The 57,671-nt window shown below is 60.5% G+C and carries 49 protein-coding genes and 2 pseudogenes (1 of these 51 running past the window's edge); 24 read left to right on the forward strand and 27 right to left on the reverse strand.

The features are described from left to right. Positions 1 to 43 precede the first annotated feature (43 nt). On the reverse strand, positions 44 to 970 hold the full coding sequence (locus tag CXF97_RS14080) for a Gfo/Idh/MocA family protein (protein WP_101159033.1): 927 nt from the start codon (positions 968 to 970) through the stop codon (positions 44 to 46). Between the two features lie 253 nt (positions 971 to 1,223). Here CXF97_RS14080 and CXF97_RS14085 point away from each other — a divergent pair, with 253 nt between their 5' ends. Together CXF97_RS14085 and CXF97_RS14090 are read left to right on the forward strand one after the other, a co-directional pair. Beyond that, the gene (locus CXF97_RS14085) at positions 1,224 to 1,829 is read left to right on the forward strand and encodes an SCO family protein (protein WP_101159034.1); all 606 of its coding nucleotides are present in this window, start codon (positions 1,224 to 1,226) and stop codon (positions 1,827 to 1,829) included. Continuing rightward, entirely contained in the window at positions 1,829 to 2,308 is a 480-nt protein-coding gene (locus tag CXF97_RS14090) for a copper chaperone PCu(A)C (RefSeq protein WP_101159035.1), read from the forward strand. Before CXF97_RS14085 ends, CXF97_RS14090 begins: the two co-directional genes overlap by 1 nt. An 88-nt stretch (positions 2,309 to 2,396) precedes the next feature. Here the strand turns inward: CXF97_RS14090 and CXF97_RS14095 are convergent, their stop codons facing one another. Beyond that, complete coding sequence (locus tag CXF97_RS14095) at positions 2,397 to 2,888, reverse strand: hypothetical protein (RefSeq protein WP_101159036.1); 492 nt, start codon at positions 2,886 to 2,888, stop codon at positions 2,397 to 2,399. 219 nt (positions 2,889 to 3,107) lie between these two features. Here CXF97_RS14095 and CXF97_RS14100 point away from each other — a divergent pair, with 219 nt between their 5' ends. Both CXF97_RS14100 and CXF97_RS14105 read left to right on the forward strand, forming a co-directional pair. After that, on the forward strand, positions 3,108 to 3,482 hold the full coding sequence (locus CXF97_RS14100) for a hypothetical protein (protein ID WP_101159037.1): 375 nt from the start codon (positions 3,108 to 3,110) through the stop codon (positions 3,480 to 3,482). After that, on the forward strand, positions 3,479 to 3,676 hold the full coding sequence (locus tag CXF97_RS14105; RefSeq protein ID WP_101159038.1) for a helix-turn-helix transcriptional regulator: 198 nt from the start codon (positions 3,479 to 3,481) through the stop codon (positions 3,674 to 3,676). Before CXF97_RS14100 ends, CXF97_RS14105 begins: the two co-directional genes overlap by 4 nt. A gap of 36 nt (positions 3,677 to 3,712) precedes the next feature. Here the strand turns inward: CXF97_RS14105 and CXF97_RS14110 are convergent, their stop codons facing one another. After that, positions 3,713 to 4,729: an ABC transporter substrate-binding protein gene (locus tag CXF97_RS14110; protein ID WP_101159039.1), complete on the reverse strand. Its 1,017-nt coding sequence runs from the start codon at positions 4,727 to 4,729 to the stop codon at positions 3,713 to 3,715. A 328-nt stretch (positions 4,730 to 5,057) separates the two neighbouring features. Here CXF97_RS14110 and CXF97_RS14115 point away from each other — a divergent pair, with 328 nt between their 5' ends. After that, the gene (locus CXF97_RS14115) at positions 5,058 to 7,268 is read left to right on the forward strand and encodes an LTA synthase family protein (RefSeq protein WP_101159210.1); all 2,211 of its coding nucleotides are present in this window, start codon (positions 5,058 to 5,060) and stop codon (positions 7,266 to 7,268) included. A gap of 222 nt (positions 7,269 to 7,490) precedes the next feature. Continuing rightward, positions 7,491 to 9,764, forward strand: coding sequence for a catalase/peroxidase HPI (gene katG / locus CXF97_RS14120; protein WP_101159040.1), 2,274 nt, complete (start codon positions 7,491 to 7,493; stop codon positions 9,762 to 9,764). Between the two features lie 155 nt (positions 9,765 to 9,919). Here the strand turns inward: katG and pepN are convergent, their stop codons facing one another. Genes pepN through CXF97_RS14150 form a run of 6 tightly spaced genes read right to left on the reverse strand, consistent with a single transcriptional unit; the run spans position 9,920 to position 16,437 of the window. Further along, positions 9,920 to 12,577, reverse strand: a complete 2,658-nt coding sequence (gene pepN / locus CXF97_RS14125) for an aminopeptidase N (RefSeq protein ID WP_101159041.1) — start codon at positions 12,575 to 12,577, stop codon at positions 9,920 to 9,922. A 10-nt stretch (positions 12,578 to 12,587) separates the two neighbouring features. Then, the gene (locus CXF97_RS14130) at positions 12,588 to 13,418 is read right to left on the reverse strand and encodes a DUF2797 domain-containing protein (RefSeq protein ID WP_101159042.1); all 831 of its coding nucleotides are present in this window, start codon (positions 13,416 to 13,418) and stop codon (positions 12,588 to 12,590) included. Further along, positions 13,415 to 13,675, reverse strand: a complete 261-nt coding sequence (locus CXF97_RS14135) for a YeaC family protein (RefSeq protein WP_016774215.1) — start codon at positions 13,673 to 13,675, stop codon at positions 13,415 to 13,417. The genes CXF97_RS14130 and CXF97_RS14135 overlap by 4 nt, the downstream gene beginning before the upstream one ends. Before the next feature lie 34 nt (positions 13,676 to 13,709). After that, positions 13,710 to 14,579 (reverse strand): rhomboid family intramembrane serine protease, encoded by an 870-nt coding sequence (locus tag CXF97_RS14140; protein WP_101159043.1) that lies wholly within the window; start codon positions 14,577 to 14,579, stop codon positions 13,710 to 13,712. After that, entirely contained in the window at positions 14,576 to 15,547 is a 972-nt protein-coding gene (locus CXF97_RS14145) for a metallophosphoesterase (RefSeq protein WP_101159044.1), read from the reverse strand. Before CXF97_RS14145 ends, CXF97_RS14140 begins: the two co-directional genes overlap by 4 nt. Next, positions 15,547 to 16,437, reverse strand: a complete 891-nt coding sequence (locus CXF97_RS14150) for an NAD(+) kinase (protein ID WP_016774212.1) — start codon at positions 16,435 to 16,437, stop codon at positions 15,547 to 15,549. The genes CXF97_RS14145 and CXF97_RS14150 overlap by 1 nt, the downstream gene beginning before the upstream one ends. A gap of 114 nt (positions 16,438 to 16,551) precedes the next feature. Here CXF97_RS14150 and CXF97_RS14155 point away from each other — a divergent pair, with 114 nt between their 5' ends. Beyond that, positions 16,552 to 17,502 carry a DUF1853 family protein gene (locus tag CXF97_RS14155; RefSeq protein ID WP_101159045.1) on the forward strand — a complete coding sequence of 317 codons (951 nt, stop codon included), beginning with the start codon at positions 16,552 to 16,554 and terminating at the stop codon, positions 17,500 to 17,502. An 86-nt stretch (positions 17,503 to 17,588) separates the two neighbouring features. Here CXF97_RS14155 and CXF97_RS14160 read toward each other — a convergent pair whose 3' ends face one another. Together CXF97_RS14160 and CXF97_RS14165 are read right to left on the reverse strand one after the other, a co-directional pair. Next, a complete protein-coding gene (locus CXF97_RS14160; RefSeq protein ID WP_101159046.1) occupies positions 17,589 to 18,872 on the reverse strand; it encodes an arsenic transporter in 1,284 nt (427 codons plus the stop codon). 149 nt (positions 18,873 to 19,021) lie between these two features. Beyond that, positions 19,022 to 19,579, reverse strand: coding sequence for an NADPH-dependent FMN reductase (locus tag CXF97_RS14165; RefSeq protein WP_101159047.1), 558 nt, complete (start codon positions 19,577 to 19,579; stop codon positions 19,022 to 19,024). Between the two features lie 183 nt (positions 19,580 to 19,762). Here CXF97_RS14165 and CXF97_RS14170 point away from each other — a divergent pair, with 183 nt between their 5' ends. Beyond that, the gene (locus CXF97_RS14170; RefSeq protein WP_101159048.1) at positions 19,763 to 19,999 is read left to right on the forward strand and encodes a hypothetical protein; all 237 of its coding nucleotides are present in this window, start codon (positions 19,763 to 19,765) and stop codon (positions 19,997 to 19,999) included. Between the two features lie 84 nt (positions 20,000 to 20,083). Then, the gene (locus CXF97_RS14175; RefSeq protein WP_101159049.1) at positions 20,084 to 20,977 is read left to right on the forward strand and encodes a LysR family transcriptional regulator; all 894 of its coding nucleotides are present in this window, start codon (positions 20,084 to 20,086) and stop codon (positions 20,975 to 20,977) included. Here CXF97_RS14175 and CXF97_RS14180 read toward each other — a convergent pair. The 4 genes from CXF97_RS14180 to CXF97_RS14200 form a co-directional block, all read right to left on the reverse strand. Further along, positions 20,943 to 21,557, reverse strand: a complete 615-nt coding sequence (locus tag CXF97_RS14180) for a GNAT family N-acetyltransferase (RefSeq protein ID WP_101159050.1) — start codon at positions 21,555 to 21,557, stop codon at positions 20,943 to 20,945. The genes CXF97_RS14175 and CXF97_RS14180 overlap by 35 nt on opposite strands. A gap of 302 nt (positions 21,558 to 21,859) precedes the next feature. Beyond that, positions 21,860 to 22,618, reverse strand: a complete 759-nt coding sequence (gene dnaQ, locus CXF97_RS14185) for a DNA polymerase III subunit epsilon (RefSeq protein WP_101159051.1) — start codon at positions 22,616 to 22,618, stop codon at positions 21,860 to 21,862. A 192-nt stretch (positions 22,619 to 22,810) separates the two neighbouring features. After that, positions 22,811 to 23,281 (reverse strand): ribonuclease HI, encoded by a 471-nt coding sequence (gene rnhA / locus CXF97_RS14195; protein WP_007910572.1) that lies wholly within the window; start codon positions 23,279 to 23,281, stop codon positions 22,811 to 22,813. A 91-nt stretch (positions 23,282 to 23,372) separates the two neighbouring features. Beyond that, positions 23,373 to 24,131, reverse strand: coding sequence for a class I SAM-dependent methyltransferase (locus CXF97_RS14200; RefSeq protein WP_101159053.1), 759 nt, complete (start codon positions 24,129 to 24,131; stop codon positions 23,373 to 23,375). Positions 24,132 to 24,197: 66 nt separating this feature from the next. On the opposite strand from CXF97_RS14200, the gene gloB reads away from it, so the two are divergent. The 9 genes from gloB (at position 24,198) to CXF97_RS14245 (ending at position 38,169) form a co-directional block, all read left to right on the forward strand. Beyond that, complete coding sequence (gloB, locus tag CXF97_RS14205) at positions 24,198 to 24,965, forward strand: hydroxyacylglutathione hydrolase (protein ID WP_101159211.1); 768 nt, start codon at positions 24,198 to 24,200, stop codon at positions 24,963 to 24,965. Positions 24,966 to 25,064: 99 nt separating this feature from the next. Next, positions 25,065 to 26,528, forward strand: a complete 1,464-nt coding sequence (locus tag CXF97_RS14210; RefSeq protein WP_101159054.1) for a transglycosylase SLT domain-containing protein — start codon at positions 25,065 to 25,067, stop codon at positions 26,526 to 26,528. A 174-nt stretch (positions 26,529 to 26,702) separates the two neighbouring features. Continuing rightward, complete coding sequence (locus CXF97_RS14215; protein WP_101159055.1) at positions 26,703 to 28,535, forward strand: extracellular solute-binding protein; 1,833 nt, start codon at positions 26,703 to 26,705, stop codon at positions 28,533 to 28,535. Beyond that, the gene (locus CXF97_RS14220) at positions 28,532 to 30,373 is read left to right on the forward strand and encodes an extracellular solute-binding protein (RefSeq protein WP_101159056.1); all 1,842 of its coding nucleotides are present in this window, start codon (positions 28,532 to 28,534) and stop codon (positions 30,371 to 30,373) included. The genes CXF97_RS14215 and CXF97_RS14220 overlap by 4 nt, the downstream gene beginning before the upstream one ends. A gap of 4 nt (positions 30,374 to 30,377) precedes the next feature. Beyond that, positions 30,378 to 31,451: a microcin C ABC transporter permease YejB gene (locus tag CXF97_RS14225; RefSeq protein WP_101159057.1), complete on the forward strand. Its 1,074-nt coding sequence runs from the start codon at positions 30,378 to 30,380 to the stop codon at positions 31,449 to 31,451. A gap of 1 nt (position 31,452) precedes the next feature. Beyond that, positions 31,453 to 32,472 carry an ABC transporter permease gene (locus CXF97_RS14230; RefSeq protein WP_101159058.1) on the forward strand — a complete coding sequence of 340 codons (1,020 nt, stop codon included), beginning with the start codon at positions 31,453 to 31,455 and terminating at the stop codon, positions 32,470 to 32,472. Between the two features lies 1 nt (position 32,473). Next, positions 32,474 to 34,084, forward strand: a complete 1,611-nt coding sequence (locus tag CXF97_RS14235) for an ABC transporter ATP-binding protein (RefSeq protein WP_101159059.1) — start codon at positions 32,474 to 32,476, stop codon at positions 34,082 to 34,084. 19 nt (positions 34,085 to 34,103) lie between these two features. Next, positions 34,104 to 34,898: an enoyl-ACP reductase FabI gene (gene fabI, locus CXF97_RS14240; RefSeq protein WP_003202751.1), complete on the forward strand. Its 795-nt coding sequence runs from the start codon at positions 34,104 to 34,106 to the stop codon at positions 34,896 to 34,898. A gap of 148 nt (positions 34,899 to 35,046) precedes the next feature. Beyond that, the gene (locus CXF97_RS14245; RefSeq protein ID WP_101159060.1) at positions 35,047 to 38,169 is read left to right on the forward strand and encodes a hypothetical protein; all 3,123 of its coding nucleotides are present in this window, start codon (positions 35,047 to 35,049) and stop codon (positions 38,167 to 38,169) included. 159 nt (positions 38,170 to 38,328) lie between these two features. Here CXF97_RS14245 and CXF97_RS14250 read toward each other — a convergent pair whose 3' ends face one another. The 5 genes and pseudogenes from CXF97_RS14250 to CXF97_RS14270 form a co-directional block, all read right to left on the reverse strand. Beyond that, a complete protein-coding gene (locus CXF97_RS14250; RefSeq protein ID WP_101159061.1) occupies positions 38,329 to 39,291 on the reverse strand; it encodes a sensor domain-containing diguanylate cyclase in 963 nt (320 codons plus the stop codon). A 54-nt stretch (positions 39,292 to 39,345) separates the two neighbouring features. Beyond that, positions 39,346 to 39,924: a hypothetical protein gene (locus tag CXF97_RS14255; protein ID WP_101159062.1), complete on the reverse strand. Its 579-nt coding sequence runs from the start codon at positions 39,922 to 39,924 to the stop codon at positions 39,346 to 39,348. A 1-nt stretch (position 39,925) separates the two neighbouring features. Next, positions 39,926 to 42,087, reverse strand: a pseudogene (locus tag CXF97_RS14260) (molybdopterin cofactor-binding domain-containing protein). Between the two features lie 21 nt (positions 42,088 to 42,108). Beyond that, positions 42,109 to 42,564, reverse strand: a complete 456-nt coding sequence (locus CXF97_RS14265) for a (2Fe-2S)-binding protein (RefSeq protein ID WP_101159063.1) — start codon at positions 42,562 to 42,564, stop codon at positions 42,109 to 42,111. Between the two features lie 517 nt (positions 42,565 to 43,081). Continuing rightward, positions 43,082 to 43,456, reverse strand: a pseudogene (locus CXF97_RS14270) (GFA family protein). Between the two features lie 200 nt (positions 43,457 to 43,656). Between CXF97_RS14270 and CXF97_RS14275 the strand changes: the two are divergent. Beyond that, entirely contained in the window at positions 43,657 to 44,160 is a 504-nt protein-coding gene (locus tag CXF97_RS14275) for a VOC family protein (RefSeq protein ID WP_101159064.1), read from the forward strand. 34 nt (positions 44,161 to 44,194) lie between these two features. Further along, positions 44,195 to 45,028, forward strand: a complete 834-nt coding sequence (locus CXF97_RS14280) for an AraC family transcriptional regulator (RefSeq protein WP_101159065.1) — start codon at positions 44,195 to 44,197, stop codon at positions 45,026 to 45,028. 127 nt (positions 45,029 to 45,155) lie between these two features. On the opposite strand, the gene CXF97_RS14285 is transcribed toward CXF97_RS14280, so the two are convergent. From CXF97_RS14285 to CXF97_RS14305, 5 genes are all read right to left on the reverse strand, one after another. Next, a complete protein-coding gene (locus CXF97_RS14285) occupies positions 45,156 to 45,743 on the reverse strand; it encodes a LysE family translocator (protein ID WP_101159066.1) in 588 nt (195 codons plus the stop codon). A 305-nt stretch (positions 45,744 to 46,048) separates the two neighbouring features. Then, positions 46,049 to 48,286: an ATP-binding protein gene (locus tag CXF97_RS14290; RefSeq protein ID WP_101159067.1), complete on the reverse strand. Its 2,238-nt coding sequence runs from the start codon at positions 48,284 to 48,286 to the stop codon at positions 46,049 to 46,051. Next, entirely contained in the window at positions 48,283 to 48,888 is a 606-nt protein-coding gene (locus CXF97_RS14295; RefSeq protein WP_101159068.1) for a biliverdin-producing heme oxygenase, read from the reverse strand. Before CXF97_RS14295 ends, CXF97_RS14290 begins: the two co-directional genes overlap by 4 nt. Positions 48,889 to 49,072: 184 nt before the next feature. Next, a complete protein-coding gene (gene mqo / locus CXF97_RS14300) occupies positions 49,073 to 50,722 on the reverse strand; it encodes a malate dehydrogenase (quinone) (protein ID WP_101159069.1) in 1,650 nt (549 codons plus the stop codon). A 37-nt stretch (positions 50,723 to 50,759) separates the two neighbouring features. Beyond that, complete coding sequence (locus tag CXF97_RS14305) at positions 50,760 to 51,035, reverse strand: hypothetical protein (protein ID WP_101159070.1); 276 nt, start codon at positions 51,033 to 51,035, stop codon at positions 50,760 to 50,762. A gap of 159 nt (positions 51,036 to 51,194) precedes the next feature. On the opposite strand from CXF97_RS14305, the gene CXF97_RS14310 reads away from it, so the two are divergent. Continuing rightward, on the forward strand, positions 51,195 to 52,313 hold the full coding sequence (locus CXF97_RS14310; protein WP_101159212.1) for a carboxylate-amine ligase: 1,119 nt from the start codon (positions 51,195 to 51,197) through the stop codon (positions 52,311 to 52,313). Here CXF97_RS14310 and CXF97_RS14315 read toward each other — a convergent pair. Next, complete coding sequence (locus CXF97_RS14315) at positions 52,310 to 52,726, reverse strand: VOC family protein (protein ID WP_101159071.1); 417 nt, start codon at positions 52,724 to 52,726, stop codon at positions 52,310 to 52,312. The two genes, CXF97_RS14310 and CXF97_RS14315, sit on opposite strands and share 4 nt — an antisense overlap. A 109-nt stretch (positions 52,727 to 52,835) precedes the next feature. Here CXF97_RS14315 and CXF97_RS14320 point away from each other — a divergent pair, with 109 nt between their 5' ends. The 3 genes from CXF97_RS14320 to CXF97_RS14330 all read left to right on the forward strand — a co-directional run bounded on the left by CXF97_RS14320 (position 52,836) and on the right by CXF97_RS14330 (position 55,731). Then, positions 52,836 to 53,918 (forward strand): bifunctional transcriptional activator/DNA repair enzyme AdaA, encoded by a 1,083-nt coding sequence (locus CXF97_RS14320; RefSeq protein WP_101159072.1) that lies wholly within the window; start codon positions 52,836 to 52,838, stop codon positions 53,916 to 53,918. 57 nt (positions 53,919 to 53,975) lie between these two features. Next, complete coding sequence (locus tag CXF97_RS14325) at positions 53,976 to 54,593, forward strand: DNA-3-methyladenine glycosylase (protein WP_101159073.1); 618 nt, start codon at positions 53,976 to 53,978, stop codon at positions 54,591 to 54,593. Positions 54,594 to 55,266: 673 nt separating this feature from the next. Beyond that, positions 55,267 to 55,731, forward strand: coding sequence for a transposase (locus tag CXF97_RS14330; protein ID WP_101159074.1), 465 nt, complete (start codon positions 55,267 to 55,269; stop codon positions 55,729 to 55,731). Positions 55,732 to 56,190: 459 nt separating this feature from the next. On the opposite strand, the gene CXF97_RS14340 is transcribed toward CXF97_RS14330, so the two are convergent. After that, positions 56,191 to 57,671, reverse strand: the 3' portion of a protein-coding gene (locus CXF97_RS14340) for a murein L,D-transpeptidase (RefSeq protein ID WP_101159076.1). Its footprint extends 136 nt past the window's final position; 1,481 of the gene's 1,617 nt are visible here — the last part of the coding sequence; its start codon lies beyond the right edge, outside the window; the stop codon is at positions 56,191 to 56,193.

The raw sequence follows: 57,671 nt of genomic DNA on the forward strand, positions 1-57,671 counted from the left end.
CTTGAAAAGGGTTACACCGTCCACTCAGACCGGACAATCCACTTCAGTCGTAAAACGGCTCGACCAACGCGCGGCTGCCAACAAAGAAACTGTCCGCCACCAGGCGCAACGGCTGCAGGTCAAGATCACTGGCCTTGTCGCCGATCAATTGCTGGAAGTGGCGATAGACTGCTGCGTACTCGCCCTCCTCCGACACGCTTTGACGAACGCCGTCGATGCTCAGCACCGCGCCACCGTTGTCCAGGCGCAGGACGCCCTCGGCGCAGCGGATTTCGATGCTCCACAATTCGTCGTGGCCATGGTCGAAATCGAACTCGGCGCGAACGTCCAGCCGATGTGCATCGGACATCTTGATCGAGGCAGCAATCGGCGACTGGCAGTTGTTTGGCACCCGCAGCTCGGCGGCTTCGACAAACAGCGGCAGCGCCAGCAAGTGGGTGATGATCGACAGGGCGTTGATGCCCGGATCGAATACACCGAGGCCGCCCGGTTGCCAGATCCACGCTTGGCCCGGATGCCATTTGCGCACGTCTTCTTTCCAGTCGATCTGCACGCTTTGCAGGGTGCGGCTGGCCAGCCAGTCGCAGGCGGCGGCGATGCCGGGCGCATAGCGTGAATGCCAGGCGAACAAACCACTGACGCCTTGTTCGGCCACCTGATCAACCAAGGCCATGGCCTCACCCAATGTCGCACAGGGCGGTTTTTCCACCAGCACGTGCTTGCCGGCCGCCAAGGCCTGTTGCACCAGGGCAAAGCGCCCTTGCGGCGGCGTGCAGAAGGCAATCGCATCAACGGCCGGGCCGCTTTCGAGCAGCTCGCTCAGCGACTGGAAGTTTTCCACCCCGGCGCGAGGTTTGCCCTGAGTGGCAACCGCCACCAACTGGAACGCCGGATTGGCGAGGATGGCGGGGACGTGTTGATCCTGGGCGATCTTGCCGTAGCCCACCAGGCCGAGACGAATCGGTTGCATTACTGACTCCTGTTGTTGTTTTGGTCTTTGCAGCGCAGCGGCAAGGGTACGTGTTTCTGCGCCCGCCTCCAATCGTCATACTATTTAAATCCTGGACCTATCGGTCATTTCTTCTTACACCTTTTGTCGCCCGATCCGACACCACACGGCGATCCAGAGCCGGCCCACGGCCTCAGTTTGCTATCATGCGGCGCTTTTACGGTTAACCCCCCGCCAGTCCTGCCGACTTGCGGGCTGCAAAAGGCGGTATTAGATGACGGCTTTGTTGACTCGCCGCAAGGTACTTGCGGGAATGGGCGTGCTCGGGCTCGGCCTGCTCGCCGGCTGCGATACCCGTGGCCAACTGTCGTACAAGTACGGCAAGGATCTGAGCGACAAGATCCTCGGACGCACCTTCAAGCTGAAGAACCCCGAAGGCGAAACCATGTCGCTGTCGAGCTTTCGCGGAATGATGCCGATGATCTTCTTCGGCTTCACCCAATGCCCGGCCGTTTGCCCCACCACGCTGGCCCGCGCCGCGCAGATCAAGAAACTCATGGGCCGTGACGGCGACCGTTTGCAAGTGGTGTTCATCACTCTGGACCCCGAACGCGACACGCCGCAGATCCTCGACGCCTACGTCAAAGCCTTCGACCCGAGCTTCGTCGCGCTGTACGGCACGCTTGAGGAAACCAAGGCCACCGCCAAGGAATTCGACGTGTTCTACGAGAAAGTCCCGGCCGGCGACACCTATACCCTCTCCCATACGTCCACCAGCTACGTCTACGACTCGCGTGGTGAGTTGCGCCTGGGCCTGTCTACCTCGTTGACGGCCCAAGAGTGCACGGAAGATTTGCTTACTGTTATGGAGGTCTGCTGATGCATCCCGTTCTGAATCAACTCAAACGCACCGTGTGTGCACTGTCCCTGCTCGGCCTGGCCTTTCAGGCGTCGGCGCAGACCAAGGTCGACGACGCCTGGGTCCGTGCGACTGTGCCGACCCAGGCCGCCAGCGGCGCGTTCATGACCGTCACTTCCGACACCGACAGCAAGCTGCTCAGCGTCGCCTCGCCAGTGGCCAAGGACGTGCAGATTCATGAGATGAGCATGAAGAACGACGTCATGACCATGGGCCCGGTGAAATCGGTTGACCTGCCTGCCGGCAAAGCCGTGAGCTTCGACCCGAACGGCTACCACGTCATGCTGATGGGCCTGACCGGTCAGTTGAAGGAAGGCGACAGCGTGCCACTGACCCTGACCGTGGAAAACGCCAAGGGCGAGAAAGAAACCATCGAAGTCAAAGCGCCGGTTCGCGCGCTGACCAACATGGGCGGACACGATCACAGCAAAATGCATTGATCGCTGACTGAAAGACTGTTCGCCTGACAGAAAAACGGGGCGGCCTGATCGATCATCAGGCCGCCCCGTTTTTTTGATGTGTGCAGAATTAACGCTTGCGGGCCAATGCGTTGCGCACGCTTTCCGGTGACATCCTTGAGCTGGAACGGGTCATGGGTTCAACGACGGTCGCCTTGGCCAACTGTTCCTTGCGCTTCGTTACCTGACGCCAGTGGTAAGCGAAATATCCGACTGCTACCACGATCCCCAACCAACCGAACACCGAACTCACGAAGAACCACAGCGCCAGTGTGACCCATACGGTTTTCGAGTTGAACAACTTCAAACTGTCGTCGGCAGGCACCGGTTCGAGCGGCGTCTGTGGCGCCTCCGGTACTTTTTGCATCCCCTGCAGACCAAAGCGCAGCGCGAAGTCCGCCCTGGGCACAGGCACCTCGATCTGATTGCCTTCAGCACGATGCACGCGAATTTCGCCATCGACGAGCGAGACGGAGCTGAAACTGATCTGGGTGTTACAGCGAATCTCGCCGTCGACCAGGGTCACGACCGTTCGTTGTGAGTCAGCGGGAGTGTCGCGCATGTCGATTCCTTGAGCGTTCCACGTCGGACGACGTGCGAAGGGAAAATCCGTTGGAGGCAAATGCTACTGAGTGGCTACTACGCTGTCCAGAAGCGTGAACCCGGCTGCAAGTTATCCGGCTCGAGCGTGTTCGAAGTAACCAGCCTGATGGAAAGCGTGCTTTACATCCGAAACAACATCAGCAACCATGTAAAGGGTCTTTTACATAGGAAGTGAAGAATGAACCGGTACCACCTCGAATTGGGCGCAGCATTAATCCTCTACATGCTGGTGCTGACAGCATCATTGATTGCCTCGCGATACCTGATGGATGCGCACCTCGTGCTGCGCTCGGCCGTCGCACTGACGCCGATCATTCCGGCGGCCCTGATGTGCTGGGCCATCGTGCGGAACATGCGGCGCATGGACGAAATGCATCTGCGCATCCAGTTCGAAGCCTTGGGGTTCGCCTTTGCCGCCTCGGCATTGGTGACCTTCAGCTACGGTTTTCTGGAAAACGTCGGCGCCCCGCATATCCCGTGGACGTGTGTGTGGCCGGTAATGGGGCTGATGTGGATTGTCGGCCTGCACATTGCGCGACGCCGCTACCAATGAAAAACCGTCTCAAGGAATTGCGCGCCGAGCGCAAGTGGTCGCAGGTCGATCTGGCCGAACGCCTGAACGTGTCGCGCCAGACGATCAACGCCATCGAAAACGAACGCTACGATCCGAGCCTGCCATTGGCGTTTCAGATTGCCCGGGCGTTTGAGCTACCGATTGAGAGCATTTTTGATGATGGCGAATCTTGAATGGCAAAAGGGGCAACACACGTTGCCCCTGTTCGATCAACTCCCCGCACCACCATGCGCTTCTTCAAAGAAGTAATCCGTCCAGCTCGCCGCCTTGTTTTTCAGCACACCGAGTTCCTGCAATTTCTCGGCATAGATGAACGTGCGTTGCGGCACGACGGTGAAGTCGATTTCCGGGTCTTTGACGATTTGTTCGACCAGTGCCAGCGGCAGTTTCGATTGCTCTACGCGGATGTACGCCTGAGCAGCGGCGGGCTTGTCGGCTTTGATGATGTTTTCGGCTTCGGCCAGTGCGTCGTAGAACGCCTTGTAGGTTTTCGGGTTCTCGTCGTGAAATTTTTCAGTGGTGTACAGCACGTTGAACGTCGCCGGGCCGCCGAGGATGTCGTAGGAACTCAGCACTTTATGCACGTTCGGGTTTTGCAGAGCCTGGTACTGAAACGGCGGGCTGGAGAAATGCGAATTGATCTCCGAGCCGCCGGCGATCAGGGCGGCGGTGGCGTCCGGGTGTGGCAGGCTGACCGAAATGTTGTCGAATTTCTTGAACTGCTCGTCGCCGAACAATCTGGCGGTTTCAATCTGCAGGGTGCGCGACTGGAAACCCACGCCAGCGGCTGGCACCGCGATGCGATCTTTGTCGCTGAAGTCCTTGAGGGTTTTGATGTTCGGGTTGTTGGTCAACAGGTAATTGGGCATCGAGCCCAGCGCGGCGATGGCTTTGACGTTCTGCTTGCCCTTGGTGCGGTCCCACACGGTGAGCATCGGCGGCACGCCGGCCGAGACCACGTCCAGCGCGCCGGTAAGCAGCGCCTCGTTCATCGCCGTGGCGCCGGAAATGCTGTTCCAGTCGACCTTGATCTCGAGGCCTTGGGCCTTGCCGTGTTTTTCGATCAGTTGTTGATCGCGCACGACGTCGAGAATCAGGTAACCAATGCCGAATTGCTGGGCGATGCTGATTTTGCCCTCGGCCTGGGCGCCGCTGCTGAACAGCGCACCCGCTGCCAGCGCTGCGGCCAATAAAGTCAGCGCAGAACGTTTGAACGGTGTGACCATGACAACCTCGCAGCAGGAGAATGCGCTGAAAGATCTGACTTTAAAGCTATAAAAAACATAAATTAAATATCTTTATCGCATATCAATAGCACCGCGCGCTTTGATATCTGCCGGGGCCATCTCGCGAGCAGCGGACGGACCTACAACAGTCTGAAACAAAAAACTCCCTCCACCCAAAAGCGCCACTTCATCCACACCCCCCGCCGCATCTGGGCGCACGACATTCCAGGGGTTACCAGGCACGGGTTTAAAATGCCGATCAGGCTGCCTGTCCTTGGTATCATCACCCACACTTTTTTGACCCTTTTATGACATGCAGGCCTTTTTTGTGAGCGCTCTTTTCAACTGGCTGCGGCGGCCGAATGCCCGCCTCCTTTCCCTGATCATCTTGGTATTGATGGTGCCGGTGTGCCTGCGAGTGGCTCTGGGCTGGTCGACACCGCTGGGCTTTCTGTCGGATCTGGCCGTGGGTAGTCTGCTGGTGGTAGCGCTGCATCGCCGTACGTGGTGGCTGGCCTTGCCGGTGCTGGTGTTCTGGGCGCTGCTGGCGATTGCCACGGCAGAACTGGTCAGCGCCGTCGGCCGCCTGCCGACGCCTTCGGATGTTCACTATCTGATCGACCCGCAGTTCGTCGAGAATTCCACTGGCGGCGGACTTGCGCACCCTACCCTGGCCATGGCTTTGCTGGGTGCCCTGGCTTTCTGGCTGCTGACTCAGTTTGTTGGTCGCGGCTTGTCTCGCCCTGCTCTGCCTCGCTCGGTCTGGGCAGCGCCTATTGTGTTGTTCGCCGCCCATTGGGCCGCGCAAAACCTGTGGCCGAATGACGGCGACGCCTGGCGCCTGTACAACCTGCCGCATCAACTGCTCGCCAGCGAAGTCGCTGACCTGCAGATCCAGGCCGAGGAATGGCTGGACGGCGACGTCGACGAACCAACACCGGCGATGGCTGGGCTCACAGACGTCGACCTCAATGGCCAGAAACTGCTGACCGCACCAGGTCAGGCACGCAATGTGTTGATCATTGCCCTGGAAGGCATTCCAGGCGCGTACATCCGCGCCAACCGTGAGGCGATCGGCAGTCATTATCAGGAAGAGCTGATGCCCAACCTCAGCCGCTGGGCCGAGCGTGGCATGAACACCCCGGATTACGTGCTGCACACCCATCAAACCATTCGCGGTCTGTACGCCATGCTTTGCGGCGATTACGACAAGCTCAACAATGGCACGCCCAAAGGCGTGGAAATGCTCACGCTGAACGAGCGCAACCAGGCCTGCCTGCCGGCGCAGCTGCGCGAACACGGTTTCAACACCCATTATCTACAGGGTGCTGGCCTGCGCTTCATGGCCAAAGACAAGATCATGCCGCACATCGGTTTCGATGCGACCCACGGCCTGGAATGGTTCAGCAACAGCAACTATCTGGAATTCCCGTGGGGCAAGGATGACAAGGCGTTTTTCGAAGGGGCGCTTGATTACGTCGGCCAATTGAAAAAGCAAAAACAGCCATGGATGCTCACGTTGCTGACGGTCGGCACCCACCAGCCCTACTCCGCACCGGATGATTATCTGCAGCGTTATGAAACGCCCAAGCAGGCCGCCGTCGGTTATCTCGACGATGCGCTAGACCAATTTCTGTCAGGACTGGAACGTCAGGGCGTTCTCAAGGACACGCTGGTGGTGATCACCTCGGATGAATCCCACGGCATCGACGGCGTGCGGCTGGCCTCGTCGTGGGGTTTCAATCTGACGCTGGCGCCGGAACAGGCGCAACTGCCGCGTCTGAATGCCGGGGTTTATGGTCACGTCGATCTGAGTACGTCGATTCTCGACTATTTCGACCTGCCGGTGCCGACTGCACTGAGCGGCCGGTCGCTGTTTCGCGACTACGATTCCGGGCGCGAAATCATGTCGTTCACCAACGGCAAACTGCGCTATCACGACGGTCAGGGCATCTTCTCCGAGTGCGACCTGCCGCGCCGCTGCCGCTACTACCAAAGCGCCGGTTTCATCGCTGAAAGCGCCATCTACAAAGGCACCTACAGCGGCCTTCCGGCCCGGCAGATCGCGGCGCGCGCCGATGCGCTGGACCTGTCATTGCTGCGCACGCCGCTCAATCATCGCTACCAGTTCGGCAGCAACAACATCATCCCGCTGCAAGCGCAGATCAAGGATGACTGGGCCGACAACCTGATCGGCGCGCAATACCTGGAAATGCCCAAAGGCTCGCACACCCGCGTACGCCTGACCGTCCGCTCGGTCGATCCGCAACAGGCGGCGTACATCCAGCTCAAGGCCAAGGAATTCGAACAGGACGTGCAACTGGGCCTGCCGGCAGAAATGGTCGCCACGGCGGATCAGCCCCTGGAGATGGATTTCAGTTTTGAAAACCCGCAGCCGCGCAAGGCCTTCTCGTTTCATTTGCTGGGGTATGGGAATGGCGCGGTTGAGGTCTCGGATTTCAGCGTGATCACCGAATTGCCTGGCCAGGAAGACATCCTCGACGACGTCCCCGAGGACGAAACCGCGCAAGCGAGCTGACGCCCTGTAGGAGCTGCCGAAGGCTGCGATCTTTCGCCTTTGATTTTTTCAATTGAACAGCAAGATCAAAAGATCGCAGCCTTCGCCAGCTCCCGTGTACGACGAAAGAGTTTGCCTATCGGAGCCCAACAGTCGGGCTATTAGCCGACTTGCCAACTCGGGTCTAGCCTTACCAGTCCGAAGTCGGCACGAGCCGGCCGCAGACCTGATAGGGATCCGAACATGGCAAACGAATCGAAATGCCCGTTCAACCACGCCGCCGGCGGCGGTACGACGAACCGTGACTGGTGGCCGAATCAACTTAATCTGAAAATTCTCAGCCAGCATTCCCCAAAGTCCGATCCGCTGGGCCAGGACTTCGACTACGCCAAGGCCTTCAAAAGCCTCGACTTCCAGGCCCTGAAACAAGACATCAAAGCACTCATGACTGATTCCCAGGACTGGTGGCCAGCCGACTTCGGCCATTACGGTCCGCTGTTCGTGCGCATGGCCTGGCACAGTGCCGGAACCTATCGCACCGCCGACGGCCGTGGCGGCGCCGGCTCCGGTCAGCAACGCTTTGCGCCGCTCAACAGTTGGCCCGACAACGTCAGCCTCGACAAGGCTCGCCGCCTGCTGTGGCCGATCAAACAGAAATACGGGCGCAACATTTCCTGGGCCGACCTGATCGTGCTCACCGGCAACGTCGCGCTGGAGTCGATGGGCTTCAAGACCTTCGGCTTCTCTGGAGGCCGCGCCGATGTCTGGGAACCGGATGAAGATGTGTATTGGGGTTCGGAAACCGAGTGGCTCGGCGGCGACAACCGTTACGGCAAAAGCAACGGCCCGGTGCAAGAGCCCGGCGACGGCACGCTGGTGGCTGAGCCCGACTTGCATGGGCGCGAAGAAAGCCGTACCGATCAGGGCGAACGCAATCTGGAAAATCCCCTCGCGGCCGTACAGATGGGCCTGATCTACGTGAACCCGGAAGGCCCTGAAGGCAACCCGGACCCGGTGGCCTCGGCCAGGGATATCCGCGAAACCTTTGGCCGCATGGCCATGAACGACGAAGAAACCGTCGCGCTGATCGCCGGCGGCCACGCCTTCGGCAAGACCCACGGCGCCGGCCCGGCCGATAATGTCGGTCCGGAGCCAGAAGCCGCCGGCCTGGAGCAGCAGGGACTGGGCTGGAAAAACGCCTTCGGCACCGGCAAAGGCGCCGACACCATTACCAGCGGTCTGGAAGTGACCTGGACCACCACGCCAACGCAGTGGAGCAACAACTATCTGGAAAACCTGTTCGGCTTCGAGTGGGAGCTGACCAAAAGCCCGGCGGGTGCCAATCAGTGGCAACCAAAAAACGGCGCAGGTGCTGGCACCGTTCCCCACGCGCACGATCCGGACAAGAAGCTCTCGCCGACCATGCTCACCTCCGACCTGGCGCTGCGCTTCGATCCTGCTTATGAGCAGATCTCGCGGCGTTTCCTGGCCAATCCCGATCAGCTCGCCGACGCGTTCGCCCGCGCCTGGTACAAGCTGATCCATCGTGACATGGGCCCGCTCTCTCGCTACCTCGGCCCGGAGCTGCCGCAAGAGGAGTTGCTCTGGCAAGACCCGCTGCCCGACGTGACGCACCCATTGATTGATGACAGCGACGCCACGGCGCTGAAAAACAAGGTGCTGGATTCAGGGTTGTCGGTGTCGCAACTGGTCTCGACGGCGTGGGCGGCGGCGTCCACCTTCCGCGGTTCGGACAAGCGCGGCGGCGCCAACGGCGGGCGCTTGCGTCTGGCGCCGCAGAAGTTCTGGCAGGCCAACCAGCCCGAGCAACTGGACAAGGTGCTGAGCAGACTGGAAGGCATTCAAAACGAGTTCAACAATGGCGCCGCCGGCGGCAAGAAGATTTCGCTGGCGGACCTGATCGTCCTGGCCGGCAATGCCGGGGTGGAAAAAGCTGCGCAGAACGCCGGGCATTCAGTGTCGGTGCCGTTCTCAACGGGGCGCGTCGATGCTTCGCAGGAGCAGACCGACGTCGAATCGTTCGGCTTCCTCGAACCGATCGCCGACGGCTTTCGCAATTACAGCAAAGGCAAATACACGGTTGCGGCGGAAACGCTGCTGATCGACAAGGCGCAATTGCTGACGCTCACGGCACCGGAAATGACGGTATTGTTGGGTGGTCTGCGCGTGTTGAACACCAACGTCGGGCAGACAAAGCATGGCGTGTTCACCGACAAACCCGAAGCGCTGAGCAATGACTTCTTCACCCACCTGCTGGACATGGGCGTGGAATGGATGCCGACTTCGCGGGATGCAGATGAGTTCGAAGGCCGTGACCGCAAAACCGGGGCGCCAAAGTGGACGGCGACGCGAGTGGATCTGGTGTTCGGCTCCAATGCGCAATTGCGCGCATTGGCCGAGGTGTATGCCAGCGCTGATGCCAAGACGCAGTTCGTCAATGATTTCGTCAAGGCATGGACGAAGGTGATGAATCTGGATCGGTTTGATCTGCGATAACCGAGCAAACGCAACGCCTTTGATCGTTCCCACGCTCCGCGTGGGAATGCAGCAAGGGACGCTCTGCGTCCCAAAGCCGACGCAGAGCGCCGAGAGAGGCATTCCCACGCAGAGCATGGGAACGATCAATTAAACGCCCCAACATTTAATCAGCGTTACGCGAGGCTCTTGCTCACCACTTCATACACATCACTGGACAGCGACCCCGACGCCAGAATCCGCTCCAGCTCAGCCTTCATCAGCGCCTGACGCGCGCTGTCGTATTTGCGCCAGCGGGTCAGCGGGGCCAGTTGGCGCGAGGCGATCTGTGGGTTGAAGCCGTTCAGTTCGATCACCAGATCGGCAAGGAAGCGATAACCGGAACCGTCCGCCGCGTGGAAGTTGATCAGGTTCTGCCCGGCGAACGCACCGATCAGTGCCCGCACCTTGTTCGGGTTCTTGATGTTGAACGCCGGGTGCTGCATCAACGCCTTCACGCGCTCCAGCCCGCCCGGCAAGGTGCTGCCGGCCTGCACGCTGAACCATTGATCCATGACCAACGGGTTGTCCTTGAAATGCTCGGCGAAGCTGGCCAACGCCAGGGCCTTCTGCTCTTCGAACGGCGAGTTGACCAGCACCGCCAGCGCGGTCAGGCGCTCGGTCATGTTGTCGGCGGTTTCAAATTGCTCCAGCGCTGCCGCGAGCACTTCCGGCTTGCCGCTGAGCATCAGGTACGACAGAGCAATGTTCTGCAATGCGCGACGGGCGAAGTGCTCGGCCTCGGCCACATACGGCGTTTGCTTGGACAGGTCGCGGTTGGCCTGATAACGCAGCCACAGCGCTTCGAACAAGCCTTCGGCCAGTTGCTTGCGGGCAAATTCGCGCGCGACATGGATCGCCTCGACGTCGGCCACTTCGCTGATTTCGGTGAGATAAGCCTCACCCGGCAGCGAGAGCATTTCGGCAACCATCGCCTGATCCAGCGACTCGTCGGACAACACCGTGCGCAGCGCCGACACCAGCCGCGGATCGAGCTTCAGGCTCTCGCCCTTCTGATGCTGAGCAATCAGTTCCTGCAACACTTGCACCGACAGCTGCTGCCCGGCGTCCCAGCGATTGAAGCCGTCGCTGTCGTGCTGCATGAGGAACATCAGTTGATCACGGTTGTACGGGAAGCTCAGTTTCACTGGCGCCGAGAAGCCGCGCAGCAGCGATGGCAGCGGCTGTTCATTGATGTCGACGAAGGTGAAGGTCTGCTCGGCTTCGGTGACCGAGATCACCCGAGTGGTGCCTTGCGCCGAAGCTTCGCCCGCCAGACGCAAGGCGATTTCGTTGCCCTGGCTATCGAGCAGGCCCAGTTCGACCGGAATCACGAACGGCAGTTTTTCTACCTTGTCCGGGGTCGGCGGACAGCTCTGGCGGAAGGTCAGGCTGTAGGTTTTCGCGCCAGCATCGTAGGACTCGCTGACGGCCAGGCGCGGCGTACCGGCCTGGCTGTACCAGCGCTTGAACTGGCTGAGGTCGACGCCATTGGCATCTTCCATCGCCTTGACGAAGTCGTCGCAGGTCACGGCCTGGCCGTCGTGGCGTTCGAAGTACAGATCGCTGCCCTTACGGAAGCCTTCAGCGCCCAGCAAGGTGTGGATCATGCCGACCACTTCCGAGCCCTTTTCATACACGGTCAGGGTGTAGAAGTTGGAAATCTCGATGAAGCTGTCCGGGCGCACGGCGTGGGCCATGGGGCCGGCATCTTCGGCAAACTGGTGAGTACGCAGATAGGCGACGTCCTGAATGCGCTTGACCGTAGCCGAGTTCATGTCCGATGAGAAACCGGCGTCGCGGAACACGGTGAAGCCTTCCTTGAGCGACAGCTGGAACCAGTCGCGGCAGGTCACACGGTTGCCAGACCAGTTGTGGAAGTATTCGTGGGCGACGATCGCCTCGACCCGCTGGTGCGCGGCGTCGGTGGCGGTTTCGGCGCGAGCCAGCACGGCGCTGGAGTTGAAGATGTTAAGACCCTTGTTCTCCATCGCGCCCATGTTGAAATCGTTGACCGCGACGATCATGAAGATGTCCAGATCGTACTCGCGACCGTAGACCTCTTCGTCCCAGCGCATCGACTTCTTCAAGCTGTTCATCGCGTGCTGGCACTTGTCGATGTTTTCCGGCTCGACATAAATGCGCAGCGCAACGTTGCGCTGGCTCATGGTGGTGAAGGTGTCTTCGACGCACCAGAGATCACCGGCGACCAGCGCAAACAGGTACGCCGGTTTCTTGAACGGGTCTTCCCATGTCGCCCAGTGGCGGCCATCTTCGCCGGGGCCGGATGCAATCGGGTTACCGTTGGAGAGCAGCACAGGATAGCTGTGCTGCTCGGCGACCACGGTGGTGGTGAACTTGCTCATCACGTCCGGGCGGTCGAGGTAATAGGTGATCTTGCGGAAGCCTTCGGCCTCGCACTGGGTGCAGAACATCGTGCCGGACTTGTACAGGCCTTCCAGCGCGGTATTGGTTTCCGGGTGGATGCGCACGCTGGTGTCGAGGGTGAAGGTTTCGCTGGTGGGCTGCAGGGTCAGGTGGCTGTCGGAGACTTGATAATCTGCGGCGCTCAGTTCCTTGTCGGCCAGCGTCACCGAGAGCAGCTCCAGTTGCTGGCCGTCAAGCACCAGCGGCGGCAGGCCGGCGCCACGTTCAGGATTGCGGCGCATCACCAGTTGCGCGTGAACCAGGCTGTGGTCCTCGAACAACTCGAAGGTCAGGTGCGTTTCGTCGATCAGGTACTCGGGGGCCTGATAGTCCTTGAGGTAAATCATCTTCGGTTGTTCGGTGCGCATGCTGGAATCCTTATTGATGCACGGCGAGCTGGTAAGCCGTGTATTTACGAATGTTGATCACGCCGGTGTCGAAGATCAGGTATTGGCCCTTGATCCCCAGCAGCGTGCCTTCGGCAATCGGGTTCTTGTCCAGGTTGAAGCTGACGATTTTCGCCGGGTATTGCTCGACGGGATAGCGGATCTCCAGCGGTTCGACATCGGCAATCGTCTGAATCGCCTGCAGGCCGAACCGCTCTTGCAAGCCTCGCAGCCCTTCGGCGCAGCTTTCGAACAATTGATCGCGCACCTGCGCCAGATCCACCGCCGCTGCGTCGCCCTTGAGCAGTGCGCGCCAATTGGTCTTGTCCGCCACCTGACTGCGGAACAGGTCTTCGACAAACCCCGATTGCTGGCGGGTGGACACGCGCATGATCGGCAAGGCCTGACTCGCGCCCTGATCGAGCCAGCGCGTCGGCAACTGCGTGGCACGGGTGATGCCGACTTTGATCCCCGACGAGTTGGCCAGGTAGACCACGTGGTCGGTCATGCAGAACTGCTGGCCCCACACCGGATCGCGGCAAGTGCCGGCGTCGAAGTGGCAGCGCTCCGGGCTCATGATGCACAGGTCGCACTGCGCCAGTTTGGTCATGCACGGGTAGCAATAACCCTGACTGAAACTGGTTTTGGTTCTGCGCCCGCAATGGGTGCAATGGATTGCTCCCAGGAACTCCAGACGCAGCGTGCTGCCGATCAACGGATTGACTGGCACCTCGACGTCATCCAGACGAAACGCGTACTGCACGTTCGGCCCGTCCAGGCGCGCCGACATTTTGCTGATTGCACCGCGGCCAATCTCGATCAATGGATGGCATCCGACTTGAACAGGATGTTCGGCACTTCGATCGACTTCGACGCACACTCTTGCGGGCCCATGTAGCCAGTGCGCTGGTCTTCCGGCAGGTTCTGGATTTCCCAGGCGATCATCGCCTGCAACGACAGCTCGCGCTGCTCGGCAGTGAGCTTGTTGCCGTCGGACCATTTGCCGATTTCCACGGCCAGTTTCAGGCTCTCGTAGATGTCCGGGGTGATGTTGTTGATCATGTCGTTGAAAGAGGACATCAGGGTCTCCGCGCTCTTTACTGAAACAAAAAAGTTAGACGGCCAGTTTACGGCGGTTATACAAACCGCCCAACAAACCGGTGAAGCATCCGATGAGTAACCCGCTGACATGCGCAGCATTGGCGATCTGGCCGAAACCGATCAGCGAGATCAACCCGGACATGCACACCACCAGCCAGATCAGCATCATCGCCAGCACGCCGCGCGGCAAACGATAAGCCGGGCTCGGCGCCAGCAGCTGGAAGATCCAGCAATGCCCGAGCAAGCCGTAAAGCACGCCCGACAGACCGCCGAACAGGGTCGGGCCGCTCCAGACGAACTGCGCGTAGTTGGACACCAGACTGAACAGCAGCGTCAGGCCGATCAGGTTGATGCTGCCCTGGCGCGACTCGATGCGCCGCCCCAGCTCCCAGTACCACATGCCGTTCATCGCCAGATGGAGGATGCCGAAGTGGATCAGCATCGGTGTGACCAGCCGCCACCACTGGCCTGCCGCCAGACTGTCGGCCAGCGGCGTGAAGTGGATGTACTCGCCGATCACGCGGAAATCGAGGAAAGTCAGCCAGCGCAGCGTTTCAAGGTTCTCACCGAGAAAGGTCAGGCCGCCGACGATCAGGCTCAACAGCAGGATGAACCCGGTGGCTTTGGCGTGTTTCAGTTGTTCGGCGAAGCTCGGGCGCTTGAAGGTCTGGCCCACAGGAATATCCAGTTGCTGATCCGGGTCGCCAGCCGGGAAGCGCTCGTACAGCGAACGCACGTCCTCGCTGATTTCCTCCGGCGCCCACAGCACCTGCTCGCCCGCCTCTTCACTGACCCGATGGGGCACCTGCATGCGTTGCAGCAATTTGACGAAACCGCTCAAGTCCACCGCCAGTGGCAGACGCAATACCGCTACCGCACTCATTGCAGCACCTCCGGCCGCTCGACATCGACCCAGACGAATTTATGCGGATCCAGGCGGGTTTCCTGATCCAGACGATAGGCCACCAGTTTGCCGTAGAGCACGGCGCTGTAATCCAGGCAGGCAAGGTTCGGGCGGATCGGCGCCGGTTTGCCGCTGCGCCAGTAGTGGCCGACGAACAGCAAGGGCTCGTCGACGCCGTAGCGCAGCAAAGAATTCTTTTCGGTTGAAGTCAGCGGCGTCTGCGCAACAGGTTCTGGCAACGCGTCGGGTTGAAACACGATGTCACCGTAGGTTTTCGGGTCGTCTTCCCAGAATTTGGTGCGAAAGAACGAACGCACCAGACCGTCGCCGCTGGTCATGGTCAAGCCGCCCGGCAGGCGCATGTCGGTGCCGCGCAGCAAGCGGTCGAATACGGTGCAGGCGAAGCTGCCGGGAACGGCCGAGGCCTGAAGGAAGTGCTCGTCGACGCAGCCATTGGGGAACAGCGCGCGCAGCGGCTCGATCAGCCCAACATCCCAGCAGGCGTGGACGACGCGGAAACGACCGGCATCGACGAACAGCGGCAGTTCATAGAACCATTGCTGGAAGTCATGCCAGTCGCCGGGATGGTTTTCGAATTGAGTCAGGGTCTCCTGCAGCAGCCGTGCATGGCGCTTGGTGTGTTCGCGCACGAACTGCTTGCCGCTGCCCGGTGGCGCCGGGGTAACCCAGCCGAGTGCGTTGAATTCGTGGTTGCCCATGATGCACAGGGCCTGCCCCGCCTCGACCATGTCGTGGACGATGTGCAGCGCCTCGCGAATACGCGGGCCACGGTCGATGATGTCGCCGACGAACACCGCCATGCGTGACGGATGACGCCAGACCCCGCCCTGCTTGTGATAACCGAGACGGTCCAGCAAGTGTTCGAGGGTCAAGGCGCATCCGTGCACGTCACCGATCAGGTCGTAACTGCGCGCGGGATCGAGCATCAGTCGCCTCCGCCCCCCAACTTGCTGCCCCAGCCAAGCTTGGTGCGGCACACCTCGTAGTAATTGTGATCGAGCGGATGAATCAGGCGCAGTTTCTGCGCCTTCTTGCTCACGGTGATGGTGTCGCCCGGTGCGCAGGTGAAATGGTTCTGGCCGTCGCAGGAGACCTGCGGGTAGATCTGCATATCTTTGGACACGACGATTTTCAGCTCACTGTTGCCATCGACCACGATCGGCCTTCCCGACAAGGTATGGGGATACATCGGCACAATCACAATAGCGTCAAGCTTGGGATGCATGATCGGCCCGCCGGCAGATAAAGCGTAGGCAGTGGAGCCGGTCGGTGTGGCGACGATCAGGCCGTCGGCCTTCTGGCTGCAGACGAACTGGCCGTCGATGTACAACTCGAACTCGATCATCCGCGTCGATTTGCCCGGGTGCAGCACCACATCGTTGAGCGCATCGCCCTGCCCTATAGCCTCGCCATGGCGGCGCACCTCGGCTTGCAGGAGGAAGCGGTTTTCCACCAGATAGTGGCCGTCGAGCACCTCGGCGACCTTGATTTCCAGCTCGTCCGGGCGGATATCGGTGAGGAAGCCGAGGCTGCCACGGTTGATGCCCAGCACCGGAATATTGTGCTTGGCCAGCGCCCGTGCGGCGCCGAGCAGGCTGCCGTCACCGCCAACGACGATGACCATGTCGCAGACTTCGCCGAGCATCTTGCGCGACGAGGTTTGCAGGCCATGGCCCGGCAGGACTTCAGCGATGGTGTCTTCGAGGATCACATGCAGGTGACGGTCGAGCAGAAAGCGTTTCAGTCGGCGGACGGTATCCAGCACCTGGGAACTGCCCAGGCGACCGATGATGCCGATATTACGAAATTGCTCCATGGGACCTCTGCGGACAATCGAAAACGCGAAAACCCGATTATGGGCGAAAGCGCCAGATAGACAAAATCCTTTCAGCCTCAAGGGTGGGCTCAGGTTTAAGGCTATGCTCGCAAGATGATCCTCTTTCCAGACCTGTTGCAATTGCCCCATCAATTACGCCATCCCGAAGTGCGGGACCTGGCGTGGGTGATCCTCGCGCCGCCGATGCTCGCCGACACGCCGTGGCCACAGCGCCATCCGCTGGCCGGCAGCGACTGGGTGCACGACCCGCAGCGTCTCGAACACTGGCTGCGCGGACTCGACCGCGACAGTTACGGCCTGCTGCAATGGCTGTCACAGGCGCGGACCCGGCGCCTGGGCCTGTATTACGAACGCTTGTGGCAGTTCGCCGTGGAGCAGGCGCCGGGCATCGAACTGATCGCCGCCAACCTGCCGATTCGCCGCGCCGGGCACACCCTCGGCGAACTCGACATGTTGCTGCGTGACCGCGACGGCGTGCATCACCTGGAACTGTCGATCAAGCTCTACCTTGGCCCGCAAGATGGCGATGGCCGCGATCCGGCGCAGTGGTTGGGCCCGGGTTGCCATGACCGGCTGGATCGCAAACTGGCGCACCTGGCCGAGCATCAACTACCGATCTCGGCGCGCGCGGAAAGCCGCGAAGTACTCGCGGCGCTGGATATCGAAACGTTCAGCGCGCAGCTATGGCTGGGCGGTTATCTGCTGTATCCGTGGCCGGGGCAGGCCGACTCGCCCAACGGCGCCCATCCGCAACATCTGCGTGGCAGTTGGCTGCATCAGAAGGACTGGCCGGCGTTTGTCGCCCAACGTCCTCCCGGGCGCTGGCAACCCCTGCCCCGCCACGCCTGGCTGGCCCCGGCGCATTATCCGGCGGATCAGGTCTGGGCGGATGAGCATCTGCGTGTGTGGCTGGAGGATTTGCCGGCGCTGGCACCGGCGCAGTTGATGGTGCGCCTGACCGAAAATACCGAGGGCGAATGGGAAGAGGCAGAGCGGTTGTTTCTGGTGGCGGATCTTTGGCCGAATGTGCCGGGCCAGGTTTGAAAGATCGCAGCCTTCGGCAGCTCCTGAATTAGGGATGCGTACACCCTGTAGGAGCTGCCGAAGGCTGCGATCTTTTGATCTTGCTTTTAAAAAGACAATCGCACCGCCAAAGCCGCCAACGTCACCAACAACACCGGCACCGTCAGCACAATCCCCACCCTGAAGTAATACCCCCAGCCAATGTGAATGCCCTTGCGCTCCAGCACATGCAGCCACAACAACGTCGCCAGACTGCCAATCGGAGTGATCTTCGGCCCCAGGTCGCTGCCAATCACGTTGGCGTAGATCATCGCTTCCTTGATCACCCCGCTGGCCTGACTGGCGTCAATCGACAGCAGACCGATCAGCACGGTCGGCAAGTTGTTCATGATCGACGACAGCAACGCCGTCAGCACTCCCGTGCCCAGCGCCGCCCCCCACACGCCATGACCGGCGAAAATGTCCAGCCAACCGGCGAGATAACTGGTGAGCCCGGCGTTGCGCAGGCCGTACACCACCAGGTACATGCCCAGCGAGAAAATCACGATCTGCCACGGTGCTTCTTTCATCACTTTGCGCGTGGAAATCTTGTGGCCACGGGCGGCGATACCCAGCAGCAGCGCGGCGCACACCGCCGAAATCGCGCTGATCGGAATGCCCAGCGGTTCGAGGGCGAAGCAGCCGATCAACAGGATCACCAGCACCGCCCAGCCGGCATAGAACGTCGCCTTGTCGTGGATTGCGGTGTGCGGGTTTTCCAGTTGTTCTGGATCGTACGCAGCCGGGATGTCGTGCCGGAAAAACCACAGCAACATGCCCAACGTTGCCGCAACGCTGACAAAGTTGACCGGCACCATTACCGCGGCGTAGCGATTGAAGCCGATGTGAAAGAAATCTGCGGACACGATGTTGACCAGGTTCGACACCACCAGCGGCAAGCTCGCCGTGTCGGCAATAAACCCCGCGCCCATGACAAAGGCCAGCGTCGCCGCCGGGGAAAAGCGCAGCGCCAGCAGCATTGAAATCACGATGGGCGTGAGAATCAGCGCCGCGCCGTCGTTGGCGAACAGCGCCGACACCAGCGCACCGAGCAGCACCATGAAAGCAAACAATTTGCGTCCACTGCCCCGCCCCCACCGCGCCACATGCAGCGCCGCCCAATTGAAGAAGCCAGCCTCGTCGAGCAACAGGCTGATGATGATCAGCGCGACGAAGGTGCCGGTCGCGTTCCAGATGATCTGCCAGACCAGCGGGATATCCGTGAGATGGACGACCCCGAAGATCAACGCCAGCACGGCGCCCAACGTAGCACTCCAGCCGACGCCGAGCCCTTTGGGTTGCCAGATGACGAGGGTGATGGTCAGCAGGAAAATCAGTGACGCAGCGAGCATTCGCAGAAGCCTTCAAAGATCAAAAATGGAATGAACAACAAATGTGGGAGCGGGCTTGCTCGCGAATGCGCCGTGTCAAACAAAGAATTGGTGTCTGACACGGCGCATTCGCGAGCAAGCCCGCTCCCACAGTTGTTTTGTGTACGCGGTTATTTCTTGTGTTGCTCGACGAACTGGCCGTACGCATTGATGAATTTCTGCAGAAAAGGTTTCACCGTTTCGCTCAGCTTGCCCGCTTCGTCAAACGCGTTGCCCGCGCCGCCCAGATAGGCTTCCGGCTGTTGCAGGCAGTGTATATCGAGAAAAACAAAAGTCTGACGCAGGTGCTGGTTAGCGCCGAAGCCACCGATGGCGCCTGGCGATACGCTGATCACTGCACCAGGTTTGCCGCTCCAAGCGCTCTGGCCATACGGCCGCGAACCGACGTCGATGGCGTTCTTCAACGGTGCGGGGATCGAGCGGTTGTACTCGGGGGTGACAAACAGCACCGCGTCGGATGACGCCACTTTCTGACGGAAAGTGCTGTAGGCTGCGGGCGGTGTATCACCATCGATGTCTTCGTTGTAGAGAGGCAGATCGCCGATTTCGACAATTTCCAGTTTCAGGTTCGCCGGGGCCAGTTCAGCCAGTGCCAGTGCGATCTTGCGATTGATCGATGCTTTGCGCAGGCTACCGACCACTACAGCGACGTTGTAGACATTGCTCATGGAAGACTCTCGATGGTCTGTGGGAAGAGTCGCTAGTTATAGATGATCTGTTGGCGATTTCACCAGCGATCATTGGTTTTTCCTGCACGAATAATATTTTTTGATTGTAGGAAAACTTACCGAGCTTGGTGGCGGTCTACAAAGCCGCAAATCAAGCGTTTTATCTCCAGAGGTTCTAAGCAGATGGCAGCAGTACTCGTCGGTCAGTTTCATGCAAGAGATGCGGAAGGCCGCGTTTATTCCGTGCATGAATTCCAGGAATCGAACCCGTCTGCAGACGGCTTCACCGGCTCGGAGCCCGTCACCACCTACAAATTGGCCATTGGTGACCGCATCAATAAGGTCAGCGAAAACGAATACCTGCTGGTGCAGTCGGGTATTACGTTGATTCGCGAGCCTGAGCCGATCGCTGCGCAATAACCCGGCGTGATGAGCAGCAGTCATGTACGCAGAGTTGGGGTAGGATTCAGCACCGCCCTCACCTGCTGAACATGGACTTCACGCATGCGTTTACGCCACATCGAAGTGATTCAGGCGCTCTTGCAGACCGGTCACCTGGGCACCGCCGCCGAATGGCTGCAGTTGCCGGTGACCGAGGTCGAGGAGCGTTTGCGCGAAGCCGAAAGCCAGTTGGGGTTCATGCTCTTTGCCAGCGTCCGCGGACGCCTGCAATCGACACCCGAAGCGCGCGCCTTGCAGGTAGAAATCGCGCACATCTATGAGGCGCTGGAGCCACTGCAGCGTCTGGCCAGCAGCCTGAAACAATACCTCGCCCCGCCCTTGCGCATCATCGCTACCCCGCCGCTGGCCCAGCATCTGTTGCCCCACAGCCTGGCGGCCCTGCGCCGACGCTTGCCGGATGCACCGTGCAGCCTGCTCAGCGCATCGACTCGCGACATCATCCGCAGCCTGTTGCTGCGCGAAAGCGATCTGGGCCTGAGCCTGCACGATCCCGAACACCCCGACATCCACTGTCAGCCGCTCGCACAAGGCAAGCTGCAATTGCTTGCGCCGCACGGCTGGCTGCAGCCGAAACAGAAATACATTTCCCTACAGGATCTCGCCGGTCAGGCAATGGTGGGTCTCGAAGGTCAGGATCCGCTGAGTCCGGCACTGGAAAACAAACTCCAGGCCTTGCGCCCGGCGCCGAGCATTCAGACCCGCGTGCAGACCCATCAGATGATGCGCAGTATGGTCGAGGCGGGTGAAGGCCTGGCCATCGTCGACCCCTTCACCGCGTTGGGCGCCCGCGCCGGTGGGCTGGACGTCTGCCCGCTATCCCCCGCGGTGCCGATCAGCCTCTACGCCCTGACCTTCAAACATGCTGCGCCAGCGGCGGCGATTCAGGCACTGCTGGCCATCGTCACGGAACAAGCCGAGGCGATGTTGTCGAACTGAGTGGTTTTTCCAGCGGATTGTCAAACAGGCGATACCAAAACAAGGCGACTTCGGCGGTGTGCGCATCAATGCCGCGATAGCGCAACTGGTCGATGCCGCCAACCACATAACCGCAACGTTCATATAGCCGACAGGCGCCAAGGTTGTTGTTCTGGGTTTCGAGCATGATGCCCGGCAGCTTTTTCTTGCGGCTCCAGAATTGCGCTACATCAAGCAATGCCTTGGCCACCCCGTGGCGGCGGGCCGGCGCATGTACCGCCAGTTCATCGATGTGGGCAAAGCCGTTCCAGTTGGTGCTGATCACCAAATGGCCAACCGGCTCGTCGTCAAGGTACGCCATGAAAATCGCGCTGTCGGGCGCGTTATGAAAGGCGCTGAACTCCTCTGGATCAATGCCATAGCACTTGCGGTACGGCACGATCGGCGTCACCGGCCATTGCTCGACCGGTTTGCCGATCACGGCAGCGCCGTAGGCGGTGACCTCGAAACTGAAATCGCTGCCCCAGATATACGGCGCAAAACCTTCGTCGGCGACGCGCACCGACAACCCGGGGTATTTCGGATTCATGACCGGTTGCATACTGGGAAAAGTCCTCATTCCTTGACGCAATCGACGCTGGCAGCGGCGTCGACCTTGATGTCGCGATGGGTGATCACCCGCGTAAATTTCAACTCTTTATACATGAGGCTCAGTGTCCTGAGGCGGCAGGTTTGCACCTGACCAGTGCACTCAGGGTAGTGGGTTGCGGCGCATGTGGCGAGGGTGGCAACTTGGCTTCATGTCGCCAAACGCAAAAAATCGCCACCTTCGCCGTCTCTCACTTTGGAATGCAATCCCCGCAGGAGCCGCCGAAGGCCGCGATCTTTTGATCTTCAAATTTTTCAGGCCTGCGCATCAGCCTCGGCAATCTGCGTCCACAATGCCGGTGCTCCCGCCGACTTGGCGATGATTTCCAGCCGCACCAGATGCGCCGCCAGTTCTTCTTCGGTCGCACGGATTATGCGTGCTGGCTGGCGATCGACCGGCAGACGACGAATTTCCGTGGCTGAGTTATCCGCACCCTCGCCCGTGCCATTGCCGTCGGACGCATTGCCGGCCAGCGACAGGCTGGTCTGGCCGCCAGTCATGGTCAGGTAAACGTCGGCGAGGATTTCCGAGTCGAGCAAGGCGCCGTGCAATTCACGGCCGGAGTTGTCGACGCCGTAACGTTTGCACAACGCATCGAGGCTGTTGCGCTGACCCGGGTGACGTTCCCGGGCCATCATCAGGGTATCGAGGATCGAGCAATGCTGGGTGATGTCATCGCGATCGTGCTGACCCATCAAGGCAAATTCGTTGTTGATGAAACCAACGTCGAACGCCGCGTTGTGGATGATCAGCTGCGCGCCTTTGATGAACTCGAAGAACTCGTCGGCGACTTCAGCGAAGCGCGGCTTGCCGACGAGGAATTCGTTGGTGATGCCGTGCACACCGATCGCCCCCTCATCGCTCTCGCGATCCGGTTGCAGATAAACGTGAAAGTGGCGGCCCGTCAGGCGCCGACCGATCAGTTCGACACAACCGATTTCAATGATCCGGTGACCATCGGTCACCGGCATGCCGGTGGTTTCGGTATCGAGTACAACGGATCTGGTGGCCATCAGTGCTCAGCTCTCAACGGGTCAATCGTGCAAAAGCGCGGATGTTAACACGCTCGGCGGGGTGTTTCAGTCGGACCGTGGTGCCCCCTTCGCGAGCAAGCCCGCTCCCACACTGGATCGTGTTCACAATACACATCCAATGTGGGAGCGGGCTTGCTCGCGAAGGGGGCACCACGGTACCGCAGAAGTAATTCAGGACTGTTTGTACCCACGAACCTCGTCAACCCCACGGTTAGCCAACTGGTCGGCCCGCTCGTTGCCGTGATGGCCAATGTGCCCGCGCACCCATTTCCAGGTGACTTTGTGGCGATTGACCTGCTCGTCCAGCTCTTTCCACAGATCGGCGTTTTTCACCGGTTCTTTCGCGGCAGTCTTCCAGCCGCGCTTTTTCCAGTTGGCCATCCACTCGTTGATGCCTTTCATCACGTATTGCGAGTCGGTCACCAGCAGCACTTCGCAGGGGCGCTTGAGTGCTTCAAGGCCGCGGATCGCGCCGAGCAGTTCCATACGATTATTGGTGGTATTGGCTTCGCCGCCCCACAGTTCCTTTTCGACGCCCTTGCACACCAGCAGCGCGCCCCAGCCGCCGGGGCCTGGGTTGCCCTTGCAGGCGCCGTCGGTGAACAATTCTACGGTGTCGACGCTTTCCACGCTTTCGCTCATGCCAGTCTTTCCAGAAAAATGCCTGTCCTGCCAATCACGGATCGACAATGACCGCGGCCGGGACAGGCCCGGCCACTGATAAAAGAGGGTTTTACGGTTCGATGCGGCGGCGATTGACCTTGGCCATCGGCAGCGGAATCAGCTTGCCCATCGGCTCACGGCGCTCCTGGCGCAACGGCCTGAGGCCCACCACAATCTTGCGCGCCACCAATAGATAGAAGCCGCCGCCGGACAATTGCCAGTCACCGGCCTTGCGTTCCCAGCCGGCCAGGCGGTTCTGCCACTTGGGCGACGCGAGCGGCGGACGATAGCACCCGAAGCGGCGTTTCTCCAGCGCGAAGCCCAGCAGATTGAGCCAGTCGGCGACCCGCGACGGCGAGATGCAGCGCGCCTTGCGCAAGGCATCATTGGCGAAAAAATGCCGCAGACCCCAAGTGCTCCAGGGATTGATGCCGATGATCAGCAGATGCCCGCCGGGGCGCACGCTGCTCGCCGCTTCACGCAGCAAACCGTGGGGAGACAGGCAGAAATCCAGACCGTGTTGCATCACTACTACATCGGCGGCGTGCTCGCTCAACGGCCATGCCTGCTCTTCGCAAACGATCTCAACCCCGGGCAACGGCGCACCGAGGCGCACGTTACGCTGCACCTGCGGCGCAGACGGCGGCGTTTCGGCGGACGGGCCGTAATGCACCAGGTAACCGCCGAAGAAGCGCCCGAGCTCGTCGTCGAGCATGCGCCGCTCTTCATCCAGCAGAAATTGCCCGAGCGGCCCCGACAGCCATTCGCGGGCAGCGCTGATCAATGCCAGCCAGTCGGGATCGGCCTGAGCGAACGCTTTATCGGTCATGTCATTCTCCAACGCGCCAGGAACTACTAAGATGCGCCAATGTTTTCCGCTTGGCGAATTCCGACGATGATACAGATCAGTGCCCTGCCCGCGTTCACCGACAACTACATCTGGTTGTTACAGGACCACCAGACCCAGCGCTGCGCGGTGGTCGACCCGGGCGACGCCGCCCCGGTACAGGCGTGGCTTGACGCCCATCCGGGGTGGGTGCTCAGCGATATTCTGATCACCCACCATCATCATGACCACGTCGGCGGCGTCGAGCGCCTGAAAGCGGCGACCGGCGCCAAAGTCTACGGCCCGGCCAGCGAAAACATCCCGGCGCGCGACGTAGCTTTGAAGGACAACGACAGCGTCAGCGTGCTCGGCTGGGACTTCGCGGTCTACGCGGTACCCGGTCACACGTTGGGGCACATTGCCTATTACCACCATGGCCTGCTGTTTTGCGGCGACACGCTGTTTGCGGCCGGTTGCGGCCGGCTGTTCGAAGGCACGCCCGAACAGATGTATCACTCGCTCAGCCGTCTCGCGGCCCTGCCGGAAGATACGCTTATCTACTGCACCCACGAATACACCTTGAGCAATCTGAAGTTTGCCGTCGCGGTCGAGCCGGGTAATCCGCACGTTGCCGCCCGTCTGGAAAAGGTCAACCAACAACGGCAGAACGGCGTGATGACCCTGCCGTCGACTCTGGCACTGGAAAAGCTGACCAATCCGTTTTTACGCACTTCTGAAACATTGGTTACACAAAAAGTGGACGAACGGGAAGGCGCTCAAAACCGGGCGCCGAGTGAGGTTTTTGCGGCTCTGCGGACATGGAAAGACACGTTCTGACTAACCTGTTGAGCGGCGCGAAAATTCTCAATGGTTGACCGCAGGGGGTGCGCTTTCTAGAATCGCCCGACATTTTTGCCCGGAACTTACTTCCAGCCAATGTCGTCATCCATACGTAAGTCCGTCAACTCAGATGCTTTGACCCGCCTGGCGCAAGCCATTGCGGTGGCTGTGTCCGCCACGCTGGCGGGCTGTTCCAGCCATGCTCCGCAGACTGAAGCGACGCACACGCCGAACATTGCTGCGCGAGCCAAGCAGAAGCCGATCTGGCTGACCGAGAAGCCCACGCCCGTGGCGCCCCAGGACATCTGGGAGCGCATGCGCCAGGGCTTCCAGCTGCAGGAAGGCCTTGGCGTCAATCCGCGCATCGAGCAACAACGCCTGTGGTTCGCCAGTAACCCCTCTTTTCTCGAGAATGCCGGCGAACGCGGCAGCCTCTACATTCATTACATCGTCGAACGCCTCGAAGAACGCAACATGCCGCTGGAGCTGGCCCTGCTGCCGGTGATCGAGAGCGCCTACAACCCGATGGCCTATTCGCGCGCCGATGCCGTGGGCCTGTGGCAATTCATTCCGTCTACCGGGCGTTACTTCAACCTGCGCCAGACGCGTTTCTACGATGGCCGTCGCGACATCACCGCCTCGACCACCGCAGCGATGGATTACCTCACGCGTTTGCACGACATGTTCAACGGTGACTGGCTGCTGGCTCTGGCGGCCTACAATGCCGGTGAAGGCACGGTCAGCCGGGCAATCGAGCGCAACGAAAAGCTTGGCCTGCCCACCGACTACTGGAACCTGCCGCTGCCGGCGGAAACCCAGGCGTACGTGCCGAAACTGCTGGCGCTGTCGCAAGTGGTGCTGGCGCCGGAAGCGTACGGAGTCAACCTCAACCCGATCGCCAATGAACCGTACTTCCAGGTCGTCGAAATCAACCAGCGCATGGACCTGTCCAAGGTCGCTGCAGTGGCCAACATTGACGAAGACGAACTGTTCCAGCTCAACCCGGCCTTCAAACAGCGCACCACCATCGACGGCCCGCAGCATTTGCTGGTGCCAACGTCCAAGGCGCAACTGCTCACCGCCAGTCTGCAGACCATGCGCCCGGACGAACTGATCAGCCCCCGCTCGCTGAAACCGGTGTTCGAAGGCGCCGATCCGTCGGAAGTGGCGCAGCTCAAACGTGCTTATCGGGTCAAGCGTGGCGACAACCTCGGCTCCATCGCCAAGGCCAACAAGGTCGAAGTCAAGGATCTGCAGCGCTGGAACAAGCTGACCGGCAAGAACCTCAAGGTCGGCCAGACTCTGGTCATGCAGGACAACACCAAGCGTGCCCCGGCGCGCAAGTCCGGCCGGGTCAACACCGTGGTCGCGGCGAATACCAAGACCAAAGGCAAGAACGAAAGCAAGCAGCAGACCCAGTACAAGGTCAAGCGCGGCGACACACTGTACGTGGTGGCCAAGCGTTTCAACGTCGAGATGCAACATCTCAAGCGCTGGAACCCGGGTGCGGGCAAGGCATTGAAACCGGGGCAAATGCTCACGGTTTATCAGCCGCATTGATTTGAAATCAAAAGATCGCAGCCTTCGGCAGCTCCTACATCGATCCCTGTAGGAGCTGCCGAAGGCTGCGATCTTTTTTTTGCATTAACCCGGCATTAACCCGCATCTTTTTCCTGTCCAGACAAGCTGTTACTGTACGGCCCACAAAGCCCAAGCCGCTGGATCGGATCTGACTTGAAGCGTGCCCTCCTCCTGCTCCTGATCAGCCTGGCCTTGAGCTCTACCGCAAGCGCGACGATTACCGAAAGTCATGGTTATGCGCAGTTCGGCACGCTCAAGTACCCGGCCAGATTTACCCACTTCGACTGGGTCAACCCGCAAGCGCCCAAGGGCGGTACGTTGCGGGTGATGGCGTTCGGCACCTTCGATACGGTCAATCCGTACACTTTCAAAGGCACCAGCCCGGTCACCACAGCGAACTTCCTCCAGTACGGCATCAACGAACTGAACGAGCCGCTCATGGTTGGCACCGGGCAGTATTCGCCGTCCGGCGACGAGCCGGCCTCAAGTTACGGTTTGATCGCACAATCGGTGGAATACAGCGAGGATCGCAGCTGGGTGGTGTTCAATCTGCGGCCTGAAGCGCGGTTTCACGATGGCGCGCCGATCACCGCGTATGACGTCGCGTTCTCCTATCGCCTGCTGCTCAAGGAAGGTCATCCGCTGTATCGCACGGCCCTGCAGGAAGTGCTGCGAGTCGACATCCTCAGCAAGCAGCGCATCCGGTTCGTGTTCAAGCGCTCGGGCAACCCGCTGCTGATCCTGCGCCTCGGTGAACTGCCAGTGTTGCCGCAGCATTACTGGAAGGACCGCGACTTCAAAGCCACCACCTTCGAGCCGCCGCTGGGCAGCGGGCCGTACCGCATCACGTCAGTCACGCCGGGACGGCAGTTGATCTTCGAACGGGTCAAGGATTACTGGGGCAAAGACCTGGCGGTCAATCGCGGCAAGTACAATTTCGATCGCATGGAAGTCGAGTTCTACCGCGACAGCGATGTGGCCTTCGAAGCGTTCAAGGCCGGTGAGTTCGACATCTACATCGAGCATCAGGCGAAGAACTGGGTCAACGGTTACAACTTCCCTGCCGTACGTCGTGGCGAGGTGATCAAGGCGCAGATCCCGCACCAGATCCCGACCCAGACGCAAGGCCTGTTCATGAATACCCGCCGTGCGACGTTCGCCGATGTCAGAACGCGCGAAGCGCTGGGCCTGATGTTCGACTTCGAATGGACCAACCGCGCGCTGTTCAGCGACGCCTACAAGCGCACGACCAGCTATTACCCCAACAGCGAATTCACTGCGTCCGGCCTGCCGGTCGGGCACGAATGGCTGATGCTCAAGCCATACAAGGATCAGCTCCCGGCCAGGCTGTTCACCGAGCCGTTCACCCTGCCGCAAACCGATGGCCGTGGCATTCCGCGCGAAACCATGCGCAAGGCCCTCGCCTTGCTCGCTGAGGCCGGCTGGAAACTCCACGGCCAGCGTCTGCAAAACAATGATGGCCAACCGTTGCGCTTCGAATTGCTGCTGGTCAATCCAAACCTGGAGCGCCTCTATCAGCCGTACATCGAGAACCTCAACAGCATCGGCATCGACGCGCGCCTGCGCACAGTCGATCGCGCCCAGTACAAACAGCGCCTCGATCAGTTCGATTTCGACATGATCTCGATGACACTTGGCCAGACCTTGAGCCCGGGCCTTGAGCAGTGGCAGTACTTCCACTCCAGCCAGGTGAACGTCAAGGGCAGCAAGAATTACGCGGGCATCGCCAACCCGGTGGTCGATCACCTGCTCGAACAATTGCTCGCGGCGCGAACCCGCGACGAGCAGGTCGCCGCTGGCAAGGCACTCGACCGCGTGCTGCTCTGGCAGCACTACAGCGTTCCCAACTGGTACCTCAATTATCACCGTCTGGCCTACCGCAACCGGTTGGCCTTTGTCACCACGCCGCCTTACACCTTGGGCCTGAGCGCGTGGTGGCTGAAGTCTTCGGAGAAAGATCGATGAACCCTGTTCGCATCCTGCTCGTGCAGGCCAGCGGCTTGCTGTTCGCCGGGCTGGCGTGGGCCGCCCCGCAACACGCCGTGACCCTATACAACGAGCCGCCGAAATACCCGGCCGATTTCAAGCATTTCGACTACGTGAACCCCGATGCGCCCAAGGGCGGCGTGTTCCGTCAGGCCGGTTTCGGCGGCTTTGACAGCCTCAACCCGTTCATCAACAAAGGCGTACCCGCCGATGACATCGGGCAGATCTACGACACCCTGACCAAACACAGCCTCGACGAGCCGTTCACCGAATACGGCCTGGTCGCCAGCAAGATCGAGAAAGCCGACGACAACAGCTGGGTACGCTTCTACCTGCGCCCCGAAGCGCGGTTCCATGACGGCCACCCCGTGCGCGCCGAAGACGTGGTGTTCAGCTTCGAGACGCTGACCAAGGAAGGCTCGCCGATGTTTCGCGGCTATTACAACGATGTCGCCGAAGCCATCGCCGAAGACCCGCTGAAAGTGCTGTTCAAGTTCAAGCACAGCAACAACCGCGAGCTGCCGCTGATCCTCGGCCAGTTGCCGGTCTTGCCGAAACACTGGTGGGCCAGTCGTGACTTCAATAAAGGCAATCTGGAAATCCCGCTGGGTAGCGGCCCGTACAAGGTTACCCAAGTGAAGGCCGGGCGCTCGGTGCGCTACGAGCGGGTCAAGGATTACTGGGGCAAGGATTTGCCGGTCAACCGTGGCTTTTACAACTTCGACACGATGACCACCGATTACTACCGCGACAACACCGTCGCCCTCGAAGCGCTGAAGGCCGGGCAGTTCGATTACTGGCTGGAGATGACCGCCAAAAACTGGGCCAGCGCTTATAACGTTCCGGCGGTCACCGAGGGCCGCTTGGTCAAGGAACTGATCGCCAACAGCAACCCGACCGGCATGCAGGGTTTCGTCTTCAACCTGCGCCGCCCGGTATTTCAGGACGTGCGCGTGCGTCAGGCGCTCGGGCTGCTGTTCGATTTCGAATGGACCAACAAGCAACTGTTCAACGGCGCCTACGTGCGCACCCGCAGTTATTTCGAAAACTCGGAAATGGCCGCCACCGGCCTGCCCGATGCCGATCAGCGGACCATTCTCGAGCCGTTCCGCAGCAAACTGCCGGCTCAGGTATTCAGCGAAGCCTTTGAAAATCCGAAGACCGACGCCAGCGGCATGATCCGCACCCAGCAGCGCGAGGCGTATCAACTGCTGCAAGAAGCCGGCTGGAAGATTGTCGATGACAAAATGGTCGATGCCACGGGCAAACCGGTGGTGATCGAGTTCTTGCTCGCGCAGACCGAATTCGAACGGGTGCTGCTACCGTTCAAGCGCAACCTCAGCGATCTGGGCATCGACCTGGTGATCCGCCGCGTCGACGTCTCTCAGTACATCAACCGCGTGCGTTCGCGGGACTTCGACATGATGGTCGGCAGCTTTCCCCAGTCCAACTCGCCGGGCAACGAGCAACGCGAATACTGGATGAGCGCTGCCGCCGACAAACCGAGCAGCCGCAACAGCATGGGCCTGAAAGACCCGACCGTTGATCAACTGGTGGAAAGCCTGATCAACGCCGACTCGCGCAAAAGTCTGGTGGCCCACGCCCGCGCGCTGGATCGCGTACTGCAATGGGGCTACTACGTGGTGCCGAACTGGCACATCAAGAGCTGGCGCGTAGCCTACTGGAACCACATCGGTCACCCGAAAACTTCGCCCAAGTACGACATCGGCATCAATACCTGGTGGGTCAAGCCTGACGCCAAACCTGCTGCAGAAGTCGAAACCCAACTGCTAGCCGACCCTGCGGGCACGGAGTAATCAGATGCTGGCGTATATCTTTCGGCGACTGCTGCTGATCATCCCGACCCTATTCGGCATTCTGCTGATCAACTTCGTGATCATCCAGGCCGCGCCCGGCGGGCCGGTGGAACAGATGATCGCCAAGCTCGAAGGCTTCGAAGGCGCCACCAGCCGGATTGCCGGCGGCGGCGCCGAAGTGGCCGTGGCCGGCTCGTCGTATCGCGGCGCGCAGGGGCTGGACCCAGCGCTGATCAAGGAAATCGAGCACATGTACGGGTTCGACAAATCGGCCCCGGAACGTCTGTGGATCATGGTCAAGAACTACGCGCAGCTGGATTTCGGCGACAGCTTCTTCCGCGACGCCAAGGTCATCGATCTGATCAAGGAAAAGATGCCCGTATCGATTTCGCTGGGGCTGTGGAGCACGCTGATCATGTACCTGGTGTCGATCCCGCTGGGGATTGCCAAGGCCACCCGGCACGGCAGCCACTTCGACGTGTGGACCAGTTCGGCAATCATCATCGGTTACGCGATTCCGGCGTTTCTGTTTGCGATCCTGCTGATCGTGGTGTTTGCCGGTGGCAGCTATCTGGACTGGTTCCCCCTCCGTGGCCTGACCTCGAACAACTTCGATGAACTGAGTCTGGGCGGCAAGATCCTCGATTATTTCTGGCACTTGGCATTGCCGGTAACGGCATTGGTGATCGGCAACTTCGCGACCATGACCTTGCTGACGAAAAACAGCTTTCTCGACGAGATCAACAAACAGTATGTGGTCACCGCCAAGGCCAAGGGCCTGACCCGCCATCGCGTGCTCTACGGCCACGTGTTCCGCAATGCCATGCTGCTGGTGATTGCCGGTTTTCCTTCGGCGTTCATCGGCATTTTTTTCACCGGCTCGTTGCTGGTGGAAGTGATCTTCTCTCTCGATGGCCTTGGCCTGATGAGTTTCGAGGCGGCGATCAACCGCGATTACCCGGTGGTGTTCGGCACGCTGTTCATCTTCACCCTGCTCGGGCTGGTGGTGAAGCTGATCGGCGACCTCACCTACACCTTTGTCGATCCGCGCATCGACTTCGCAAGCCGGGAGCATTGAGATGAACCTGTCCCCTCTCAACCGCCGCCGCTTCGAACTGTTCAAGGCCAACAAGCGTGGCTGGTGGTCGCTGTGGCTGTTTCTGATCCTGTTCGGGCTGAGCCTGGGTGCCGAGCTGATCGCCAACGACAAGCCGCTGGCGGTGCATTACGACAACAACTGGTATTTCCCGGCGGTCAAGCGTTACCCGGAAACCACCTTCGGCGGCGAATTCCCGCTGGAAGCCAACTACAAGAGCCCGTACATCCGCGAACTGCTCAAGGCCAAGGACGCGTGGATTCTGTGGGCGCCGATCCCCTACAGCTACCAGAGCATCAACTACGACCTGAAAGTCCCGGCCCCGGCGCCACCCTCGGCGGACAACCTGCTGGGCACCGACGATCAGGGCCGCGACGTGTTGGCGCGGGTGATCTACGGTTTCCGCATTTCCGTGTTGTTTGCGCTGACGCTGACCGTGCTGAGCTCGATCATCGGTGTAATTGCCGGGGCGCTTCAGGGCTTTTATGGCGGCTGGGTCGATCTGGCCGGGCAGCGTTTTCTCGAAATCTGGTCGGGGCTGCCGGTGCTGTATCTGCTGATCATTCTGGCCAGTTTCGTCCAGCCGAATTTCTGGTGGTTGCTGGGGATCATGCTGCTGTTTTCGTGGATGAGCCTGGTCGACGTGGTGCGCGCCGAGTTCCTCCGTGGCCGCAATCTGGAATATGTGCGCGCCGCCCGCGCGCTGGGTATGCAGAACGGCGCGATCATGTTCCGCCACATCCTGCCCAACGCCATGGTTTCGACCATGACCTTCATGCCGTTCATCCTCACCGGCGCCATCGGCACCCTCACCGCGCTGGATTTCCTCGGCTTCGGCTTGCCGGCCGGCAGTCCATCGCTAGGTGAACTGGTCGCGCAGGGCAAATCCAACCTGCAGGCGCCGTGGCTGGGCATGAGCGCGTTCGCCGTGCTGGCGTTGATGCTGAGCCTGCTGGTGTTTATCGGCGAGTCCGCTCGCGATGCCTTCGACCCGAGGAAGTGAAATGAATCAGGACAATCTGATCGAAGTGCGCGACCTCGCCGTCGAGTTCGGTGTCGGCGAGCGGGTGCATCGTGTGGTCGAGGGCGTGAGCTTCGACATCAAGCGCGGCGAGACGCTGGCACTGGTCGGCGAATCCGGCTCGGGCAAATCAGTGACTGCGCATTCGATCCTGCGGCTGCTGCCCTACCCCATGGCGCGGCATCCGGCGGGCAGCATCAATTACGCCGGACAGAACCTGCTGGATTTGAGCGAAAAGACCATCCGTCATATTCGCGGCAACCGCATCGCGATGATTTTTCAGGAGCCGATGACCTCGCTCAATCCACTGCACTCGATCGAGAAGCAGATCAACGAGGTGCTCGGTATCCACAAGGGCCTGAGCGGCAAAGTGGCGACCAAGCGCACTTTGGAGCTGCTGGAGATGGTCGGCATACCCGAGCCGCACAAGCGCCTCAAGGCCCTGCCCCATGAATTGTCCGGCGGCCAGCGTCAGCGGGTGATGATCGCCATGGCCCTGGCCAACGAGCCGGAATTGCTGATTGCCGACGAACCGACCACCGCGCTGGACGTGACCGTTCAGCTGAAAATCCTCGATTTGCTCAAGGATCTTCAGGCTCGATTGGGCATGTCGCTGTTACTGATCAGTCACGATTTGAACCTGGTGCGAAGAATTGCGCATCGCGTATGTGTCATGCAGCGCGGTTGCATCGTCGAACAGGCATCGTGCGCAGAGCTGTTCCGTTCGCCGCAGCATCCGTACACTCGGGAATTGCTCGGCGCGGAGCCCAGCGGCGGCCCGGCGAGCAATGAAATCGGCGCGCCGCTGCTCGAAGTCGAGGACCTGAAAGTCTGGTTCCCGATCAAGAAAGGCCTGCTCAAGCGCACGGTGGATTACGTCAAGGCAGTGGACGGTATCAATTTCAGCCTGCCTCAGGGGCAGACCCTGGGGATCGTCGGCGAAAGCGGTTCCGGCAAATCCACCCTTGGTCTGGCGATTTTGCGGCTGATCGGCAGCAAAGGCGCGATCCGCTTTGAAGGCAAACAGCTAGACTGCCTGACGCAGAGCGAGGTTCGCCCGTTGCGGCGGGAGATGCAGGTGGTGTTTCAGGACCCGTTTGGCAGCCTGAGCCCGCGCATGTGCGTCAATGACATCGTTGGCGAAGGCCTGCGGATACACAAGATGGGCACCGCAGCCGAACAGGAAGCGGCGATCATTGCGGCATTGAAGGAGGTAGGTCTGGATCCGGAAACCCGGCACCGCTACCCCCACGAATTTTCCGGTGGGCAACGGCAGCGAATCGCCATTGCCCGAGCCTTGGTGCTGAAACCGGCGCTGATCTTGCTGGACGAGCCGACTTCGGCGCTCGACCGCACGGTGCAGCGGCAAGTGGTGGAGCTGTTGCGTTCACTGCAAGCCAAGTACAACCTGACGTATTTGTTCATCAGCCATGACCTGGCTGTCGTCAAAGCGCTGAGCCACCAGCTGATGGTGGTCAAGCATGGCCAAGTGGTCGAACAGGGAGACGCGCAAAGTATCTTTGCCGCCCCCCAACATCCGTATACACAGCAGTTGCTGGAAGCCGCTTTTCTGGCACCAGCCACTGCGCAATAACCTGAAAGAGGAGCAACACATGGGTTTTCTCGCCGGTAAGCGCGTACTGATCGTCGGTGTCGCCAGCAAGCTGTCCATCGCATCCGGCATCGCTGCCGCCATGCATCGCGAGGGCGCTGAGCTTGCCTTCACTTATCAGAACGACAAACTCAAGGGTCGCGTCGAAGAGTTCGCACAAGGCTGGGGTTCGAGCCCTGAGCTGTGCTTCCCGTGCGACGTGGCCAGCGATGAAGAAATCGCCAAGGTCTTCGAAGAACTGAGCAAGAAGTGGGACGGTCTGGACTGCATCGTTCACTCCGTCGGCTTCGCCCCCGGCGATCAACTGGACGGCGACTTCACCGAAGCCACCACCCGTGAAGGCTTCCGCATCGCTCACGACATCAGCGCCTACAGCTTCGTGGCCCTGGCCAAAGCCGGTCGCGAAATGATGAAAGGCCGCAACGGCAGCCTGCTGACCCTGTCGTACCTGGGCGCCGAGCGCACCATGCCGAACTACAACGTAATGGGCATGGCCAAGGCTTCGCTGGAAGCTGGCGTGCGTTACCTGGCCGGTTCCCTGGGCCCGGACGGCACCCGCGTCAACTGCGTATCGGCCGGCCCGATCCGCACCCTCGCAGCCTCGGGCATCAAGAACTTCCGCAAGATGCTGGCCGCCAACGAAGCGCAAACCCCGCTGCGCCGCAACGTCACCATCGAAGAAGTCGGCAACGCCGGCGCCTTCCTGTGCTCCGACCTGGCGTCGGGCATCAGCGGTGAAATCATGTACGTGGACGGCGGCTTCAACACCACCGCCATGGGCAACATCGAAGAGTAATCTTCGCTGGCCAGAAAAAACCCGTCGAATGACGGGTTTTTTTGTGTCCGCAGGAATGGCCCCGCGCATTACATAACTACCACCCGCCCCGCCCTCCACCGCTCGACAATCGGCGCTTGATGCCTGTCAGCCGCCATGGAGAGCGCAAATGAACGACACAGTGCAACCCGCGTCACCGCAACAGACCTTGCTGCAAAACCTGATCGATGAGTTGATCGCCGTCCCGGTCGTCAAGCCCGAGGACGCCGAACGTACACTGGAGGTTCCGCGCGGTTGTTTGCTGCGCGAATGGATGGAGTTGTACTGGGCGGCCCTCGAACGCCCGGAATTTCTCGATTGGGCCAGTCGCTTTCATATCGATCAGGATACGTTGCGCATCAAGGGCGCCACGCTGGAGGCGCGAGCCCAGACGAATGGCACCGCGAATGTACGCACCTTCGCTCTGAACGATGATTCCGGCTGGTGGCAGGTCGCACCGGCGCTGTTGTGGATTGCCCAGCGCATTGATCCCGGCGAAATGGGCCTGCCGTATATCGGTGGCAAATCGGCCAACCCGTTGTACCGCTTTCCACGTCAGATCGCGCTGGCCTTCTATGGTTATCCCGAGCCGCCGAACGACGCTCAGACGAAAGTGATTGTCGCTGAATTGAAGGCCAGCGGCCTTGCTGCGATTGATGAAAACGGTCACACCACCTCGGCCGTGATCAAGGAACGCAATGCCCAACTGGAGGACTTCCAGGTCATCGCCGACACCCTCGAAAACGTGTTGAAGACCCACGACCCCTTCGAACAACGCGGCATGGAGGACACGCCAGTATCACTGACCTCCTCGTCGGTTTCGGCCAGTCGTGGCGGTCCGCGTTTCAAGCTTGGCCCGTTGCTTGAACGCTACGCCTTGCCAATCCCTGAGGATGCCGATCAAGCCAAAGCGCTGGTACAACGTCTGCGTAACCACCGATGGCCGGCGCTGCCGCATGTCAGCGAATACGTGCAGACTGGCAGCCCTATCCTCAGTTACCGGCATGGTTTCGCCAATGTTGAAGACGGTCGGTATATCCTGCGCCGACTGCAAGCGCTGTGCTGGAACAAGTCACCGATGGCGACAATCGACCTTGAGGAATTCAGCGAGCCCCATCCGGATTCGGCGCTGGCCGAGTGGATGGCGCTGGGTCAGCAGGAACTGCGCACATTCGGCGCCCGTCCGGCCTTTCAAGCCATTCTGAAAAAACACAGCCTGCCCGCTGATAGCCCCTTGTTGCTCAGCGCAACCGGTCACGTCGGTACGGCCAGCGACCACGGCTGGATAACCCTGACTGCGGAGGTGGAAAAACACGCCAGTCTGAAAATCTATCGCGATCGTCTCAAGGTCAAGGCTCGTGAAGCCGGGGGTGCCTTTCGTGCCAGCGGCAAGGTCACGCTTGGGCAAATGCTGCGTTTTTATAAGCTGCCTTTGCCGGGAACTGTCGAACAAGCCCTCGGCTTTGTGAAATGGGACCCGATCAACCTGCACATGCGCCCCGGCCACATGAATCATTGGTATCTGCTGGGCCAGCCCGGCAAACAAACCGAGCGTTTTACCGCTGAACAACGCCAGCAGGTCATCGACACCACTCAGGCATTTCTACCCAAGGACGCGGCGCCACTGATTGATTACCTGAGCGAAGGCGTCGATACCGATCTGCCTTTGGCCAGCCTCAGCGCCAACGCCGATTACCTGATCGGCCGCATCCTCATCACCCAACGCGCTCAGGCTTTGGGCAACCAGCTACTGGAGAAAATCGCGCGACCCGCCCAGCCCAAGGAGCTGCTGGCCACCAATCGCGATCGCTTGTTACTCGCAGCGCTGCTGCTCAGCCTTGATCCGAAAGCCGGCGAACAGTCAGAGCAAATCATCGGCCAAGCGGTAAATGACAGTTTTTACTGGGGCGAACGGTATGCCGAGGTTCGGCGTTTCCTCGACCAGCAATTCGGTCTCGCGCTGATAAAAAACAAATCGCTGGCGACCCATCTTTTGTTATCGGGCATCGCCCCTGAGTTTTTGATTCGCGATATCCCCGCTTCATTCCAGTACATGAGTTGCGTACGCTGGGTCCGGTTCAAGCAGGTGGTGCTGTATATCGAAGACCGCATACCCGGCGTCGCACGCCTGATGCCCTATGCGCAATTGATCAGCCTGACCCATGGCCCGGCCCCGGCGAACTTCTACCGTTTCTTGCGCAGTGACGTGTGTACTGCGGTCGTTCTTGATTGGGCGGTTGCCAGAGGCGTGGTCCAGCGAGACGAGGAGAATCCTGACAGCCACGCCGCGACGCTGAAGCGTGCCGAGAGTATCTTCCGCGACCATTGTCGGAGGATGCGCAGTTTCTCGCAGCGGGCTTTTCTGGCGAAATGTCCCACACCAGTGACCGTCGCACTGGCCGATCTGCGCAAGGAGTTTATCGATAATCCGCATCTGGAAGAGCAGGTTCTGTTCAACCCGGCGTCGGGTGACAAACACTTCTCGCTGAGCGAGTTGCATGTGGCCGGCAAGTTGACCGGCGATTTGCAGGGCTGGCAATCGAACAATGCCGAACTGCAATTGCCGTCGATCAAAGCGCCGCTGGCCCGGCTCGGCGTGGTGTCGAGTTTGTTTCGTGCGGCCCTGAGCGCGCGCCTGCGAAAGATGAAGGATGCCCATATCGCTTTCATCAAGGATGCTTTCTGCCGGTTGCCATTGGCGCAACGGCTGGATATCGAAGACAACGCCCTGGAGTTGTTTGCCCTGCAACTGTCGGCGGTGGCAAGCCCCACCAAGACTTCGAAGCCGGACACCGAGACCGCGCCGTTTGCCATCATTGCCTTGCTGCGTGGATCGACGCCGAGGGTGTATGAAATCTTTACCCGCCGATCCGCTGTCTTCTTGCGGCGCGATATCGATATTGCGCGGCTCGCGCCCTCCACCCCCGATGCAAAGGCGCAATCGCTGCCCTTCGATGCCGAAGCCTATCGGCGCGGAACCCTGCCAGTCGCCAACAGCAAATGCGAAGCGCTGCTCACCCGACTCGACATCGAAGGCGCGCCGCTGGCAGTGCAGTCGCGCAGCGACGTCCCCGATACATTTGCCTCCAACAAGGTCAACGCCATCGCCAGTACGGCTGTGCGACACCTGTTTGACGCGCACGAACGCAAAGCGCTGCAAGAAGCACTGATCGCGCCTGCGCTAAAGGATATACAAGCCAATCAGGAGAAATGGCTGAATTTTTACGCGACGTTGAGCCCACCGAAAAGTTGATGCCTGCCGCATTCAGGGCGCAGTGAATCAGTTGATTAACAGGTTGACCGGACACGGCGCTATCGCAGCAGGCTGGTTCGCACAGGGTTGGGATAAGCCTGGGTTTGATGTAAACCCGATAACAATGTGGGAACCAGCCTGCTGGCGATCAGGCCTTGATCAACAGCGCTTCAACGCCTGTTTGTGCGCATACATCGCCCCATCCGCATCGGCCAGCAACCGGTCTACGGTGTCGTGGCGCCTGGGATCGTATTCGATCTGGCCGACACTGAAGCGAATCGCATAACCGCGGTGCAGCGTCGCATTGCGCTCCTCAAGGATTTCCTTGAGCCGTGCCATGATTCGCGTGGTTTCGACGTGGCTGGAGCCGGTCAGCAACGCGACGAACTCATCGCCGCCCAGGCGCCCGACCACGTCGCTCTCGCGAAAGGCAATGCGCAACACATCGGCGAAAGTCTTGAGCGCGCTGTCACCCTCGGCATGCCCGTACAAATCGTTGATCTGCTTGAAGTCATTGAGGTCGAAAAACAGCAGCGTCGCCGGCCGGTTCAAACGTGCGCAGGCGTCCAGTGCATGCTGAGCCAGTTGCTTGAAACCGCGTCGATTGGACAGCAGCGTCAGTTCGTCCATGCTCGCCATCTGCACCGCCATCAGCTCTTGCTCAGCCATCTCTGCCAGGTCGCGCAACAAGGCGCGCTCTTCGTCATCAAGGTTGCGGGGTTGGGTGTCGATCAGGCACAACGTGCCCATTTTGTTACCGTCAGGCACGGTCAGCGGGTAACCGGCGTAAAAACGGATGTTCGGCGCGCCGGTGACCAGCGGGTTGTCATGAAAGCGCAGATCTTTCAGCGCGTCAGGCACCAGCATCAGCTCGTTCTGCAAAATTGCATGGCCGCAGAATGAGACATCGCGCGACGTCTCGGTAGCATCCAGCCCCACACAGGATTTGAACCACTGGCGATCCTTGTCGACCAGCGTGACCAGGGCGATCGGCACGTTGAACAAGCGCTTGGCCAAGCGTGTCAGACGATCGAAACGCTCTTCGGGGGCCGAGTCGAGATTGAGGCCGTGCAGCGCATCAATACGGGCAGCTTCGTTGGCAGGTTTTCCGGGCACCAGCATGCACACACTCCGTAGGCAGTCATGTGTTCAGCGTAGCGCTAAATCGATGAAGCTTCACATTTGCGCCACCGGACACGGCCCACCGGCATCGGTCCACAGCTTGAACTGCGCGACGAAAATATCGTGCGGCACCGGTACCGGCGCGCGCCCCGCCCCGGGATTCCAGCCCCAGAGCACCAGCTTGTCTTCGCTGACATGTTTTAACAGCGCGGCAAAATCGCGATCGCCGTTGCTCGCGCGGTCCTTGATCATTGCGCACAGCTTGTCCGAGGGCAGGCCGATCCAGGCCATTTTGTGCGCCGCTGGCGGCAGGCTCCAGTGCGGCGCGCCCGGCGGCGCATGGGGGCCGTAACTGGCCGGCGGATTGCTTTCAGCGTGGCAGGTCGCGCAGGGCAAACCGGCAGCGCCCTTGCCGTCCATGCCGCGCACCACATTCATCGCGTGGGGGATGCCGGCGTCGAACTGCAGCGGCGAATCGCCGGGAATGTGGCAGTTTTGGCAGCGCGGGCTCTGAAAGACTTTCTGCACCGTGCCAAAGGCTTTCAGAGCTTCCTGATCTTCGGCAAACAGGTCCGAGGCATAGCCACCGAGACCGAGCAAAACGACGGTACCCAACACAAGATGTCGTTTCATCTCACACCCCTGCCAGTTGCAGTGGCAGTTCACGCAGGCGTTGCCCGGTCAGGGCGAACACCGCATTGGCCACGGCCGGCGCGGTTGGCGGTACGCCGGGCTCGCCGATGCCTCCGGGCTTTTCTGTGCTGGGGACGATATGCACTTCCACCGCCGGCATTTCGTTGAGCCGCAACACCTGATAATCGTGATAGTTGGACTGCATCACGCCGCCGTCCTTCACGGTGAGCTTGCTGTGCAGCGCCATGCCGAGGCCGAAGGTGATGCATGATTCCATCTGCGCGGTAATGCTCTGCGGGTTGACTGCAATGCCGCAGTCCACGGCGCAGACCACCCGATGCACACGGATCACCAGATTGTCCTGCGACACCTCGGCAACCTGAGCCACGTAGCTGCCGAACGACTCGTGCACCGCCACACCGAGGGCATGTCCGTCGGGTAGCGGTGCGCCCCAACTGGCCTTCTCCACCGCCAGATTGAGCACGCCGAGATGGCGCGGGTGCGCCTTGAGCAACGTTCGCCGGTACTCCACCGGATCCTTGCCCGCCGCCGTCGCCAGTTCATCGATCAGCGATTCCATGACGAAACCCGTGTGGGTGTGGCCGACCGAACGCAGCCACAACACATTGATGCCGGTCTGCGGCGAATGCAGGTCGACTTGATGATGAGGCAGATCCTTGATGTAGGGGCTGTCGGCCACGCCTTCGACCGAGGTGGCATCGATGCCGTTCTTGACCATCGCTGCCTCGAGCATCGTCCCGGCCATGATCGACTGCCCCACCAGCACATGCTGCCAGCTCATCGGCAAGCCGTCAGCGCCCAGCCCGACCTGGGCCTTGTGCAAGTACATCGAGCGGTAATAACCGCCGCGAATGTCATCTTCACGTGCCCACACGGTTTTCACCGGCAGGCCCGTGCTTTTGCGACTTGCACGGCTTCGGCGACGAAGTCCGATGTCGGATTGGCACGGCGACCGAAGCCACCACCAAGGAATTCGGTGTGAATCTCTACCTGCTCGGGCTTGAGCCCGGTGATCTTGCTGGCGACCATTTGGTCCAGCGTCTGAAACTGCGTGCCGGTCCAGATCTCGCATTTGCCGGCACTGATCTTCACCGTGCAATTGAGCGGTTCCATCGGCGCGTGGGCCAGATACGGCACGCTGTACTCGACGTCGATCTTCTTCGTAGCCTTGGCGAAATTGGCTTTGGCGTCCCCAGCCTGAGTGGCAGAGGTGCCCGGCGTCGCCGCCAGTTTGCGGAAACTCTCCAGCAGTTTTTCACTGCTCATGTCGGCCAGCGGCCCGAGATCCCAATCGACCTTCAGAGCATCACGCCCCAGTTTCGCTGCCCAGAAATGCTCGGCCACCACCGCTACTCCGCTGGGCACCTGCAGCACTTTGTGCACGCCGGGAATGGCCAGCGCTGCGGCGCCTTCAAAGGATTTGACCGTGGCGCCAAACACCGGCGCACGGGCGACCATGGCGGTCATCAAGCCTTCGAATTGCACATCCATGCCGAACTTGGCACGACCGGTGATTTTTTCCGGGGTGTCGAGGCGTTTGGTTGGTTTTCCGATGACTTTCCAATCCTTGGCTTCCTTGAAGGTGATGGTTTTTGGGTCTGGTACCGGCAGTTGGCCCGCGGCATCGGCCAGTTCGCCGTAAGTCGCGCGCTGGTCCCCGGCGATCACCACGCCGGATTCGGTGCGAATCGTCGACGGCGCGACGTCGAAGCGTTTCGCGGCAGCTTCCACCAGCATCTGCCGCGCCGTCGCCCCGGCCAGTCGATAACGGTCGAACTCCATCCAGGTCGACGTCGAGCCGCCGGTGATCTGCATACCGCCAAACGCCGGCAAGCCGTAGTCGGCCGCCGAGGCTGGCGAGTGCTCGACGCGGATGTTCGACCAGTCGGCGTCCAGCTCTTCGGCAATGAGCATGGTCAGGCCGGTCCAGATGCCCTGGCCCATTTCCGAATGGCCGAGCAGCACGGTGACGCTGTTGTCCGCCGCGATGCGCAGGAACGCGTTGGGTGCGAACGTCTTGTTTTCGTTCTCTGCCGCCCTGGCAAAGCGATTGGCCCCAGGGACCACAAACGCCACCATCAGACCGCCGCCCACCACGGCGCTGCCTTTGAGAAAACCCCGACGCGTTAGCGGACTGTTCATCGCCTATCTCCCCCAGAAAAATCAGCCGATGTCGGCGGCGCGTTTGACCGCTGCGCGAATGCGCGGATAGGTGCCGCAGCGGCAAATGTTGCCGGAGAGCGCCTGATCGATATCGCTGTCGGTGGGGTTGGGGATTTTCGCCAGCAACGCGGCGGCGGACATGATCTGCCCGGACTGGCAGTAACCGCACTGCACCACATCGAGTTCGGCCCAGGCTTGCTGTACCGGGTGCGAGCCATCGGTGGACAAGCCTTCGATGGTAAGAATTTTCTGCCCGTGGGCGACGGCCGTGGCCGGGGTGATGCAGGAACGTAATGGCGCCCCGTCAATGTGCACGGTACAGGCGCCACACTGGGCCATGCCGCAGCCGAACTTCGTCCCGGTCAGGTGCGCTACATCGCGCAGAACCCAGAGCAGCGGCATGTCCGCGGGGACATCGAGCTCCTGATCCTTGCCATTGATATTCAGGGTCAGCATCGGGTGATTTCCTCAGACTCACGGTGTTGCGAAGGGGTGTCGCTGTGGTCACAAAACCTACGGACGCCCGCGCTTATCCCTTTCAGCAAAGCCTAAATTGCGCAGCAAGCGAGGCGTTGTGACCAGCGGTCATGCAAAGGCCTCGCGTTGTCTGAAACGACGCCTTCGCGAGCAAGCCCGCTCCCACATGGTCCAGAGGTGGATGCAAGGACTGTGAACATCGGTGAAACCTGTGGGAGCGAGCAGGATTACTCCCACAAGAACTGACGGTCGACGCATGGATCGTGAACATCGGTGAAACCTGTGGGAGCGAGCAGGATTACTCCCACAAGAACTGACGGTCGACGCATGGATCGTGAACATCGGTGAAACCTGTGGGAGCGGGCTTGCTCGCGAAGGCGTCTGTTCAGTCAGCTCAGCTGTGACTGATACACCGCTTTCGCGAGCAGGATTACTCCTACCGGGACGCGTCGGGATGTTCAGGACCGCGATGAGTTTGCTAATCCTCTTGCCGTCCCTAACCTTCACGATCCCCCCGGTAATGCCCAGCCAGCGGAAAATCCGGCAGCCACGATTCGCGGCGTACCGTCCAACTCTCATAAGTCGGCTTCAACTGATCGGCCGCATCCAGCGCGCCGAGGTTCACCTCGACCTCGTCGCCACTACGGTTGAATACCGATGAGCCACAGCGTGGGCAAAAGTGCCGCCCTTGGTACTCATGGGTTTCGCCGCTGATTGTCAGCGCATCTTCAGGAAAAATCGCCGAGGCATGAAACAGCGCCCCATGGACTTTGCGTCAGTCGAGGCAATGGCAGACGCCGACTCGGTAAGGCTCGCCACTCGCTTGAAAACGGACATCGCCGCATAAACATCCGCCGGTAAATGTCGTCACGGTTAATCTCCTTTGCGATTTTGATAAACACAATCGCCAGATTGCGTTTAAAAACACCCTCAGTGCTACGCCACCCAGCCTACTGCAGCTTGCGATATTTCTTACGAGCAGACCTGTACGGGCCGATCTACGGCACCGCAATCCATTCGCGGACTGACTACGCTGATCATCCAGCCTGCAACCTGCAGAGGATGATTGCCATGCAACGCGTTCAGAAACTCACGCCGTGCCTGTGGTTCGATGATCAGGCCGAGGCCGCTGCGGCATTTTATTGTTCGATCTTTGATCATGCGAAAATCACCGCCCTGACCCACTACAGCAAGGTCGGGCAGGAATTTCACGGGCAGCCGGAGGGTACGGTGATGACCGTCAGTTTCGAGCTCGACGGCCAGTCGTTTACCGCCCTTAACGGAGGGCCGGTGTTCACCTTCAACGAGGCGATTTCGTTCCAGGTCAATTGCCAGAATCAGGAGGAAATCGACCACTTCTGGGGCAATCTGTCGGCCGGCGGCCCGGTCGAAGCGCAGCAATGCGGCTGGCTCAAGGACAAGTTCGGCGTGTCGTGGCAGGTCGTCCATGTCGGCTTTCTGCAAATGTTGCAAGACCCGGACACGCGCAAGTCGCAGCGGGCAATGCAGGCGATGTTTCAGATGAAAAAGCTCGATGTCGCTGCACTGCAACGGGCATTCGACGGCCAGAGCTAATACACTCGGGCGCTGACCTGCCGGGATGATCACGATGAAACACGCCGCTGCGAAAAACCCCGAGAAAGCCCCGCGCTTCTGGCGCGACGACGGCCTGCCCTTCATCGAAGCGCGGGCCATCGCTGACGGTCGCGAGGTCTGTTATGCGCGGCACTCCCACGCGCACTTTTCCATCGGTGCGATCACCGCCGGGCGCAGCACTTATGTGCATGAGCAAGCGCAGTATCAAGTGGCGTCCGGCACCGTGGTGCTGATGAATCCCGGCGATGTACATGCCTGCAACCCGATCGATGATCAGCCGTGGTCGTACGTGATGTTGTATGTCGAAACGCCGTGGCTGACAGATTTGCAGCATCAATTGGGGTTTGCGGCGGAGCTGGAATTTCGACGTTTTTCCGACACGCATCTGACCGATGCCGAGTTGTTCGCCAGGTTGATAGGGTTGTATGAGGTTCTGATTGACGATCAGTTCGAGGTGCTGGCGAAACAGAGCGCGGCGGTGGAGTTTTTCAGTGATTTGCAGCTGCGTCTGAATCCCGCTGATCAGCCAATACGTGAACCGAATTTCAAGCTGCAACGCGCCGCTGATTTCATCCGTGAACATTGCACCGAGGTGCTGAGCCTCGAGGCAATCTGTGCGGCGGCGCAGCTGTCGCCGTCGTACCTGATTCGCGCATTCAAGCAGCGTTACGGGATGACGCCACATGCCTTCGTGGTCAACCAGCGCATCCAGTTCGCTCGCGAGCGCTTGCGCAACGGGCGGTTGATTGCCGATGTGGCGTTGGAGGCCGGGTTTGCCGATCAGGCGCATTTCCAGCGGGCATTCAAACAACATCTGGCGGCAACGCCGGGGCAGTATCGCGGCTGAGTTTTATCTCCCGTACATGCAACCCCCTGTAGGAGCTGACGAGTGCAACGAGGCTGCGATCTTTTGATCGTAAAAAGCAAAGTCAAAAGATCGCAGCCTCGTTGCACTCGTCAGCTCCTACAGAAAATCAGGTGATCAGCAGATAACCCGCACTCACCGCCAGCAGCAACGCCATTACCCGATTGAACCAGCGCATCCCCGCCGCGTTGCTCAGATAGCCGCGCAAAAACGTTCCGGCATAGGCCCAGCAGCCCACCGACAGATAGCAGATCACCAGATACACCGCCGCAAATTGCCAGACCAGCCGCGCCTCGCCGTCGGCGACAAACGCGCCCATGCCGGCTACGCACGCCAGCCAGGCCTTGGGATTGAGCCATTGCATCACCGCGCCGTAGAGCATCGACGGCGCGCGGCCGGACTCGCTGGCATGCAACTGGCCGTCATCGCTGGCCAGTTTCCAGGCCATGAACAGCAGGAACGCCACCCCGGCCCATTGCACCACGCGCGTCATGAACGGCCACAGTTGCAGCACTTCATGCAGGCCCAGGCCCATGAGCACCAGCAACAGCACAAACCCCAGCGTCGCCCCGGCCACGTGCCGTTGGCTGGCGCGAAAACCGTACTGCGCGCCGGAACTCAACGCGACGATATTGACCGGACCGGGGGTGATGGATGCGGCCAGGGCAAACGCCGCCATGGAAAGAATCAGACTCATTGCACACCTGCTTCAAACGAGGAACAAGGTGGCTACGGTAGCGAGCGGCGGGGTTGCGGTATTGAAGAAAATGCCCCTGAGGATGCGAATCCTCTGGCGAAAGCGGTGTGTCAATCAACCCAATGTTGGCTGGGGCTGACGCCTTCGCGAGCAAGCCCGCTCCCACCGGGTTGTGTGTGAAATGCAATCTCGGGCCTACCGCAAAACCTGTGGGAGCGAGCTTGCTCGCGAAAGCAGTGGATCAGTCAGCCCGGTGTTGGCTGTGGATGACGTCTTCGCGAGCAAGCCCGCTCCCACAGAAGCACTCAGGCCAGACGCGGCACGGTGAAGCGGAATTCGCTGCCCTGCCCCGGCTCGCTCTCGGCGACGATCTGTCCGCCGTGAGCTTCGACGATACCTTGGGTGATGTACAAACCCAGGCCCGTACCGGTCGGGTTGCCTTCCTTCACAGTCCAGTAGCGATCGAACACATGCGGCAAGTGCTCTTTGGGAATGCCTTCGCCGCTGTCACGCACGATAAAGACAATTTCGTCGCCCACCGATTTGGCGTGCACGCCCACCGTGCCCATGCGCGGGGTGAATTTGATCGCGTTGCCGACCAGGTTCGACAGCACTTGAAACAACCGCTCGGGGTCGGCGTGGATGCGCAAATCAGGATCAGCCTGGAATGAAATGCTGATGTCCTTGTCATGGGCCAGCGGCGACAGCAGCGACTGCGCCTCTTCGAAGATAAGCCCGACGTCCAGCGCTTGCGGGGTGATCGAATAGCGCCCGGCGTCGATTTTCGAGGTATCGAGCAGGTCTTCCAGCAGCGTGTTCATCCGCGTCGTGGCCTGTTGCATGGTGTCGATCGCCGTCGAAATGCGCCGCGAGGTGTGCGCGCCTTCGGAACTGAAGGCCTTCTGCATCATGCCGCAGAGCATCGAAATCACCGTCATCGGGTTGCGCAGATCATGGGAAACCACCGCCACCAGTTCGTCGCGCGCACGCACGGCCTCCTGCTCACGGCGCACCTGGCGGGCCAGGTCGTTTTCCAGCGCCGAACGACGCAGGTCGTTGGCGGCGAACAGATCACCGTGGCTCCACTTGGTGGAAATCCCGGCCATCTCGACTTTCCAGATCTCGAACGAGGTGCGCGGACGCAGGCGCAGGCCCGCGTCGGAGTTTTCCAGGTCCAGCGGTTTGCGCGGGTCGCCGCTCCAGTTGATGTTTTCCTTCGCTTCCGGACGGAACCACAACACGCCGTTGTCCACCGGTTTGGGCAGGCTCATGGCGAGCACACCGCTGGCAACCGACTGGTAATGCGCGGCTGGCGGGTAGACGCTGGACAGGTGATGACTGGCAAACACCGGCTCGCCGCGCGCCTGCAGCCATTTGTGCAATGCACGGATCGCTTCCGGCTCGGGGCAGTTGCCGTAACGGTGCAATTGCTTGTCTTCGATGATCGCGATGCCGCCGGCATTGACCAGCGCCATCAGCGTCGCCGGCTGCTGAGCGAGGCCGTCGAACACGTTCTGCGGCGAATCGATCATCGCCTGATTGAGCAATGCCAGCGCCTCGACCTTTTCTTCGCGCTGACGGGTCAGCTCAAGGGTTTCCATCGCACTGATCTGCAGCGACAGCACCTGGCCGATGGTCTGGCAGGCCATGCGCAATTCATGCGGCACGTGCAGCGGCTGGCGGTTGCCGCAGCTGATCAAGCCCCAGAGCTTGTCGCCCTTGAGCAGGGAAATGCTCATCGACGACAGCACGCCCATGTTCTTCATGTACTGGCAGTGAATCGGCGAGACGCTGCGCAGCGTGGCGAAACTCAAGTCCAGCGGCGTCTGCGTGTCGGGGCGCAATTTCGGCACCAGCGGCACCGGCTGATAGTCGGCGTTGGGGATGATCCGCAGCCAGTTGGTGCGATACAGCTCGCGCGCCTGCTCGGGGATGTCCGAGGCCGGAAAGAACAGGCCGTTGAACACTTCCATCGACGGATCGGACGCTTCGGCGATGACCTGACCGTGGCCCTCCTCCTCGAAGCGATAAATCAGCACCCGGTCGTAACCGGTCATTGCCTGGATTTCCTTGACACTGATGTCGTACAGGGCCTGCAGCGTGGTCGCCGCTTGCAGGCGCTGGAGCATGCGCCCCAGGTGGGTCTTGACCCCGGCGACATTGCGCGGCTCGAAATTTTTTACGTGGATCTCAAGCTCAAGAATCAGCACACCCTGATGCCGGTGGAGCAAACCTTCAAACGCGGTGCCGTTGAGTTCGAAACGCAGCGGCGCCGCCTCGGAGAACGTCGCCTGCTGCAGGGCTTCGAGCACTTGCGCGGTGTGTTCAACACCGATCAGGCTGTGCAGCGGCTGGCCGATCAGCGATTCGGGCGCGCGGGCCAGCAGGGTTTCGACATTGGCGCTGACCTGGATGATCTGCAACGCAGGCTCGGTCAGGGTCAGCAGCAAGCCATGTGGTTGAATCGCGCCGGGAAAGCGGATCGGCTCGTCGGCACAATTGGCCAGCAGTTCTTCAAAGGCTTGTTGGTCTTGCAGGTTCATGCCAGTACCTCCTGGCGTTCGAGCCACTGCTCGAAACAGCTGAATGTGGTTTGTGCAGCGCTGACCACGGCCGCGCGCTCGCTGACATCCATGGCCCGGTTGCTCAGGTATTCGATGAACTCGCGCCAGCGCCGCCCGGTGGCCGCGCCGTAGACATCAAGGAACGCGGCGCCGTTTTCGGCATCCAGATTCAGCCGCGCGGCGATCTCTCGGCGCAGAATCTGCCCGCCGAGGGTCGCGCCTTCAAGCACGTACAAGACCCCAAGGCTGGCGGCGCTGGAGTCGATTACCGGCAAGTCCTCGCACAGCGGCAAATCATTGGCGGTCGCGCCCAGCGCGCGCAGGTCGGCGTGCAAGGTTTCAGCCTTCAAGCGAGGCGTCAGATTGAAATCGTCCGGGACTACGCCGCTGGCCAGCAACGCCCGTTCCAGCGGCTGATAAAAACCATAATAGGCCGCCATCAAGCGCTCAAAAGCGAGGGTATCAAGGGTGTCGGAGAAAAAAGGAAGGCGTTTTTCCAGTGCGATGTGCAGTTCGGCTGTGCCGGCCCGCAGATCCTGCAGCACCGGTGGCACATAAACCTCACGGGCCTTTGCTTGCATGTAGATCGCTCTTGGTGGGACCCGGCAGGGGCCATTCTGGGTGGGCTCGACGTGGGGAGGAATTTATCACGACAGACAGCGTTTCTGCCTGCCAGGACGATTATTTCTGCCGAACCGCGACCCTATGACACGTTGAGAGTGGCGCCGGATCAAAAAAGTTCGACCCGCGCCACGTCTGCCAATCTCAGGGCTTGAGATCGGGATCGCTGTCCAGATTCTTCTGCTGCACGGCGTCGATATTGCCCGGCGGGTTTTGCGCCGGGGCCTCATCGATGCCCGGTGGCGGCGTGAGTTGCAGCACTTCGCTGGTGTAGCGCCACTCCTCCATCACCTTGTCCGGATGCTCGTTCAGGCGCGTGCCATAACTGGGCACGATCTGGCGCAGCTTGTCCTGCCACGGCGCCGAGGCCAGTTTGTCCTTGAACACCTTGCCCATCAGATCAAGCATGATCGGCGCGGCGGTCGAGGCCCCCGGCGACGCGCCGAGCAGCCCGGCAATGCTGCCATCCCTGGATGCGACCACTTCGGTACCGAGCTTGAGCACTCCACCCTGCTGCTCATCCTTCTTGATGATCTGCACGCGCTGGCCGGCCTGCCACAGCCGCCACTCTTCTTTCTTCGCGTGCGGGAAGTAGGTGCGCAGCGCCTCGAAACGGTCGTCATCGGACTGCATCAACTGGCCGGCGAGGTATTGCACCAGATCGAACTCGCGCACACCGACCCGAACCATCGGCCAAAGGTTGTGCAATGTCGTACTGGCCGGCAGATCGAAATAGGAGCCTTCCTTGAGAAACTTGGTTGAGAACGTCGCGAACGGCCCAAACAGAATCACCCGTTTGCCATCGAGCACCCGCGTATCGAGGTGCGGCACCGACATCGGCGGCGCGCCGGTCGATGCGATGCCATACGCCTTGGCCATGTGCCGCTGCGCGACCTCGGGGTTGTCGGTGACCAGAAACGAACCGCCCACCGGGAACCCGGCGTAGTCTTTCGCTTCCTCGATACCGGACTTCTGCAGCAGCGGCAACGCCGCCCCGCCCGCGCCGATAAACAGGAATCTGGCGTCGGTGGCGGCCGTGGTGCCGTCCTTGAGGTTCTTGGACTCAACGTGCCACGAACCATCATCGTTGCGCGTAATGTCGCGCACTTCCGTGGACAGCTTGAGGTTGAAGTTATCGCGGCTTTGCAGATGGCTGACGAACTGCCGGGTGATCTCGCCGAAATTCACGTCGGTGCCGATCGGCGTCCAGGTGGCGGCGATTTTCTGCGCCGGGTCGCGCCCTTCCATCATCAGCGGCACCCATTGCCTGATCTGTTCCGGGTCTTCGGAATACTGCATCGGCCTGAACAACGGGCTGGCCTGCAGCGCCTCGTAGCGTTTCTTCAGGAAACGGATGTTGTCGTCACCCCAGACGAAACTCATGTGCGGCGTGGAGTTGATGAACGAGCGCGGATTCTTCAGCACCCCGGTTTTGACCTGCCAGGCGAGGAACTGCCGGGTGATCTGGAACGCCTCGTTGATCTCGACAGCCTTGGTGATGTCGACCTTACCGTCCTTTTCCGGTGTGTAGTTGAGTTCGGCGAGCGCCGAATGACCGGTGCCGGCGTTGTTCCAGCCGTTGGAGCTTTCCTCGGCGACCTGGTCAAGGCGTTCGACCATTTCCATCGACCAACCCGGCTCCAGCTCACTGAGCCACACCGCCAGTGTCGAACTCATGATGCCGCCGCCAACCAGCATCACGTCGACCCTTTGGGTTTGTTCGGCGTACGCCTGGCCAATGCCGACCGAGAGGGTCAAGGCGACCAGTGCGCATTTGCGCATCGGATGATTCATGAAGGCCTCCTTGGGCTCTGTCGGCGATGAAGCCATTTTAGTCGGCGCTGTCGTTCTGCACGGAAGGATCACCGTTGGCCGGCACGCTACTGTCGGGTACGGCTGGCGACGGGTTGCTTTTTTCGGCGCCGGGATATCCGGGCAGACCGCGGGTATCGTCGGGGGTCATGACATCTTCGTTGTCACGGCTGACGTCCCAATCGGTGGTGGCGTTCGGGTCTTCATCGCGCCCGGCAGTCCCGATGACGAAGCCGTCGTCGTTGGGATTGACGGTTTCGTTGAGCGACTTGTCGTTGCTGGACGGGTTGTTCATGTCTGCCTCCAGATCACGTTGTTGGGACTTTTTTGGAAAACCGCTGGCCTTTCAAGTGCGATGGAAAAGACCAACGGTGCATTCGCGACATTGGTCGCCTGGCGTGAACCACCGCTGCCCCGCGTGGTTCCCATGAGAAACAGTCGCTCGAGCAGCGCCATGACCAGCCCGCGATTTGGCATCGAGGAAGAGTTTTTCCTGACCGACCTGCAGACCCTGCGCATGGTCGGCAGCCCTTCGCTGCGGGCCATCGAGGCATGTCGAGCGGCGTTGGGCGCCTGGTTTGCTACGGAAATGTTTCAGGGACAGATCGAGGTGGCTTCGCCGGTGTTCAGTGACTTCGAGCATGCTAGCGATTTCTTGCGCGGCAGCCGTCAGGCCTTGCGCGCAACGCTTGAGCCATTTGGTCTGGGCGTGCTCAGCGCCGGCAGTCATCCATTGGCTGACTGGCGAGAACAGACTCCGACCGAGGAGGAACATTTCCAGCATTTATTCGAACGCTACGGCCACGTCGCGCGGCGCAGCGTACTGTCAGGTCTGCACGTGCATGTCGAAGTGGGCGAGCCGCTGGATCGCATAGCGGTGATGAATGAAGTGCTGCCGTGGACGCCGCTGCTGTTGGCGCTGAGCTGTTCGTCACCCCTCTGGGATGGCGTCGCCAGTGGTTTCATGAGTTATCGGCAGACGGCGTGTGACGAGTGGCCCCGCATGGGCATCCCGCCGCTGTTTGCCGATCAGCGCCATTACGATGAGCACTTGGCATTTCTCACGCACATCGGTGCGATCACGCAGCCCGCGGAGTGCTGGTGGGGCGTGCGTCCGGCGGCGCGTTTTCCGACGCTCGAACTGCGCATGACCGACGCTTGCCCTCGGGTCGCCGACGCGCTGACTCTGGCAGCATTTTTCCGTGTACTGGTGGCACACGCCAGTGCGCAGCGGCGTCCCGGATTGCTGTACGACCAGACTGCGCGCGCCATGCTGGAAGAAAATCGCTGGCGCGCCAAACGCTTGGGGATTCATGCGCGCTTTTTGGTCGAAGGCATCGACGGCGATTGTTCGATCACGCAGTGGCTGGAGCTGGCCGAGCAGCGTTTTGCCGATACTGCGCAGGCCTTGGGCGCGGCGCAGTTGTTCGAGTGTGCGCGGGCAATCATCGCCAGCGGCACCAGCGCCGACCGGCAATTGGCGCTGCTTGACCGCGCCTCTGAACGACCGCTGGACGGCCGTTCGGCGCTGGCACAAGTCTGCGAACTGTTGCTTCAGGAAACGGCCGGCTAACCACTCTCGGAAGAACCTTTGAGTTCAACCTGATTGCCGTCAGGATCGAAACAGTACAGCGACAAGCCGTAACCTTCAGCGCCGAAGCGTCTGGCGGCTTTCTCTACGGTCAAACCGAACGATTGCAGATGAGCAATCAGCGCGGCTTCGTTGAACGGCTCGATACGCAAGCAAAAGTGATCGACGTTGCGTTTGTGCGCCTCAGCCGCGCCGCCGCCCTTGCGCCCGAGTTCGCCCGCCAGGTCGACCAGATCGATCATCGACGTGCCGGCCCGCAGATGCACCAGCCCCAACGGCTGGTTATGCCTGACCACTTCGGCGCCGAACACCCTGGCGTAGAAATCGATGCTGCGTTGCAAGTCGGCGACGCGCAGGACGATATGGTCGATGCGCTGAATGGAAAACGGATGCATGGCTAGGCTTCCTTGAAAGCGGCGACCCGCTCATTGTGCTGCACAGGCGAAAAAATTCACTGTCGATTTTTCGGTGGAGCGATCGACAAAGCGGATTTACTCTCACCCCATGAACATACCAGCCGCTGTCCTGCCGCCCCACGCCGAAATGGTTCGCGCCATGCTCGAACGCGATACTGCCTATGAAGGCGTGTTCTTCACGGCCGTGAAAACCACCGGAATCTTCTGCCGCCCCAGTTGCACGGCGCGCAAGCCGAAACCGGAAAACGTCGAATTCTTCGCCCACGCCGACGAATGCCTGTGCGCCGGTTATCGCGCCTGCCTGCGCTGCAAACCGCTGGACGCGGCGGCCATCGCCCCGGACTGGGTGCAGCGCCTGCTCAACGCAGTAGACGCCGACCCCGAACAGCGCTGGAGCGATGCGCAATTGCTCGCCGAGGGCATAGAGCCGCTGAAGCTGCGACGCTGGTTCAAGCAGCACTTGGGCATGACGTTCCACGCTTGGCTGCGCACCCGTCGCCTCGGCATGGCGTTGGGCGGAATCAGGCAAGGCACGTCGATTGATCACGCCGCGTTCGATTCCGGCTATGAATCGCTGAGCGGTTTTCGCGACGCGTTTCAGAAGTCTTTCCACATCACCCCCGGCCGTGCGGCCAACAGTGAACCGTTGCTGTTTACCCGCCTGACCACCCCGCTGGGGCCGATGATCGCCATGGCCGAGCGCCGTGGGCTGGTGCTGCTGGAGTTTCTCGATCGCCCGGCGCTGACGCGTGAAGTCGAAGCCCTGCAGAACCGTTATGGCTATGCGGTCGCGCCGGGACACAATGCCCACTTGCAGCAGATCGAAGGGGAGCTGGCGGCTTACTTTGCCGGCAAACTCAGCCAATTCAACGTGGCGTTGCACCTGCCCGGCAGCGCGTTCGCCCGCGAGGTCTGGGCGGCGCTGCTGCAAATTCCCTATGGCCACACCAGCACGTACGGCGCCATCGCGGCGGGGCTGGGAAAACCCGGTGCCAGCCGCGCGGTCGGCCTCGCCAACGGGCACAATCGCCTGTCGATCGTGGTGCCTTGCCACCGGGTGATTGGCGCGGACGGCTCGCTGACCGGCTATGGTGGCGGACAACCGCGCAAGGCGTTTCTGCTCAGGCTGGAGAACGCCGCGCTGCAAATGACTCACCCATTGGCTTTTTGAAGCATGCAACCCATCAGGCAAAAGGGATCTGGATGAGTACGACCGATTCACGGCAGCATGGCTGACGGGTATGGCGTGGCCAGCGCCTTTCTGGCCGCTATAGACCCTGACTGGCAGCGCCATATCCGCGCCGTTGGACCGTGCCTGCATCAGCCGCATCCGGCGCGCGATCCGTATGAATCGCTGGTGCGCGCGATTGCCTATCAGCAACTGCACGCCAAGGCTGGCGATGCGATTCTCGGGCGTTTGGTGGGGCTGTTTGCCGGGCAGACGTTTCCGCGCCCGGCGCAGATTCTCGCCATGGATGTCGAGCAATTGCGCGCTTGCGGGTTTTCAGCGAGCAAGATCGCGACGATTCAGGGGATCGCTCAGGCGACGCTGGACGGCGTGGTGCCGGATTACCCGACTGCGCGGGCGATGGACGATGAAACGCTGATCGAACGCCTCACCAGTTTGCGCGGCGTCGGGCGCTGGACAGTGGAAATGCTGCTGATCTACAGCCTCGAACGCATGGACATCCTCCCCGCCGATGACTTTGGCGTGCGCGAGGGTTATCGACGTTTGAAAGGCCTGGACATCCAGCCCACACGCAAACAAATGATCGAGATCGGCCGAGCCTGGAGCCCGTATCGCACCGTGGCGGCGTGGTATTTATGGCGGGCGGGCAAGGGATAGGCATCAAATGGACTGATGCCCAGCGATCTGCTCTGAATCCGCCTCCCTCTTCGTGAGCAAGCCCACTCCCACATTCAACGGGTGTCTGGCGCAAAATCTGCCAACACCATCAGTTCCCCTGTGGGAGCGGGCTTGCTCGCGAAAGCGTCAGGTCAGGCAACATCATGCTGAACGTACCGCCACCTTCGTGAGCAAGCCCACTCCCACATTCAACGGGCGCCAGACGCAAAATCTGCCAACACCACCAGTTCCCCTGTGGGAGCGGGCTTGCTCGCGAAAGCGTCAGGTCAGGCAACATCATTGCTGAACGTACCACCACCTTCGTGAGCAAGCCCAGCCCCACATTCAAAGGTGTCAGGCGCAAAATCTGCCGACACCATCAGTTCCCCTGTGCGAGCGGGCTTGCTCGCGAAAGCGTCAGGTCAGGCAACATCATTGCTGAACGTACCGCCACCTTCGTGAGCAAGCCCAGCCCCAGGCGCAAAATCTGCCGACACCATCAGTTCCCCTGTGGGAGCGGGCTTGCTCGCGAAAACGTCAGGTCAGGCAACATCATTGCTGAATCCCGTCGCAGCAATCTGATGCGCAGACACATCCTGCCAACAATCATCGCATCCGGTTCTGCCCGCTCAACTAGCCTTCCACTCAAATCAATCACGAACAAGGCAAAGGAATGCCCGAGCGATCTTCGTCTCACCGTCTCAGAATCGGCCGCTTCTGCGAAAGTAACCGCATTTACCTGCTCACCGCCAACACCTTGCACCGTGTACCGGTTTTCAAGAATCACGATCTCGGCAGATTAGTAGCTAACCAGTTCCAACAAGCGCAAGCAGACGGTTTGGCCGATACCTTGGCCTGGGTGGTCATGCCGGATCATTTCCATTGGTTGGTCCAGTTGCAGAAAGGAACGTTGGGAGAACTGATGTGCCAGACGAAGTCCCTGAGCACCCGAGCCATCAATAAGACGACCGATAGAACAGGCAGCCTGTGGCAACAGGGCTCTCATGATCGTGCGCTACGGCAAGAAGAGAATCTGGTGCAAATGGCCAGATATGTGGTGGCCAACCCCCTATGCGCGGGCTTGGTGCAAAAGCTTGATGATTACCCGCTCTGGGATGCGATCTGGGCCAGCCGCTGAAACTTTCGACATCATCAACACCCTGTGCGAGCGGGCTTGCTCGCGAAAGCGTCCATTCAGTCAACATCATCGCTGAATGCACTGCCCTCTTCGTGAGCAAGCCCACTCCCACATTCGATGGGTGCCAGACGCAAAATTTCCCAACACCACGACTCCCACATTCAACGAGCGCCAGATGCAAGATCCTCCAGCACCTCCAAGACCCTGTGGGAGCGGGCTTGCTCGCGAAAGCGTCCATTCAGTCAACATCATCGCTGAATGCACTGCCCCCTTCGTGAGCAAGCCCACTCCCACATTCGAAGGGTGCCAGACGCAAAATTTCCCAGCACCACCACTCCCACATTCAACGGGCGCCAGATGCAAAATCTTCCAACACCTCCAAGACCCTGTGGGAGCGGGCTTGCTCGCGAAAGCGGTCGCGCGCGCAATGTCATTGCTGATGTATTACCCCGTAAGCCCTCAATGCGCCCGATCAAGCCCCACCAGTAATGCGCTGTCGCGGCTGTAGATATCCGGCGCATAGCGGATACGCCCGGTGCTGTCGACTTGCGCTGTCCAGTAGGTCATCAGGATCGGCACCGGTGCCGACAGACGAAATTCGTGGGTAGTACCGGTCGCCAGCAACGTGTCGGTGCGGTTTTTTTCTGCCGGTGACAGCAGCAGGTCACGTAGTTGCAGCGGGTGCTCGACGCGCACGCAGCCGGAGCTGAATGCCCGTGGGCCTTTGTCGAACAGCGCCTTGCTCGGCGTGTCGTGCAGGTACACCGAGAACGGGTTGGGGAAGCGGATCACCATCTGCCCCAGCGGATTACGCGGGCCAGCGTCCTGGCGCAGGAGGATGTTACCGGGGTTGTCCCAGTCGATATCCGCCGCCGCCAGGGGCTGACCGTTGGCATCGAGCACTTGCAGGTTCTGGCGGCTGAGGAAGGTCTGGTCCTTGCGGATCTGCGGCAGCTTGTCTTCTTTCCAGATGGTCGGTGGCACGGTCCAGGTCGGGTTCAGAGTCAACCGCGTGACACGGGATTTGAGCAGCGGTGTCTGGCGTTCGGCGCGGCCAACCTGAGTGCGGGTCTGCCACACGGGTTGACCGCCCTGATACAGCGTCAGCTCAGCGGCCGCGACGTTGACCACCAGACCACTGGGCTCCAGGTCTTGGGCCATCCAGCGGAAACGTTCAAGGTTGACCCGCAGTTGATCGCGGCGCGTCAATGGGCTGATGTTCAGCTCGGCTATGGTGCCCGGCCCGACCACGCCGTCAGCCTGCAACGAGTGGCTGGCCTGGAAATGCTTCACTGCGTCCACCAGCACGTCGTCGTAGGCGTTGTCCGGCGTTACCAGCGCGTGTGCCAGATAGCCTTCGTTATACAGACGCTGCGCCAATTGCGGCACGCGCTGATCTTCCATCGCCGGGCGCAGCAACGGGCCATTGCCGACCGGCTGCCATTGCGGCAAAGCCTGCAAGCGCTGCGCGGCATACAGCTGACGCAGACTTTGGTACTGCGGCAGGTGCGGACGGGCCAGATCAAACGCTGCGGGAATGTTATTCATGCCGGGCACGGCGATGCTGAGCAATCGCGCCTGACGGTCGGTCGGCGGGCCGTCGACACGCCACAGCGGCTCGAAATGCGACTGCAAGAGGCGACCGTAATGCAGATCCTGCAAGGCCTGCAGGTAGTTGCGACTGATATCGATGTCGGCACACAACTCGCCATCCTGCGGCGGCGTTGCTGCCACGGCATAACGATCCGAATTCAAGCCATCATCGGCCAACAGCTGCAATTGTGCGCGCAATGTCGGCAAGCGTGCCGAATCACTCGCCCACACCGGCATCCAGTCCTGCTGTTCATAGAACGCCTGCAATTGGCTCAGCGCCGGGGCGTTGAGACGCGGGGCAATCGCCGGACATGACTGCGCCAGACTGATCAACACCGCTTGCAGCG

This window comes from Pseudomonas sp. Choline-02u-1 (genome assembly GCF_002836515.1).
Lineage (GTDB): Bacteria > Pseudomonadota > Gammaproteobacteria > Pseudomonadales > Pseudomonadaceae > Aquipseudomonas.

Coding starts and splice junctions, on each gene's coding strand:
- CXF97_RS14230 (WP_101159058.1), top strand. CDS start 31,453: ATGAACCTGTCCCCTCTCAACCGCCGCCGCTTCGAACTGTTCAAGGCC.
- CXF97_RS14170 (WP_101159048.1), top strand. CDS start 19,763: ATGGCAGCAGTACTCGTCGGTCAGTTTCATGCAAGAGATGCGGAAGGC.
- CXF97_RS14160 (WP_101159046.1), bottom strand. CDS start 18,872: ATGCTCGCTGCGTCACTGATTTTCCTGCTGACCATCACCCTCGTCATC.
- CXF97_RS14265 (WP_101159063.1), bottom strand. CDS start 42,564: ATGCTGACCCTGAATATCAATGGCAAGGATCAGGAGCTCGATGTCCCC.
- rnhA (WP_007910572.1), bottom strand. CDS start 23,281: ATGAGCGAAAGCGTGGAAAGCGTCGACACCGTAGAATTGTTCACCGAC.
- CXF97_RS14220 (WP_101159056.1), top strand. CDS start 28,532: ATGAACCCTGTTCGCATCCTGCTCGTGCAGGCCAGCGGCTTGCTGTTC.
- CXF97_RS14095 (WP_101159036.1), bottom strand. CDS start 2,888: ATGCGCGACACTCCCGCTGACTCACAACGAACGGTCGTGACCCTGGTC.
- CXF97_RS14295 (WP_101159068.1), bottom strand. CDS start 48,888: ATGCAAGCAAAGGCCCGTGAGGTTTATGTGCCACCGGTGCTGCAGGAT.
- CXF97_RS14310 (WP_101159212.1), top strand. CDS start 51,195: ATGACCAGCCCGCGATTTGGCATCGAGGAAGAGTTTTTCCTGACCGAC.
- CXF97_RS14305 (WP_101159070.1), bottom strand. CDS start 51,035: ATGAACAACCCGTCCAGCAACGACAAGTCGCTCAACGAAACCGTCAAT.
- gloB (WP_101159211.1), top strand. CDS start 24,198: ATGATACAGATCAGTGCCCTGCCCGCGTTCACCGACAACTACATCTGG.
- CXF97_RS14275 (WP_101159064.1), top strand. CDS start 43,657: ATGCAACGCGTTCAGAAACTCACGCCGTGCCTGTGGTTCGATGATCAG.
- katG (WP_101159040.1), top strand. CDS start 7,491: ATGGCAAACGAATCGAAATGCCCGTTCAACCACGCCGCCGGCGGCGGT.
- mqo (WP_101159069.1), bottom strand. CDS start 50,722: ATGAATCATCCGATGCGCAAATGCGCACTGGTCGCCTTGACCCTCTCG.
- CXF97_RS14090 (WP_101159035.1), top strand. CDS start 1,829: ATGCATCCCGTTCTGAATCAACTCAAACGCACCGTGTGTGCACTGTCC.
- CXF97_RS14210 (WP_101159054.1), top strand. CDS start 25,065: ATGTCGTCATCCATACGTAAGTCCGTCAACTCAGATGCTTTGACCCGC.
- CXF97_RS14165 (WP_101159047.1), bottom strand. CDS start 19,579: ATGAGCAATGTCTACAACGTCGCTGTAGTGGTCGGTAGCCTGCGCAAA.
- CXF97_RS14085 (WP_101159034.1), top strand. CDS start 1,224: ATGACGGCTTTGTTGACTCGCCGCAAGGTACTTGCGGGAATGGGCGTG.
- CXF97_RS14255 (WP_101159062.1), bottom strand. CDS start 39,924: ATGAAACGACATCTTGTGTTGGGTACCGTCGTTTTGCTCGGTCTCGGT.
- fabI (WP_003202751.1), top strand. CDS start 34,104: ATGGGTTTTCTCGCCGGTAAGCGCGTACTGATCGTCGGTGTCGCCAGC.
- CXF97_RS14080 (WP_101159033.1), bottom strand. CDS start 970: ATGCAACCGATTCGTCTCGGCCTGGTGGGCTACGGCAAGATCGCCCAG.
- CXF97_RS14155 (WP_101159045.1), top strand. CDS start 16,552: ATGATCCTCTTTCCAGACCTGTTGCAATTGCCCCATCAATTACGCCAT.
- CXF97_RS14180 (WP_101159050.1), bottom strand. CDS start 21,557: ATGCAACCGGTCATGAATCCGAAATACCCCGGGTTGTCGGTGCGCGTC.
- CXF97_RS14100 (WP_101159037.1), top strand. CDS start 3,108: ATGAACCGGTACCACCTCGAATTGGGCGCAGCATTAATCCTCTACATG.
- dnaQ (WP_101159051.1), bottom strand. CDS start 22,618: ATGGCCACCAGATCCGTTGTACTCGATACCGAAACCACCGGCATGCCG.
- CXF97_RS14285 (WP_101159066.1), bottom strand. CDS start 45,743: ATGAGTCTGATTCTTTCCATGGCGGCGTTTGCCCTGGCCGCATCCATC.
- CXF97_RS14325 (WP_101159073.1), top strand. CDS start 53,976: ATGGCTGACGGGTATGGCGTGGCCAGCGCCTTTCTGGCCGCTATAGAC.
- CXF97_RS14290 (WP_101159067.1), bottom strand. CDS start 48,286: ATGAACCTGCAAGACCAACAAGCCTTTGAAGAACTGCTGGCCAATTGT.
- CXF97_RS14150 (WP_016774212.1), bottom strand. CDS start 16,437: ATGGAGCAATTTCGTAATATCGGCATCATCGGTCGCCTGGGCAGTTCC.
- CXF97_RS14320 (WP_101159072.1), top strand. CDS start 52,836: ATGAACATACCAGCCGCTGTCCTGCCGCCCCACGCCGAAATGGTTCGC.
- CXF97_RS14225 (WP_101159057.1), top strand. CDS start 30,378: ATGCTGGCGTATATCTTTCGGCGACTGCTGCTGATCATCCCGACCCTA.
- CXF97_RS14105 (WP_101159038.1), top strand. CDS start 3,479: ATGAAAAACCGTCTCAAGGAATTGCGCGCCGAGCGCAAGTGGTCGCAG.
- CXF97_RS14175 (WP_101159049.1), top strand. CDS start 20,084: ATGCGTTTACGCCACATCGAAGTGATTCAGGCGCTCTTGCAGACCGGT.
- CXF97_RS14330 (WP_101159074.1), top strand. CDS start 55,267: ATGCCCGAGCGATCTTCGTCTCACCGTCTCAGAATCGGCCGCTTCTGC.
- pepN (WP_101159041.1), bottom strand. CDS start 12,577: ATGCGCACCGAACAACCGAAGATGATTTACCTCAAGGACTATCAGGCC.
- CXF97_RS14145 (WP_101159044.1), bottom strand. CDS start 15,547: ATGCTCGATCCCGCGCGCAGTTACGACCTGATCGGTGACGTGCACGGA.
- CXF97_RS14200 (WP_101159053.1), bottom strand. CDS start 24,131: ATGACCGATAAAGCGTTCGCTCAGGCCGATCCCGACTGGCTGGCATTG.
- CXF97_RS14280 (WP_101159065.1), top strand. CDS start 44,195: ATGAAACACGCCGCTGCGAAAAACCCCGAGAAAGCCCCGCGCTTCTGG.
- CXF97_RS14245 (WP_101159060.1), top strand. CDS start 35,047: ATGAACGACACAGTGCAACCCGCGTCACCGCAACAGACCTTGCTGCAA.
- CXF97_RS14135 (WP_016774215.1), bottom strand. CDS start 13,675: ATGTCCTCTTTCAACGACATGATCAACAACATCACCCCGGACATCTAC.
- CXF97_RS14140 (WP_101159043.1), bottom strand. CDS start 14,579: ATGAGTGCGGTAGCGGTATTGCGTCTGCCACTGGCGGTGGACTTGAGC.
- CXF97_RS14250 (WP_101159061.1), bottom strand. CDS start 39,291: ATGCTGGTGCCCGGAAAACCTGCCAACGAAGCTGCCCGTATTGATGCG.
- CXF97_RS14315 (WP_101159071.1), bottom strand. CDS start 52,726: ATGCATCCGTTTTCCATTCAGCGCATCGACCATATCGTCCTGCGCGTC.
- CXF97_RS14235 (WP_101159059.1), top strand. CDS start 32,474: ATGAATCAGGACAATCTGATCGAAGTGCGCGACCTCGCCGTCGAGTTC.
- CXF97_RS14110 (WP_101159039.1), bottom strand. CDS start 4,729: ATGGTCACACCGTTCAAACGTTCTGCGCTGACTTTATTGGCCGCAGCG.